The sequence below is a fragment of the Thiocystis minor genome (genome assembly GCF_016653465.1).
Lineage (GTDB): Bacteria > Pseudomonadota > Gammaproteobacteria > Chromatiales > Chromatiaceae > Chromatium > Chromatium minus.
Genome location: NZ_NHSQ01000074.1, coordinates 57,672 through 112,525 on the forward strand (window position 1 = coordinate 57,672; position 54,854 = coordinate 112,525).

Sequence of the window (54,854 nt, forward strand, 5' to 3'; positions counted from 1 at the left end):
GAAGCAACTCGGCCCCAAGCTGATCACCAAGATCATCGCCGCCAAGGATGTCTATCACGAGATCATGGGCACCATCGACACCCCCGAGAAATTCGAGGCGCGCCGCTGGCACATGGCCAATAACGTCTGGAAAAAGATGAAGGCCAGCGATTCGCGCGAGTGCCGAACCTGCCACGATTTCGCGAACATGGATCTCTCCGAGCAGACCCGCTCGGCGCGCAGCCGGCACGCGGCGGCGGAAGACAAGGGCGAGACCTGCATCGATTGTCATAAGGGTGTCGTCCATCACGAACCAGACGCGCCGGAGGAACCGGATCCTGCCGAGACGGCCCAAGCGGACCCATCCTGAATGCGCGACGAAGCCAAGGTTCCGAGTCCATCATGAAAAGATCGCACACCTTCAGCACCGGCGTCGCACTCCTGCTCGCGGTTCTCTGTCTGCCCGGCCCGCTGGTCTGGGCCGAGGAGGCGGATTCCGGCACCGCCCTGCGGCTGGCGGCCATGATCGGCGACACCGACGCCGTGACCGAGCAGCTCGACCGGGGCATTCCGGTCGATGCCCCGAGCGCCTTCGGCAAAACGGCGCTGATGCTGGCCGTGGAGACCAACGATCTCGCCACCGTCGCGCTCCTGCTCACGCGCGGCGCCAATGTCAACGCGCGCACCGTGGCCGGCTGCACGCCACTGACCTTCGCCGCCGAGTCCGGACACATCGGCATCTCCGCCCTGCTTCTGGAACGCGGCGCGCATGTCCACGATCGGACCCGCGCGGGCTGGGATGCCTTGATGATCGCCTCGCGCTACGGGATCGCCGACATGGTCGAGCAACTGATTTTCCGCGGCGCCGACCCCAAGGCATCCGACCGGGAGGGCCGGACCGCGCTCATGCTGGCCGCTCGCAACGGTCATGCCGGGCTGGTGAACCTTCTGGTCGACGCGGGCGCGGAACCGGAATCCCGCGACCGGGAAGGCGCCACGGCCCTGCTCATCGCCGCGGAACATGGCCATCTCGACGTCGTGCGGGCACTGCTTGAGCAAGGGGCTGATGTCAACGCCCGCGATGCGCTCGGCGCCAGCGCGCTGATCATCGCGAGCGGGCAAGGACAGGCAGCGCTGGCCGAACATCTGATCGAAAAAGGCGCCGACCCGAACCTTCAGGATCAGGACGGAACCTCGGCGTTGATGGCGGCGGTGAACGGCGGCCACCATGCGCTGATCCCGCTTCTGACCAACGCCGGCGCCAGATCGGATCTGAAGGACAACCAAGGCCACACGGCGCTGGATCTTGCGAACCGAAAGAATGATCGGGACGCCATCGATTTGCTCGCGCGGGTATCCGCATAATCGCAACGATTGCAAGGCAAGACCCAAGCGCCGAAACGGCGCTTGCATGAACCATAAGAATGCCGTGGCCATGATCGCCACGCACCCATCCATCCGCACCACCCGGATGGCTCAAGCTCCACCGATTGACCCTATCATAACCAGAGGAAAGGAGGAGGAATCAACACCATGGCTAGAAAAACCCTGCAAACGACCCTGTTGACCGGCGCGCTCGCCCTGGGTGCCTCATCGGGCGCCTGGGCCGAGGCCACCGGCGCGATGCTCGCCAACAGTTGCGCCGGCTGCCACGGACCCCACGGCAACAGCGTCGGCCCCGCCTCGCCGAGTATCGCCGCCATGGATCCGGTGGTCTTCGTCGAGACGATGGAAGAGTTCAAGAACGGCGAGACCTATTCGACCATCATGGGCCGCATCGCCAAGGGCTATTCGACGGGCGAGTTCGAAAAAATGGCCGAGTATTTCCACGCGCAGACCTACCAGCCGGCCAAGCAATCGTTCGACACCGCGCTCGCGGATAAGGGTGCGAAACTCCACGATAAATATTGCGAGAAGTGTCACGCCGAGGGCGGCAAGCCACTGGTCGACGAAGAGGACTACAACATCCTGGCCGGACAGTGGCTGCCCTATCTTCAATACGCCATGGAAGATTTCCGCGCGGATCGCCGCGAGATGGAAAAGAAGATGCGGACCAAGCTCAACGAACTGCTCAAGGCCGAGGGCGAGGACGGCATCGCCGCCGTCAATGCCTTCTATGCCAGCCAACAATAACGACCCCGGAGGAGAACAAAGGCATGAAACTCAGCAGACGTGATTTCGTTAAAGTCTCCGGGGCCGCGGCGGCGGCCAGTCTCTTCGGCTTCCCCCATCTCGCGCTTGGCGCCACCCAGAAGGTGGTCGTCATCGGCGGAGGAACGGGCGGCGCCACCGCCGCCAAATACCTCAAACTGGCCGATTCCAGCATCGATGTCACCCTCATCGAACCCAACGAGGTCTATTACACCTGCTATCTCAGCAACGAGGTCATCGGCGGGGAACGGAAACTGGAATCGCTCCGGCAGACCTACGACGGGCTCAAGGCGCACGGCATCAAGGTGGTTCATGACAGCGCCACCGGCATCGACCCCGACAAGAAGACGGTGAAAACCGCCGGCGGCGCCGAGTACAGCTACGATCGCTGCATCGTCGCCCCCGGCATCGAACTCCTCTACGAGAAGATCGCGGGCTATAGCGAGGCGGCGGCCGAGACCCTGCCCCACGCCTGGAAGGCCGGCGAGCAGACCCGCATCCTGCGCAAACAGTTGGAAGACATGAAGGATGGCGGCACCGTGATCATCGCTGCCCCGCCGGCGCCCTTCCGCTGCCCGCCCGGACCCTACGAGCGCGCCAGTCAGATCGCCCATTATCTGAAGGCCCACAAACCGAAATCGAAGGTCATCATCCTCGACAACAGCCAGAAATTCTCCAAGCAGGCCCAGTTCACCAAGGGTTGGGAGACGCTTTATGGCTTCGGGACCGACAACGCCCTGATCGAATGGCGTCCGGGACCGGACGCGGCGGTGGTTAAGGTGGACGCCGGCGAGATGCTCGCCGAAACGAACTTCGGCGACGAGATCAAGGCGCATGTGATCAACGTCATCCCGCCGCAGCGCGCAGGCAAGATCGCCCAGACCGCCGGGCTTGCCAACGAGAGCGGCTGGTGCCCGGTCGATGTCAAGACCTTCGAGTCCAAGCTGCACAAGGGGATTCATGTCATCGGCGACGCCTGTATCGCCACCGAGATGCCTAAATCCGGCTATTCCGCCAACAGTCAGGGCAAGGTCGCGGCGGCGGCCGTGGTCGCGATGCTCAAGGGCGAGGAACCCGGCACGCCGTCCTATCTCAATACCTGTTACTCGATCATCGGTCCCGCCTATGGGATCTCGGTCGCAGGCGTCTACCGACTCAGCGAGGATGGCGCGACCATCGCCAGCGTCCCGGACTCCGGCGGCGTGACGCCGGTCGATGCCCCGGACTGGGCCCTGGCGCGCGAGGTCGAGTACGCCTACAGTTGGTACAACAACATCGTGCACGATATTTTCGGATAAACGCAAAATCCGGCTGAGCACGAGATTGACAGGCCCGTTCGGGTCATCGCTTCAAAGGGGCCACAAGGCCCCTTTTTTCTGCCTTGATTCTGTGTTCTTCTCCTCCCATCACCTGTGATCCCGAGGAGAGCGCACAATGCCAGAGGAAATCGTCGGTCATTGCTGGAATTGCGGACATGGCCTGACCAAGCCGGATTATGGGCGGGAGTCGAACTGCCTGAACTGCGACAAACCGATCCATTGTTGCCGCAACTGCCGCCACTATGCGCCAGGGCGACCGAACGAGTGCATGGAGCCTCTGGTGGAACGCGTGGTGGAGAAAACGCGCGCGAATTTCTGCGAATTCTTCGAGCCGGCCATGCGCGCGGGCGGCCCTGCCGCCAGCGCCACGGACCCGGAGCGACTGCGCGGCGCGGCCGAGGATCTTTTTAAATAGCCCGGCTAAACTCTGTGAAACCACTCCTTCTCGCGTCGCTGCTGTGCCTAGCCATCGGCAGCGGCGCCTGTGCACGGAATGACGACATGACCGACGCACGCAACCATTTGATCGAGCAAATCGAAAGCGAGGTACGGATGACCGCGCGCGAGCTGGGCGTCAGCGGACTCGATCCCAGGGTCGCCGACGCCCTGCGCCGGGTGCCGCGCGAGCGTTTCGTCCCCGAGTCGGAACGCCATCTCGCCTATCGCAATCATCCGCTCCCCATCGGCGGCGGACAGACCATTTCCCAGCCCTATATCGTCGCCATCATGAGCCAACTGCTGGCGGTTGGCCCTGGCGATCGGGTGTTCGAACTGGGGACCGGTTCCGGTTATCAGGCCGCCGTCCTGGCGGCCTTGGGCGTCGAGGTCTATTCGGTGGAGATCGTCCCGGAACTGGCCGCGCGGGCCGCCGCGACACTCGCGGAGCTTGGCGAGGACAAGGTCCGGGTGCGCGCGGGCGACGGCTGGCTTGGCTGGCCCGAGGCGGCACCCTTCGATGGCATCGTCGTCACCGCCGCCGCGCCCGCGTTACCGCGCCATCTGATCGATCAGCTCAAACCAAATGGTCGGCTGGTGATCCCGCTGGGCGGCGCCGACTCGATTCAGCAGTTGGCGCTGTTCGAGAAGGACGCGGACGGACGCTTGCAACGCCGTAACCTGATCGATGTCCGCTTCGTCCCGGTGACGGGATCCATGGCCCCTTGATCCTCGCGCGCGCGCTGTCCGTCGACCTTGTCAGAAATCTTTGGGAGCAGGCACGGGCCAGCTATCATCGGCGCGTCCTGCTCCTCGCCGGCGCGGCCGACTGGACGGCGTCTGGCGCGCGTCTGGCCGTCGCCGCCCTGCCCGAACTCTCGCCCGTCTGGCTCACGCGGCGCCCGCTCGCGGACAGGATCCGCCCCATCCGCGACGCCATCCAGTTGCTCGGTCAGGATCTGGATCTGCTGATCTACGATGCCCATGGCGGATTCGACCCGGACGGTTTCGGCGCCGCTACCGGCGCCATTCGCGGGGGCGGTCTCCTGATTCTGCTAACGCCGCCGCTCGCCGATTGGCCGAACCGGAGCGACCCGGAAGCCGAACGCATCGCCGTCTGGCCCCATGCGGCGGACGCGCTGACCGGGCGCTTTCTCGCGCGGCTGGTCCGCGTGCTGATGGCCGATCCGGCGATCGTCGCCCTCCAGCAACAGGACGGGCTTTCGCTTCCCGATTGGACGGCGTCACAACCAGTCGGGTGGGCAACGTTTGGCCTGAACGAAGTCGAGGGGCGAAGCGTGCCCAGCGTGACGACTCCATCGCCCAAGGACGAGCGTCGGCGCGTGGAAGATGGGCACGGCCCATGGCCTTTGCCCATCCTACGATCGGTCGAGCCAGAACGAGCCGAGACATCCGAGCGCATCCGCCCAAGCGCCCTTCGGCCGCGCGCGGCGCCAGTCACTCCCGATCAACAACAGGCCGTCGATGCCATCCTCAAAACCGCGCATGGACGTGCCCGCCGACCACTGGTCCTGACCGCCCATCGCGGACGCGGCAAAAGCGCGGCGCTTGGACTGGCGGCCGGGCACCTGTTACGCGCCGGCGACGGCCGAATCCTGGTGACCGCGCCCAGACGCGCTTCGGTCGATCCCGTCTTTTGGCATGCCGAAGCCGTCCTGCGCGAGACGGAGCATCCAGCCGTCGCGGCGGCCATCGGCAGGCTGTCGTTTCAGTCGCCCGCCGAACTCGTCGCCAATGGCCCGGACGCCGATCTGCTGCTGGTCGACGAGGCGGCGGGCATTCCGGCGCCCCTGCTCGAAACCCTGCTCGCCCGCTATCCGCGCGTCGTCTTCGCGACCACGGTGCATGGCTACGAAGGCACTGGCCGGGGGTTCGAGATTCGCTTTCGCGCCACCCTGGACCGCCTGACCCCGAACTGGCGCGCGCTCAGGCTCGACACCCCGATCCGCTGGGCGCCTGCCGATCCGCTGGAGACGCTCACCTTCCGCGCGCTCCTGCTCGACGCCGCACCGGCGCCAGACGATCAACTGACTGCCGCCAGCCCCGCCACCTGCCGCTGCGAGCGACTCGATCCCGACGCACTCGCCGAAGACGAACCGACCTTGCGCGAACTCTTCGGCCTGCTGGTCCTCGCCCACTACCAGACCCGCCCCATGGATCTGCGGATGCTGCTTGACGGAGCGAACGTGCGGATCTACGTGCTGCGTCACGGCGAGCGGATCGCCGCGACCCTGCTCGCCGCCGAGGAAGGCGGTTTCGCGGACCCCGCGCTGCGCGAGTCGATCTATCTGGGACAGCGCCGACCGCGCGGCCATCTGCTGCCGCAAACGCTCTCCGCGCACGCCGGTCTGCTGGAGGCGCCCGCTTTCCGCTATCTGCGCGTGATCCGGATCGCCGTCCATCCGGCGCTCATCGGGCGCGGTCTGGGACGCGTGCTGCTGCATGCGCTCTTTCGCGACGGACGAGCGGACGGCGTCGACCTGGCGGGCGCCAGTTTCGGAGCCACGCCCGAACTGCTGCGCTTTTGGGACCGCTGCGGCTATCGCCCGGTTCAAATCGGCACCAGCCGCAACGCCGCCAGCGGCGAACAGGCGGTCGTCGCGCTCCGGCGTCTGAACGCCCGCGGCTGGCGGTTCGCCGCGATGGCTCGGCAGCGTCTTGCCTCCCGTCTGCCGGTCCTGCTGGCCGGGCCGCTGCGGGCACTCTCCCCCGACGTTGCCGTCGCGCTGATGGCATCGTTACGCACCGCAACCGAGTCCGTCGCAGCGCATGCCCCGCAAGAGCTCGCGATGCGCCGCGAACTGGCGGGCTTCGCCGCCGGTCATCGCACCCTGGACGCCACCCTTCCGCTACTGGCGGAGATCACGCATCGCCAACTCGGCGCCTGCCTGAGCGCCGGTAGGATCAATGCGCGGGATGCCGCCCTCTTGATCGCCGCGGTCTGTCAACTGCGTCCGATGACGGAATTGGTCGACGTCTTCTTCTACCCGGGGCGTCAAGCGCTCCTGACCGATCTACGCCGAATCGCCGGCCAGTTGTTGACAGCCCTCCGGGCTTGCGTCCCGCTGGCTTGAAGTGGAACATGGCATCTCGAACCGCGCCGGCGTTCATCCAGGACGTGCGACTCGGTTCATCGTCCCGGTGAGCAACGAACCAAACCGACCAGGAGAATCGATCTTGTACCCTCGGGCCATAACGACACTCGCATGCCTCGCGCTTCTCGTGCCGGCAATCCCTGGCTGTCTGGTGACGGTCAGCAGTCCACCGCTGGAGGTGGTCTATGGCCCGCCACTGGAATATGGCTATCAACCGCTTCTGTACGACGGCTATGTGGTCTATTTCGCCGATGACGGGATCCCCTATTACTGGAGCGGCGGCACCCGTCTCTGGGTGCCCACGTATGCCCGCGCGCGTTATGTCTCGCACTGGCACCGCTACAAGCCGGCTTATCGCAACTGGTACAAACACCACAGGAACACGTATAAAACCCATCGCTACCAGGGCCGGGCCGGGATTCCGTCCCGACCGGACAATCGTGCGGCGGTTGCACCCGATGTCCGTTCCGCTCCCCCGCGTCATCGCGATCGCGATGGCAATCCGCCAGGGCCAGCCGGCAGGCCTGGCACCAATTGGGAGAACCGCCCCGGTCCAGCCGGCGGCGCCGGGGCATCCCCGGATCGACGTCGCACTGCCCCTTCCGACTGGTACCGCGACAGCGATCTCTCCAGATCAGCGCCGCGTCGCGGCAGTCCGTGGGAAAACCGCGCGGATCCAATCCGCGATCGCGGGACGGCGCCGAATCCTCGCCAGTCTTTTCCGCGCGAGAGGGATAACAACGTCAATCCAGGCAGATCCTTCGGTGGTGCGGACGCGCAGCGGGATGGACGATTCCGATCGAACGACAGTGCAGTGGAAAGGAGTGATCCTCGGTCTTCGACCTTTCCGTCACGCGCCAATCTTCAAGACCGCGGCTGGCCAGCGGAGAGACAGATCCGCTCACCGCAGAGCAACGCCGGGCGGGCTGGAGGCCAGGACGTGCGCGGTTCCGAATCGAGATGGGCACGCTGAACGGAAGGCTGTCTCCGGGAGAATTCATCCCCAGGTTCAAGGCTACGAAATGGACAGGACGATCAGGATGTCGGTGCTTCCGCCATGCGTTCCTCCTGCCTCTGCACGAGATCAAACACGGGCGGCTCCTTCCCCGCCCATAAGAGCGTATGCAGTTCGTAGAGCCCGTCCCGATGGGAAATCAATGTTCGCTTCTCCTGCTGACTGAGGCTGCCCTGCCCTTCATCCTGGAGTTTGAAAATGAGTCCCTCCAGTGCGTGACGACGACGACGGCTCGGCATTTCGTCCGGCAATAAGGCCGCGTGCAGGGCGTAGGTCCAGGGATCCGCCACGGACTGGGACCAGACGTCGCGGTCACTGGATGCGGCAAAAGGAGGCGTTTGGGGAGCGGCCAGGTTTTCATCGAGCAGACTGAGCACCCTGGGCTCTTCCGATTCCTCCGGCGTCAGGAACAGACCGGCGCGCCGCGCCAGACGGCCGATCGAGGTCCGACTGGTGATCATGGAGACCGGAATCGAGAGCGCGAGTCCCGCCAGGACCGGGGTGAACCACCAGAAAAAGGCGGGGACATAGGTATAGGTCGCAACCCCGGTAGCGACCGCGATTAGGGTGTGAACGCCATGCGCGCCCACCGCCTCGGCCAACCCGGTCTGATGATCGCCGCGCTCCTGGGCAGGCCAGCCCACGGAGGTTCTTAGCAGGATCGCCGCCACGAACTTGCTCTGAAACAACATCAGCACGGGTGCGAGCAGGACGGAAAAGAAGCTCTCGATCAGCACGCTCAGCGCCGCCCTTGGCAGGCCACCAAAGCGCCGTGCCTGGACCGGATCGACGGCCAGCAGAATCAGGGAAAGCAGCTTCGGCAGAAACAACAGGGCCAGGGTCACCCAGAGCACGGTGGCCATTTCGACCGCGTAGGACTCGGGCCAAACCGGAAGCACGTTATCTCCGAAGAAATAGACTGGTACCTTCAGGCTCCTGAAATAGGCCTCGATCCCGGTCGCAATCAGGAACAGCAGCCACAGGGGCGATGCCAGATAGGACATGACGCCCATCGCGAAATGGATGCGACTCAAGGATTTGAAACCGCGCGCCAGAACGAGACGGGAATGTTGCAGGTTGCCTTGACACCAGCGCCGATCCCGCTTCGCGTAGTCGATCAGGGTTGGCGGGATTTCTTCGTAGCTGCCGCCCAGATCGTCCGCGAGCCGAACCTTCCAGCCCGAGCGCGCCAGCAGGGCGGCCTCGACGAAATCGTGACTGAGAATCTCCCCACCAAATGGCTCGTGTCCCGGCAATTGGGGCAGACCGCAATGCTCGGCGAAGGGTCGGACCCGAATGATGGCGTTGTGACCCCAGAAATTCGCCGTGTCCTGCTGCCAATAGGCCAGTCCCGCCACGAACATATTGCCATACAGACTGCCAGCGAATTGCAACATGCGCGCGAACAGCGAGGAGCGATTGACCGGCACCGGCGGCACCTGAATCAGGGCAACGCGCCGGTCGGACTCCATGCGCCGGACCATCTCCAGCAGGGTTTCGCCAGTCATGATGCTGTCGGCGTCGAGGACGATCATGTAGCGATAGCGACCGCCCCACTGCCGGCAGAAGTCGGCCAGATTGCCGCTCTTGCGGGCGGTGTTTTCCACCCGGTTGCGATAAAAGAGCCGCGCCGGCTGGTCCAGTTCCAGCGCCCACTGGCGCCACTGGATCTCCTCCTGGATCCAGGTCTCGGGATCGCGAGTATCGCTCAGCACGAAGATCTCGAATCCCTCGGGGTGCCCCGTCTCCGCCAGGGATTGAACCATAGCCTTCAGACCCGCGAAGACCCGCTGCGGATCCTCGTTGTACACCGGCATGACCAAGGCGGTTTTGAATGATTCGTTCGCCTCTTCAGGATGGTCTTGAACGATATCGCCAGCCGGAGCGCGACGGCCCATGCGGCGCAGGATCCGCGCAAATCCAAGGGCGGCGGTCCAGAAGGAGGCGGTGATCCAGAGCATCAGGATCGCATAGAGGATCAGCAGCGCCAGTTCCAGAGGGGTGACGCCGTCATCCTGAATCGCCGCCGACAGCAGGGACATGGCACCCAGCGTGGTGAGCGTCACAAGGGAGAAAAAGATTGGCCGGTGAAAGTGGCGTCCCCAACCGGAGAATCGCCCATTGTTGGTCGTCATGACCGTTCTCCACGAGGGTTCGTTGGCAGGTCCGGCTGACAGAAGAGCCGGCAGATGGCGTCGGCAATCCGCCGGCGCAGACGGTGACAGCAAAGCTCGATCATGCTTGCCTGCATCGTCAGGGGCGCGAATTCCGGCACGGCGTCACGCTGGAACGCACGGATCGTCGGGGCCAGTGCGTCGCCCGCGAGACCGGCCCAGCGCGCGCTCCAGCCGGGGATGGTGCCGCCGAGCACCGCCGCGCGCGCCGTGGCGAGCGCATTCGCGTCGCCGTCGATGCCCAACTCCACGGTCAGCCATTCGTCGAGCAGTGCGTGGGTCTCCTCGATCGCGGCCTCCACGGCATCCTCCAGGGGGGCATGGGTTGCGCGAATCTCCAAGCGCAGACGCACCTGTTCGCTCAGCCGATCAATCTCCTGAGGCTCCCTGACGCCCAGGGCCGTCAGATACTCGAACACGCGCCGCGCCGCGCGTGTCCAGTCGGAGGCTTTCGTCGGCATGGCAGTACCGTCCGGGAGGGCGGGCGCCGAGTCTATTCGTGCACCCATCGGAAGCTCCAGGTCTCGCTGAGAACATCATCGCCATGGCGCAGGAAGGCGCGCAGATCGGCGGGCGTGTTGCCATCCGGGTTCAACTCGAAGAACAGCCGCCAGCCATGCGTTTCCGGGTTGGCCTGCACCACCGGCTTGGACAGGTGGCCGGAGGTGGTCAGAACGACGGCCTCGACCGGGGTTTCCGGAGCCAGGCCAGCCAATGTCTCGCCGGCGAAATCGACCACGAATTTACGCACGCCGGAATCCAGGACATCGGTCCCGCCAGCCCCAACGCGGGTTGAGATCACGCGCCCGCCGAGCAGGCCGGCCTCGGGATCCTTGGTAAACCGTAAACGATATTCGAATTCCAACTCCTGGCCGGATTCGGTGCGCCGCTCCGGAATCCAGTAGACGCCAATGTTGTCGTAACGTTCGGCGTTACTTGGAATCTCCACCAGCTCCACGACGCCCTTGCCCCAGTCGCCGATCGGTTCGACCACCGCGCTTGGACGATTCTGGTAGTGGGCCTCCAGATCCTCATAGCTGCGGAAATCGCGGTCGCGCTGCAGGAGCGCGAAGGACCGTGGATTTTCGACCTGGAAGTTGCTCACCCGCAGGCCAATGGGATTGACGAGCGGACGCCAGATCCGCTCGCCGTGTCCGGTCTCGATCAGCAGGCCGTCCGAGTCATGGACCTCCGGACGGAAATCGTCGATGAAGCGATCCGTATTCTCGCCATGGAAGAACATGCTGGTCAGTGGCGCCACGCCGAGCTTTTGCACCGACTGGCGGAAAAACAGCCGCGCCTTGACCTCGATCACGGTCTCGATGCCGGGGTGGATCACGAAGCGATAGGCGCCCGCCACGCTTTTGCTATCCAGCAGGGCATAGAGGGTAATCTCGGTGGCATCCGCGTCGGGCTTGCGGATCCAGAACTCGCGAAACACCGGGAACTCTTCCTGGCTCGGCAGCCCGGTATCGATGGCCAGCCCCCGGGCGGAAAGCCCGTAGTTGAGATCCTTGCCCAGCGAGCGGAAATAGCTAGCTCCCTGAAACACCGTGAGATCGTCGAAGAGCTGATCCCGGTTGAGCGGATACATCAGGCGCAGACCGGCGTAACCGAGGTCGGACGGCATTTCGTCGGGAACCAGATTCTTACCGTAATTAAAGAAGTCGTGACGAAAAACAACCGGTCTCGCCTGACCGTTCTCGATCAGATTGATCGTCACCCGGTCTTTCGACAAGAATCCCCGGTGAAAAAAATTGACCTGAAACGGCAGCCCCTCGTTACGCCAGAGATTGTGAGTCGCATCGAAGCGGATGTCGCGGTAGCGGTCGTAATCCAGGTCGGAGAGATAGTCGGGCAGTTCGGGGCGGTCTGGCGAATAAGGATCGGTCGCCAGGTCGGCCGCGCGCCGGACGACCGCCGCGAAGGTGAACTCGCCGGGAACGCCTTCGGTCAGCGCGGGCTCCGCGACACCGACCTCATCGGCCGCGCAGACGCCGCCGGCCATCAAGAGCGCCAAAGCAAAGGGGATGAGTCCAAGAATACGAGGGGCCATGGTTGTTGAGTCTCGATAGATTGCTAAAATTTTAAGCTAGAAAAACAGCCTGTTCGTTGATGAAGCCCGCGACAGCGAGTGACAGGTAGATGCCACTCGGGCGTTTGACCAAGGAGTCTCCCCGTCGAGTATCGCGAGTCTTGAATCGCAAATGGTGGGTACGGATATCAAGGCGCGCTCAGCGACTGAGCAATCGAAAAGCCAAGAAAAACCATAGGGCATCCGACCTTCTTTCAGTGGAAGCATTGTAACTTGAAACAGCATGTTTACTAATAGGCAAACAGCCGGGACCGGATAATTTGCCACATTGAGTTCCATGGCCTTGCTCAACAAAACGTCACAGACAACTGTAATACTCCCGCCGTTGATCGTTCAGTTTCGGTCGGAACATCGCTCATAAGGCGGCACCGAGCCGTTTCCAGCATCTTCACGAACTCATTCGAGGATCGAGTATGAACCCGAGACCAGAGGTTGGACAGCAACACCCCGATTCAGGTGACTTTGCTCCGATCGATCAAGCCGCCTGGAATGACGCGCGCTATCCGCTGGGCGCCCATCCGCTGGGCGAAGGCATCACCTTCGCGGTCTACTCTCGACATGCAACGCGGATCCTGCTCGAACTCTACGACCAGCCGACCGGGGCAAGCGCACGCCATGATTACTGGCTTGTCCGTAACCCCGCCGATGATATCTGGCGCGCTCAGGTCGCGGCAGTCCCCTTCGGAACCTTCTACGCCTTCCGCTGCTTCGGCCAGAACTGGGAATACCGGGAGAACTGGTCCCGCAACCACTGTAACCTGGGATTTATCTCGGATGTCGACGCGGCCGGCAACCGCTTCAATCCCAACAAGGTGCTGTTCGACCCCTACGCCCGCGAACTCTCCCACGACAAGGAGATACCGGCGATGCGTCAGGCGGGCCATCACGGCGGGATGTATGCGACCGGCGGCGGCGACTATCTCGGCGTGGTCAGCCGGGAGTTCGACACCGGCCCCTGGGCACCGAAGGGAATCGTCCTTGCCCCAGACCAGACCTCGACCGGCATCCGCCCTCGCCTTCCGCCCGAAAAGGCGATCGTCTACGAGGCACATGTGCGTGGCCTGACCCGCCATCCATCCGCATCGAACTTGCACACGCTGCTCGCCGACATCCCCGGTTTCGAGGAGGTGCCCGATGTGCCCGAAACGCTGCGCGGAACCTATGCCGGAGCCGCGCTGATGGCCAAATACCTCAAGGCATTGGGTTTCACCACCATCGAGTTGCTGCCGGTCCATGAATCGGCCAACGACAACAATCCGGACGACGCGCCCGGCGGCAACTACTGGGGCTACATGACCTTTGGCTATTTCGCGCCAGACCGCCGGTATGCGAGCGACCGGTCTCCCGGCGGTCCGACCCGTGAATTCAAGCAGATGGTGAAGGCGTTTCACGACGAAGGGCTGGAAGTCTACCTGGATGTCGTCTTCAATCACACCGGCGAGGGCGGTAACTGGGGCAGCAACGATGTCACCGGGTTTGTCAGCTTCGGCGGCTTCGATGCGATCGAGTATTACCAGCTTACCGATAACGGCGATCTGGTGGATGGGGCGACCGGCTGCGGCAATCAGCTCAACTTCTCCAATCCGGTGGCCCATGAGTTGGTCATGGACTCGCTCACCTATTGGCTCGACGAGATGGGCGTGGACGGTTTCCGCTTCGATCTGGCCCCGGTCCTCGGACGCACGCCGGACGCGGCCGAGCGCGAGCATTGGGGCGAGCAAAAGCGGTTCTCTCAAACCCACCCCCTGCTCGACCGTATCCGCGACCTGGGCGCCGACCGTCACGTCGAGATGATCGCCGAGGCCTGGGACATGTGGGGCTACGAGGTCGGCAACTTCCCCGCCGGCTGGGGCGAGTGGAACGGGCGTTACCGGGACGCGATCCGCCGCTTCCTGAAGGGCGACGGCAATCTCCGAGCCTTTATCGAGCAGGTCAACGGCGACTATCACAGCTTCAACGACCAGGGCGGTCCTCAGCGCTCGATCAATTTCATCGTCGCCCACGACGGCTTCACGCTGATGGATCTGGTTAGCTACAACGAAAAGAACAATCTGGCGGACTGGCCATTCGGCCCGTCCGACGGCGGCAACGACAGCAACGACTCCTGGGATTCCGGCGGCGATGAGACATTGCGCCGGCAGCGCCTGCGCAACTTCTGGACCATCCAGTTCTTCTCGCGCGGCGTCCCGATGACGGTCTGGGGCGATGAATTCGGCCGCACCCAAAACGGCAACAACAACGCCTACAACATCGATAGCGTTGCCACCTGGAACAATTACGCGATGATCGCGACCAACCGCCCGACCGCGATCCCGACCGGCGACGGTGGCGCTTATCACGACAATTTCGGCAGCGGAATCAATGCGGATGGACGTAATCCTCTGTTCCGTTTCGCCGCTTATGTCGCCGCTCTGCGCCATCGCCACCCCTGCCTGCGCCAGCGCAAGTACGGCGATTGGCTGATGGATTCCGGGGAGGACGTGACCTACCAGTTCAAGCGAGCGGAAGGTCTGTCGGACATCGCGGACGGTGACCGCTGCCTCTGGCTGCGCATCGACGGCAGCGCGGTCAAGGATCACGATTTCCTGTTACTCATCAATATGGATTCACATCCGCACCGTTTTGGCATCCCGCTGGACGAGGGTCGGGAATGGCGGCGGATCATCGATACCGCCGCATGGGCAGAGACACGCTGCAATCTTTGGAGCCTGGAAGATGACGCGGAACCGATGATGGGTGAATACGAGGTTTCGCCCTGTCGATCGTCGTCCTCGAAGAGATCCCGCACTAAACCGCGTCCAGTGCGGTATGCGATGTTTTTGGATTGATTAACCTTGGCCGCATCTAGGATAGTCGGAGCGCACGCGGTTTAAGATATTAAAAAATATAAAATTTTAAACCGTGTCTCTTGTGAGGCTGGTGAAATCCCCAGAGCCAAACACAAACTGAAAATTACGCATATCGCGCTGGACGCGGTTTAAAGATCAGCGTGTCATCCTTGCCGTCCGCGCGTTGTGGCACGGACGCGCAATCGAGTTCCATCCAGACCAAAGGAGCCAGATAAAAATGAACGGCGTCATGATGCAGTATTTCCATTGGTATACCCCAGCGGACGGAACTCTTTGGGAAGAGGTAGCGGCGCGCGCGGCGGAACTCTCCTCGGCGGGTATCACGGCACTCTGGCTGCCGCCCGCCTATAAAGGGACCGGGGGCGTGGAGGATGTCGGCTATGGGGTCTATGACCTGTACGACCTGGGCGAATTCGACCAGAAGGGCGCGATCCGGACCAAATATGGCACCCGCGCGCAGTATCTCGCCGCGGTCGAGGCACTGCACGACGCCGGGCTCCAGGTCTACGCGGACACCGTGTTGAACCACCGGATGGGCGCCGACGCGACCGAGTCGGTCCGCGCGACACCCTATCCGCGGGACGACCGCCTGCGACCACGGGGCGATCCGCGCGAGATCAGCGCCTATACGCATTTCAGTTTCCCGGGCCGGCGCGGACAGTATTCGAGCTTCGAGTGGCGCGCGCGGCATTTCGATGCCGTCGACCATGACGCCCTGCGACCGGACGAAAAGGGCACGGTTTACTTATTGGAGGGCAAGAGGTTTGACAACGAGGTGGCGCTGGAGAATGGCAATTTCGCCTATCTCATGGGTGCGGATCTGGACTTCCAATCCGAAGAAGTGCGCAACGAGGTCACCGCCTGGGGTCAATGGTATCTGGACACCACCGGCGCGGACGGCTTCCGGCTCGATGCCGTGAAGCACATCTCCGCCTGGTTCTTCCCGGAATGGCTGGATGCGATGGAACGCCACGCCGGCCGCGACCTCTTCATTGTCGCTGAATACTGGACCGGCGACACGGCCACCCTGCGCTGGTACCTGGACCAGCTCGGCGGACGCATCTCGGCCTTCGATGTCCCGCTGCACTACCGCTTCCATGAAGCGAGCCGCGCCAACGGGAACTTTGACATGCGTCGGCTCGCGGAAGGAACCTTGCTTCAGGAGCGTCCCAATCAGGTCGTGACCTTCGTCGAGAACCACGACTCCCAGCCCCTGCAGGCGCTTGAATCCACCGTCGAGCCCTGGTTCAAACCACTCGCTTATACCTATATCCTGCTGCGTCAGGAGGGCTATCCCTGCATCTTCCTGGCGGACTATGACGGCGCCGACTACGAGGATCAGGGTCGCGACGGTCAACGCCATCGCATCCTCATGCCGTCACACCGCGTCCTGATCGACCGCTTCCTCGCCGCGCGCCGCGACCATGCCCACGGGCCACAGATCGACTACATCGATCACTGGAACCGGATCGGCTGGACACGTCTCGGCGATGACCATCATCCGCAGGCCATGGCGGTCCTGATGAGCGACGGCGACGCTGGGACGAAATGGATGGATGTACGGCGACCGAACAGCCCCTTCCACGACATCACCGGACATGTCCCGGAACCCGTCGTCACCAATCAGGACGGCTGGGGCGAATTCCGCTGCAATGGCGGTTCGGTCTCCGTCTGGGTCCAGGATTGAGAGCAGAAGCCTTTGCAATCACTGGGCGTCGAGCCAACCGAAGGGATTCGGCCGGCACTGATACTGGCTCAGGTCAGACCCATGACCTGATGCAGGTAGGCGACTACCTGCGGTTCCAGCTTGAGCTTACTCGCCAACTCGGCCAGGTAGCGGCGCTCGGCATCCGTGTCCACGGTAATGGCCATGAGCGATGCCGTATAGAGCTGGGCCGCCACCTGCTGGTTCGGCACCGAGCGGGCCAGTGCATCCAGATCGATTGACCGATTCATCTCCTCCTCGACAAAGCGCTGTTCCTCCGGGTCATCTCCGCGACAATACGACCCATGCCAGTTGTCGCGAATCCACCAATCAGGCTCAAGGGAATTATCAAGGCATTGATAATAAAAAGTTCCGTGAATGGCATTTCATTTGCTTAAGCAATCGTCATAGGCAGACAGGAACCAGCCATGACAGATAAGCACCTCAAGGTCACGATCAACGACACCACCCTGCGCGACGGCGAACAGTCCGCCGGCGTTGCCTTTTCGCTGGACGAAAAGCTCGCCATCGCCCGCGGGCTCGATGCGCTCGGCGTCCCCGAACTGGAGATCGGCATCCCGGCCATGGGCGAGGACGAGCGCGAGTCGATCCGCGCGGTCGCCGCGCTCGGTCTCGCGGCCCGCCTGATGGTCTGGACCCGGATGCTCCCGGACGACATCGCCCAGTGCCGCAACCTCGGCGTCGATTTCGTCGACCTCTCGGTTCCGGTCTCCGATCAGCAGATCGCCCGCAAGCTCGGGCGCGACCGCGCCTGGGTGCTCGCCCAGATCCGCCGCCAGGTCGCCGACGCGCAGGAATTGGGGCTGGAGGTCTGCGTCGGCGCCGAGGATGCCTCGCGCGCCGACCCCGAATTTCTCTGGCTGGCCGCCGAGGCGGCGCAGGAGGCCGGCGCGCGGCGCTTCCGCTTCGCCGACACGGTTGGTCTGCTGGATCCCTTCGCCGTCTTCGAGCGCATCCGCGACCTGCGCGCCATCGTCGATCTGGAGATCGAGATGCACGCGCACGACGATCTGGGGCTGGCCACCGCCAACACCCTGGCGGCGGTGCGCGGCGGTGCGACCCATGTCAACACCACGGTCCACGGACTCGGCGAGCGTGCCGGCAACGCGGCGCTGGAGGAAGTCATCATGGGTCTGAGACACATCCACCAGATCGACTGCGGCGTGGAGATGACACATTTCGGCGGCCTTTCAAGGCTGGTCGCCAAGGCGTCCGGCAAACCCGTGGCCTGGCACAAAAGTCTGGTCGGCGCGGGCGCCTTCACCCACGAGGCGGGCATCCATGTCGACGGGCTGCTCAAGGATCCGCTGAACTATCAGGGCATCGATCCGGCCGATGTGGGGCGCATGCATTGCATGGTGCTCGGCAAACATTCGGGGACGCGCGCGGTGCGACAGGTGTATGCCGATCAACTGCGTTTCGAACTCGACACCGACCAGGCCGAGCGGGTGCTGCCGCTCGTGCGCCGTTTCGTCACCGAGACCAAGCGCTCGCCCGAGCCTCTGGATCTGCGTCGTTTTCTGGCCGAGATCGGTCATCCGCAAGCCGCCCTGCTCCAATAGGCAACGCCACCATGGATTTTCTCGATTTCGCTGGCGAGGACATGTATTTCGACGAACCGGTCAGCCCGGAGGTCGAAGGGCTGCTGCTCGACGCGGCCCAACGCTATGGCGAGGGCGGCGCCGAGGCGAGCCTGCTCCAGGCGTATTTCCTCGAACCGGAACATCTGACGGTGCTGGTCGCCCTGTACCGGTATTTTTATTACCGCCAGCGGTATCGAGAGTCGCTGCTCGTCGCCGACCGGGCGATCGCCATCGTCTCGACCAGACTCGGTCTGACCGCGCGCTGGCAGAATCTTTCGGAGGCGGACCTCGGGCGCTCCGTGCAAGTCTCCATGACCTTAACGCGTTTTCTGCTATTGGCACTCAAGGGCTCCGGTTATCTGCTGATGCGTCTGGGCGAGCATCAAGACGCGCTCGCGCGCTTCGAGAAGATCGCCGAGATCGACACCAGCGATCGGCTTGGCATCACCGAGCTGTTGACGATGGCCCGTGCCTCCGTCGCCGAGGCCGCCGCCGAGCGCGCGGGCGGAAATGTGCGCTTTCTGAGCCGTTAAACCTGAAAAGAGCCAGTTGAATCGCAAAGAACACAAAGAACGCAAAGGCGTTCAAGGTTTTACTTGATAACGACATTCACCCGAGGGTTAAACATCAAGCGCATTGCCTATCCTGGTTTTCCTTCGTGCCCTTTGCGTCTTTGCGGTTCCAAATGCCGGGTTCCAAATGCCGGATTGAGGTTGAAGGCGAACTTATACGTCTCGCCGCGTCTCGCCGTCTTCAACCCGGCGACGACAGTCCCGCTCGGAGCGCCATCCTGATCAGCCCCGCCAAATTATCGACGCCGAGTTTCTGCATGAGGCGGGCACGGTAGGTCTCGACCGTTTTGGCGCTGATGCCGAGCGCGTCAGCGATCTCCCTGGTGCGCAGACCTTCCACGATCAGGCGCAGCACCGTCAGTTCGCGTTCGCTCAACAGGTCCAGATCGCGGTCGGCACGGCGTTGCGGAATCGGCAGCGGCACCCGGGCGATCGACGGGCTGACATAGGTTTCACCGCGCAGGACGACCTGGATCGCCTCGACCAGTTCGGCGCTCGCCTCGTTTTTCAACACATAGGCCGCCGCTCCGGATGCGGTCATGGCGCGTCGATAATGGGCGTCGCTGTACATCGACAAGGCTACGATCCGCGTTCGCTCCGCAACCTCGCGGATCGCGGAGGCCGCGTCGATGCCGCTCATCGTCGGCATTGCCACGTCCAGAATGACCACGTCCGGCTGCAACTCGGCCGCGAGCCGTACCGCTTCGGCGCCGTGCGCGGCCTGGGCCAAGACTCGCCAGCCCGGCTGTTGGTTCAGCAGCAGGGTCAGTCCCTCGCGAAACAGCGCATGGTCGTCGCAGACGATCAGGGTTAGCGGCATCTCTCGCTCTCCTCGTGGCGATGCGGCGGCGTTTTCAGCCGGCCGGGTTGCGTCTTCGCCGCCCAGCCGTTCGTAAAGGCACTTCGCGGCAGCCCGATCCAGGCCCGCGTGCCAGGATTCAAGGACATCAACTCAAATCCGCCGCCGAGCAGTTCAAGACGCTCGCGCACACTGTAGAGTCCATACCCCGACCGATCCTTGTCTGGAGCCGGACAGGCTTCGCTCGCGAAACCGCGACCATTGTCCTCGACGCTGATCGTCAGACCCTCGGAATCCGCCGTCAGCCGAATGGCGCCCTGGGTCGCGCCGGAATGCTTGATGAGGTTGTACACCAGTTCGCGCGCGCATTGGAAGAGGATCACCGACGGATCGCGCCCCGGATCGGGCATGGGGTTATCCATCAGGAAGGTCATACGGATTCCCCAGCGTTCCTCGGTATTGGAGGCCAGCCAGTCGAGCGCGGCGGCCAATCCCTTTTGATGAAGGACGGGCGGACTCAGCTCGAATTGCAGCGAACGCAACTCGTCGATCGCCTCGCGCATCAGCGACAGACCGGCCTCGATCTGCTGGCGCGCTTCGTCGTCGCCACCAGTCCGGGCGCCGAACCGGGAACCGGCCGCGATCTGCAACTGGGCCAGTGCCAATTTCTGCATCGGGCTGTCATGCAACTCGCCGGCCAAACGCTGCTTTTCGGTCGCCTCCAGCAGCGAGAGATCCATCGCTAGACGGCGCAGCTTCGCATTGGCCAGATCCAGCGCCTCGGCGTGATGACGCAGGGCGTCTTCGTGCGCTTCGAGTTGTCCCAGCATCGCGTTGAAGTCATGGACCAGGGTCGCCAGTTCGTCCCCCGAATCCAGTTCCGCGACCCGCAGGCCGACATCGCGCCGCGCCGAAATCTCGCGGGTCTTGGCAGCCAAGTTCAGGATCGGGCGGGCGATGCGCCGCTGCAACCGCAGCGCTAACACGAAGGCGACGCCGAGCGTTAGCAGGCCCAGAAGTCCGCCGAACAGGACATATTGCCGGAGCTGGCTCTGAAGCTCGTCGAGCCGGACGCGCAGAACGAGCCGACCGATCGGGCGGTCATCGAAACGCAGCGGTTCGGCGATCTCAGCTGCGTAAGGATCCAGCCAGGGCAGGGCGAGCGCCGGCTGCGAGCGCGGTGGCGGCGCGTCTGGAGCCGTCTCGCGCCGCCACCGCGCGAAGACCCGGCCGGTCGCGTCTTCGAGGACCGCCTCGCGGATCTGATACTCCCGCGCGAGCGTCGCTAGATAGCGCTCTGCGGTCTCCGGGCTGTCGAACACCAGGGTCGAGACGCAACTGTCCCCGACCACCGCCGCCAGCACCCGCAGGTCGCGCAGGATATGATCCTGGAACAGCTTGAGATCCATGAGTGCCGAGAGCGCCGTGGCCATCGTCAGGGTCAAGAGCGTCATCGACATCAGCGCCAGCAGCAACCGGGTGCGAATGGAACGTGCGCGCTTGCGGCTCACGGTAGCACCCTCGCCACCTCATAGAGCTGCGAGGAGACCTTGAGCCCGCGTCCGGCGAGCGCCGCCGGATTCATCTCGAACCGCAGCCGCTCGCCCTCGCCGAGAATGTCCGCTTTCAGAAAAGAGTTGATCGCGACCCCGCGCCGCGCCAATCCGGGGCTATCTCCGACCAGCAGTACCGCCCGCCCGGCGACGGCGTCGAGGATGCGGTCGATCCGATCCTGGGCCGCCGCGCCGACGAAGAGGAGCTGACAGTCGTCGCATTGGAGCCCCGATTCGGTCTCCCGAGTCTCGATCGTCCGAATCCGGATCGGTCGGTTCTCGACCCGACGCTCATCGCGTTCCAGTGCGCGCAGCGCCTCGGCCAGCACTGGGTCGCCGATCACGGCGATCACGAACGGCGCGCCAGGCGGCAAGTCGGGCCAGCCGATGAAATGGGTGAAATGATAGAGGTAGGCCACCTTGAGTGGTTCGACCGCCGTCCCCCCAAACGCCGACAGCGCGGACAGCGCCATCAGCATCCAGGGCAGGCACCGACTCAGCGCTCGGCGCAACAGACGATTCCGCGGCTGACTGAGCACGGAGTCTTAGAAGGCATAACCGAGGGTCGCGGTCACGATTCGTCCAGGGCCGATCAGTCCCCGCGCGAAATCGGTCAGCTCGCTGGCTGGATAGCGGATCTCGGCATCCAGCAGATTGGAGACGTTAAGCGCGGCGAAGACTCCCTTGCTCGCCGGCTCCCAACGTAGATTCAGCCCCAGATTCCAATAGGCCGGCACGGACTCGCCCAGGCGTTCGACCACACCCTCGACCGGACCGCTGACGAAGTCCCAGTCGCTCTCCAGGCGGTCGACAAAGTGCGCATAGGTGGCATAGGTGAAGGGACCGCGGCGATAATCAGCCTTCAGCTTGAGCAGCAGCGACGGCGAATACCCCGGCTCCAGCGCGGAGCGCAGATCGTCGGTCCGCTGCCAGGTCGCGCTCAGACTCAGATTCAGCGCGGGCCAGGGCCGCGCCTCGGCGATCAGTTCCAGACCCTGCGTTCGCCAGCGGCCGGAGTTGTCGAAGGCCACCACATAATCGCCGGTGACGGGGTTCAGGGTCTGGATGGTGCGAACGATGTTCGAGGTGCGGTTCTCGAACAGGCTCGCGCTCAGCGTCCAGGTTGGCCGGGTCCGCACATAGTTCAGTTCGAGCGTTTCGATTCGTTCGGGGTCGCTGATCCGGAACTTGTCGACATCCTGGGCCGCGTTGCCCCAGATGAGCTTCAGCACCTGACTGGAATCCAGGCTCCAGAGCGCGCCGACGCGCCCGGTCAGCAGATTCCGGTCGCTAACCGCCACCTCGGTTTCGGTTAGCGTCTGCTCCAGATGCTTGTATCGGCTGAACCGGTAGGACGCCGGAAGCCGGGTCAGCCGCGCGCCGCCCACGAGCCGCAGCCTCTCGACGAGGGCGTAGTCGATCTCGGTGAAGAGATCCTGCTGCTGGAAATCCGCGGTTGCGTCGTCGAGGACGACGAAGGGTCTGGCCCGTGCCCGGTTGTCGAGATGATCGAGCCGGCGCCAGCGATAGCCGAACAGCGCGTTCAGCCGCTCCAGCGGCTGCCAGTGCAGGTTCAGCTCCAGTTCCCAACGGCGCGAATGCTGCTTCTGACTGCCGTCGAGCCAGGCGACGAGAAAATCCAGCCGATAGGCATCGTAGGTCTCCTGACTGTGGATGCCGGTGAGACGCAGACCCAGGGTGTCGCTGAAGCGGTACGCATAGCCGAGCGCGGCGTGCAGGGTCTTGAGACGCAGCCCGTTGCCCTTGTCGAAGGCCGGCGTGAAGGCATAGATCCCGTAGTCCATGTCGCTGTAGCGGAGGTCAGTCGTCAAGCCGCGCCAGCCCGCGGAGAGATCGAGGCTGCCGCGCCGCTGCCACAGATCACCGTCGAGGTCGCGATGCATGCCCGGCTCCAGGGCCGCGAGCTGGGCGGGACTCATCATGTCGGTATAGGCGCCGTCCAGCCCGTCGGTGCGCCAGCCGCCGGCATTCAGCACCAGAAAACCCTCCCGTGAACGGCCTCCCAAGCGCGCGAACGCCTGTCCGCTGTCGCGGCTGCCAGCACTGACCGAGAGGCGCGAACCGGAGATATCGAGCGCGTTGGTGACGATGTTGACCACGCCGAGAAAGGCATTGTTGCCATAGATCACCGACATGGGGCCGCGGATCACCTCGATCCGGTCGATCGATTCGACCGGGATGTTCAGCCGCGCGATCTCGGGCACCGTCAGCCCCTTCTGCCGCGACGGATGCTGCGCGATGCCGTTGACCAGGAACTGCACCCCGCCGCCGACCGTGCCCCGGTTGCCGATGAAGCGCTCCTCGGTGTTATCCAGAATAAAGAAACCCGGCACGTTGCGCAGCAGGTCTTCGAGCGTCGCGTAGCCGTAGCGCGCGATCTCTTCGCGGGTCACGATGGTGACGCTGGCCGGGATGTCACGGATCCGGGCCTCGCGCTTGCCGGCGGAAGCGACTTCGACCTGCAGGAGATCGTCGAAGGGGAGGTCGAGCAGATCGGCGGCGCGCGCGGGTCCGAACAGGCAGGGAACCGCCAGCAGCAGGCACGGCAGGAGGCTTCCCGCTCGCCGCAAGGGGCCGGGACACGGAATCTCGTGCTTGGAATGATTGGGCATCGATCGCGATTCCGGCACCTGTTGTCAGGAATTTCCTGACAGGAAATTCCTGATATTTTTAGACCTCTTTGATCGCTACCATTAACACGGCCAAAAAGTCGGTGTCATTGTGCTGGGTCAAGGAGCTCATCTGGACCCCATGTCCACGACAACCGTCGGATGGGGCGCGCGTGCGAACCGCATCCTTCGCGATCGATGCGGTGCGTTCCTCGCCGCTTCTGCTTGAACTAACGGAGCGGTCGATGAATAAGGCAACACCACCGTTTCCGGATTCCGTGACCCGGCTGGAGGCCGCCTACGGCGGACCGAGCCAATCGGGCTTCGGCAGTGCCGTGTTCCACGAGACCCTGACGGACGACGACGATCTGACCCAGGCGGCGCTGTCGACATACCGGACCTTTGTCGGCCCGCTCTGGGATCGCTACGGGGAGGCGGCCTGGATGGGGCCTTGGCGGACAGTCCATGCCCGCGAGCCGGGCGCGCGGCCGGACATCGAGGCCGAGTTGCGCGGGATCGCCGACCGCGATGCCCGTCAATCGGTGCCGATGCTCCTGGATGACATCGAGGGGGCCGAGGCGGCCCGCACCGCCTTGTCCGCGGTCTTCGACGACCCGGCGGTGACCGAGCTGCGCGTCTTCAACCTGGGAGACGGGGCGGCGATGTCGGGGCTGCTGGTGGCCGGTCGGCGCGGGACCGACGGCGAGACCGCCTACCTCGTCTTTCTGATGGACTGAGGCGCGCGGTCTAGCGGGACGGGGCATCACCCCTCGCGCACGTTTCAGGCGCCAGCCGTTGGGGGAAAACGGCATCGGAATAATGGGGTCTGACGCTTGTCTGTTGCGGTCATGCGCACCGAGGCACTGCGGGATGCCATTTTCACGAGACTGCTCGATCGTTATGCGGCCGAGCGCGGGATCAAGGCCGAACCAGCGGAAATAGAGGCATTCATCGCGGATTTACGGCGCGCTCAGGCGGCCGATGGACCGCCGGCGGAACGACTGAGCATCCCCGGCGCCACCCTGCGGGCTTCCCGCAATGGTAGCCTGGCCCCCACCCTGGGTGCCTCGACATTCAATTCATCGATTAGGTGTACGCAATGGATATCACGAGTCTCCTGATTTTTCTCGCCATTGGCGCCGTCGCCGGCTGGCTCGCCGGGCTCTTGATGCGCGGTGGCGGCTTCGGGCTGCTGGGCAACATCCTGGTCGGCATCGTCGGCGCTGTCATCGGCGGCTTTGCCTTCGGTTTTCTCGGCATCACCGCCTCCGGGCTGATCGGCTCGATCATCACCGCCACCGCGGGTGCTGTGCTGCTGCTATTCATCATCGGGGTGTTGAAGAAGGCAGCCTGATGAAGAACGTCGATGCCGTGAGCACCGCATCGCTCGCAGAGATTTGTTGACATGCCGCGACACCGGGATATCGCCCTTGGGCCGATGAAGCCGGTTGAGTTTTTCATCATTTTGGAGCCTGCTGATCATGAAAGTTGCCATCCTTACCGCCGCCATCCTGTCCGCCGCGGTCACTCACTCTGTCTTCGCCTCGACGGTTGCGGAACGTGAATACCAGCGCGGCTACGACGACTGCCGCCACGGACGCTATGACCAGGACCAGCATGGCGAGTCCTATAAGAAGGGCTGCCGCGCCGCCGAGGATCATCCGCAAACGCATTCTCCGGCGGCGCAGAAGGACACCGCCACGACGAAGCACGCATCACACGCGAAGGTCTCGGATCTCAAGGGCATGAACTCGATCAAGGCCATCGACGTGATGACGTCGAGGGGCTTCACGTCCGTCGACTCCATCACCTCGGGCGATACGCTCTACGGCATCTACTACAACGCCAAGACGCATCAATGCATCCAGCTGACCAATGCAAACAACCATGTTGTGAGTGTCGACGACATCGGTAAGCATCCGAACTGCAACTGACAGACGCCCCGGGCGATCCGAACTCGATGCGCGGCCTTGAGAAACGGGTATTTTACGAGCGAGGGCAAGCTCGTGGGCGTCGACAAGCAGTGAGTGCATGATGCCGGTCGGATTCCTCCAATTGATCGTCCCGCTCATCGGTTCCTGTTTGCTCGGGTGCCAGGACAGTGTCGGCGACTACGTCGCCGCGTCCGCCATCAGTCGGAACGGATTGGCCCGGAACGGAAACGCAATCAACGCGCTCGATGGGCGGGAGATCGCGGTCTGGGGGTTCGTCGACCACGGCAACCTCTACGGAGATGCTGGCGCCAGAGCGATTCTTGGCGATTGGTGGAGCGGCGACGGACCCACTCCGACCCGTTGGCGGTTCAATCTGAAGGCCCGCGCGGACGATGCAACGGGGCATTCGTTCCCGGTGCGGGTTCCCAACGACCGGGGACGAGACGACCTGCTCAAACGGTTCGTCGCCCATGCCAGGGCGGGGAAATCGACGAAGGTCTTTCTTAAAGGTAGAGTATCGATATTCGCTGCACCGACAAACGTCGTTCCGCTGACAGGGTTGTCCCTGGAACTGACGTCGTCGCGTGACATCCTCTTCGATCTCTAAACCCTGTTCAGTGGCCTGCCCAGGCACAGACCCGTTTTGACCAACCCGCAACGGAGGATCTTGACCGTGGATCTCATCACTGGAGATGATTCGATGACGAAAACCGCCCTGACGCTTCTCGCTGCCGGCTGCCTCGCCGCACCTCTGGCCAACGCGGCTTACCCCAGCTTCGACTGCGCCAAGGCCACCCACGAGGCCGAGCAGCTCATCTGCAAAGACGCCGAACTCGCCGCCCTGGACCAAAGCCTCGCGGAACTCTACGCCACCCTCATGAAGCACACCCCGGCCAGCCAGCAGGGCGCGCTCAAGACGGAGCAGCGCGGCTGGGTGAAGGGCCGCAACGACTGCTGGAAGTCCGACGACCAGCGCGGCTGCATCAAGGCCGAGTACCGGTCACGGATCAACGAGCTGAAGGACCGATAAGGAGGAAAGCCGATGCGCCTCGCTGCGCTTGCCGTCGTGGCCCTGACCGCGACCCTGCTTAACGCCTGCGTCGACTCGGGGACCACCCGTCCCAGCGAGCCCTCCAGGCTTCCCGCCGTCGACACAGCCGCTGCGCAGCGGTTGATCTCGCCGGACGAGACCCTGCAAACCCTGAATTTCCCGGTCGTCGGCGCCACCCAGGTCAGCGGCACCATCGATGGCGACAAGAGTCCGGCCTATCTGGTGCCCGTCGCCACTGGGCAGACCCTGACCGTGACGTTGGAGAGCCCCAGTAACAACGCCTATTTCAATGTCCACGACGCCGCCGACAGCAGCGGCGCGGCGCTGTTTAACGGCAACTCGGGCGAGCGCACCGCGCGGCTCACGGCACCGGCGGACATGACCTATGTCATCCGCCCCTTCCAACCGCGCGCATCCGCCCGGCGCAACGAGCGGCTGTCCTACCGCTTCATGGTGGAGCGGGGCTGACCTGAAGCCTCCAGGATGGGCTGGTGCGATACGCCGAGGCGGTCATTTCCGCGACAAGCCGCTTCGACTCTCTTTGTCGGGAACCCATACAGGACGGCCAGCTACCTGGACTGGTCCGACAAGGGGGCATCCAGTTTTATCCGCCATGCGATCGGGCTGATCCTGATCCTCTCGAGCTGGCTGATCCTGGGGTCGTTGATCGCGATTCTTTTTACCCTCTTGGGGCTGACGGTCCTCCAGGGGAGCGCTGCGGGCCAGACTCTCGGCGTGGCGTCCTCGTTCTTCGCCGCCGCCATTGTGGTGCCCCTCATCACCCGCGATCTGCTGCGGCGCCCCTGGTGGAGTTTCGGCTTCACCGAGAGGTGGATCGACTGGCGAGCACTGGGTCTCGCTCTGGCCGTCGGCCTAATCGTCGGCCTGGCGTCGGCCTTGCTGTTCGGGGTCATCGGGCTACGGGTGACCTGTGGACGGCCATCGGTCTGCATTGGGCGAACAACCTGGGCAACTCGGTCCTGGTCGGCACGCAGTTCGGCTACTCCGAGCCGATTTGAATCCACGACGAGGACAGCACCTTATGTCGAGACACATGACCTCCACCCTGTTGGGAAGGCTGGCCACGGTAACGATCCTTGGCCTGCTGTTGAATCCCGCGCCGGTCGCCGCCGAGGCGGATGGTCCGGATTATTATCGCGTGACCGGCGTCGCGCCCACGGATGTTCTCAGCATCCGTGCCACGCCCGATCCGGGCGCCGCCCAGGTGGGCAGTATTCCGCCAGGTGCGGACTGCGTGCGCAATCTTGGCTGCCGGGGCGGTCTCAGCTTCGAGGAATACAGCACCCTGAGCAAAGCCGAGCAGGCCGAGCGGCTGCGCCACCACCCGCGCTGGTGCAAAATCGAATATCAGGGGATCGAGGGCTGGGTCGCCGGCCGTTATCTGGCGGAGGGCGGCTGCCGCTGATCGCCCTGAGGCGACAACTCATGGATTTCCCAACCAAGACCATCAGTGTCGACGACTGACCAAGAGCCCCAACGTCGTGCGCAGGCCCGGCGGCGGCGAGATCTGGATCTCCAACATCGCGGTTCCATCTTACCCGTAGGAGCCCGCTTGCGGGCGACGTGACACGCCAAAATGCCTTCCGTGTGCCCCACCCGTCGCCCGCAAGCGGGCTCCTGCGGAGTTTAACGCTTGGTATCGTCATTTCCGGAATTCGCCTAGCCAACCTGCAACCGAGGACATCGACTATGAATCTCATGACCAATACCACCCCGACGCTGCTCGCAGCCGGCGGCCTGGCCGCCGCGCTGATCTCGCCGCTGGCCAATGCGGCTCATCCCAGCTTCGACTGCGCCAAGGCCACCCACGAGGCCGAGCAGCTCATCTGCAAGGACGCCGAACTCGCCGAACTGGACCAAAGCCTCGCGGAACTCTACACCAGCCTCATGAGACACACCCCGGCCAGTCAGCAGGGCGCGCTCAAGACGGAGCAGCGCGGCTGGGTGAAGGGACGCAACGACTGCTGGAAGTCCGACGACCAGCGCGGCTGTATCAAGGCCGAGTACAGGTCGCGGATCAACGAGTTGAAGGACGACTGATGCACTCCCCGAGCAGTCGCCCAATCTCCGCGACCGGCAGCGGCTGGCTGACCATCTGGCTGTCCACCACGATAAGATTCGTCGTGCGCTCGGCGAAGCGCGGCTCGCGCCCGGAGCCGGTCAGGTCGGCGAACAGTGACCACATCTCGTCGGTCAGCCGGCACACCTCTTCCCAGGCATAACGAGTTCGCTCGTGGCGGCGGATCGTCTCGGCGATGGACGCGCCCTCGCGCGTCAGCAGCTCGCCGATCATCTCGAACGGGGCCCTCCACCAGGGCGCAGGGTTGATCGTCCGGGTGTAAAAGGCGGTCATTTCCGCGACAAGCCGCGTCGACTCTCTTTGTCGGAAACCCACCAAAAAGCGTTCGTCCTTTAAAAAGACCCTTATAAATCAAAATTTAATGATTGGCGTATTATTTGCTTTATAGCGGAGACAAGTTCAGCGCTCGCATCATGCACCGACTGAGCTAGAACCACGCCCGGAGGCAACCATGACCGACGACGAATTCGACCTCGACCTGAGCGAACTCTCCAGCGCGGAGGATTTTCTGGACTATTTCGGGATTTCTTACGAACCCGCCGTGGTGCAGGTCAATCGTCTGCATATTCTGCAACGTTTCCATGACTACCTCGAACAGGTCGACGAGATGCCCGATTCGACCCAGGCGCGCTGGGCATTGCACGCCGATCTGCTCAAGGCGGCCTATCAGGATTTTCTAGCCTCGAACGCCGCGACCGAGAAGGTTTTTCGGGTGTTCCGAATGCACGAACCCCGCTCCGTCGCGGTACCGCTCAGCGATCTGATGGAACAGGTGCCGCATGCGCCCCCAGTATGAATTCGGCGACGCGGTGCGCGTCGTGCGCAATGTGCGCAACGACGGCACTTATCCGGGCGAGGCGACCGGCGCGCTCCTGATCCGGCGCGGCAGCACCGGTTTCGTGCGCGATGTCGGCACCTTTCTCCAGGACCAGATCATCTATACGGTGCATTTCCTCGACAGCGACCGGGTGGTCGGCTGTCGCGAGGAGGAACTGCAACCGGCGGACGCGCCCTGGACGCCCAGCCGTTTCGAGTTCCGCGACAAGGTCGCGACCTCCCGACCCCTCGGGATTCAGGGCCGGGTGCTGGTCCGGCTGGGCGAGGTCGGCGAGGTGATCCGCGTCCTGCGCGACTCTCCGGACGAGGTTGCCTATCACGTTCATTTCCCCGACCGCAACACGCTCGTAGTGCCCGAGTCGGCGTTGACCGAGGTGGATGCCGCGATCAACATCGCAGATGAATCGCCCCATCGACCCGCGCCAAGCCCGTCGCCATGAACGCCTGTCCTCCCCCGTCAACCCCGCCGCGCGCCGAGTACCGCTATCATCTGCTGCGCGCGGCCAGCGAGCGGTTTCAGACCGCGCCCGGCGCGCTAGACGCCGACCGGCTGGCCCAAGCCGAACGTCAGGCCCGGCAGACCTTCGACTTGGAAAGCCTGGTGCTCTCCTCGCCCGAGGCGCGCGACACCCTCATCCCCGAAGCGCGTCTCGACGAGGCTGTCCTGGCGATCCGCCAGCGCTACCCAGACGAGGACAGCTTTCTCGCCGATCTGACGACCAATGGTCTCGACGCGGTCACCCTGCGTCAGTCGCTCCAGCGCGAACTCGTCTTCGATGCCGTCATGGCACAGGTGGGCGCCCGCGCGGAGCCGGTCAGCGAGTTGGATGAACAACTTTTCCACGAACTGCACCGCGAGCGTTTCATCACCCCGGAGCTGCGCACCGCGCGTCACATCCTGATTACCGTCAACGACGACTTCGCCGAAAACCGGCGCGAGGTCGCGCTCGCCCGAATCGATGCAGTCGCCGCCCAACTGAAGGGTCAGGCCCAGCGCTTCGGCGCGCTCGCCCGCCAGTGTTCCGAATGCCCCACCGCGACCCAGGACGGCAGCCTCGGCGCCGTGCCGCGCGGCCAGCTCTATCCCGCACTGGACTCGGCCCTGTTCGCGCTGGCCGAGGGCGAGATCAGCGACGTGCTGGAGTCCGAGATCGGTTTTCACCTCCTGCTCTGCGAACGTATCGAGGCAGGCGCTGAGGTTGGATTCGAGCAGGCTCGGGCCAAAATCCACGCGGTCATCGTGGCGCGGCGGCGACTGGACCGGCAGAAAGCCTGGCTCGCCGAACTTCGCCAGGCAACGTAACAACTGTCGTTGTCGTTGTCGTTGTCGTTGTCGTTGTCGTTGTCGTTGTCGTAATCGACTATCCGATTACGACAACGACAACGACAACGACAACGAGGAACTTGACTCATCGGCAAACATTTGGCCATCTCAAGCAATCTAGGTTTAACCTTTGCCACCGCTCCAAGAGATCCCGACGAATGAACGACAAGGTCCATGCCTGCTCCTTCTGCGGCGCCCCGCAAGAGCCTGACCGGCCACTGATCGCGGGCATCGACGGCCATATCTGCGAGGCCTGCGTCGGGCTGGCCTATCAGGTAATCAGCAGTTGGGGACGCGGGCGCGCGCTCGCCGCCCCGCTCAAATCGCCGCCCAAGCCGCTGGAGATCAAGGAGCATCTGGATCGTTATGTGATCGGCCAGGAGGCCGCCAAGGAGACGCTCGCGGTCGCCGTTTACAACCATTACAAACGGCTGGCGAGCGAAGCCAAGAACCCGCGCCGCACCCTGGAGGACGACGACCGCGTCGAAATCGACAAATCCAACATCCTGCTGCTTGGCCCCTCCGGCACCGGCAAAACTCTGCTGGCCAGCACCCTCGCGCGCATCGTCGGCGTCCCCTTCGTGATCGCGGACGCCACCACCCTGACCCAGGCGGGCTATGTCGGCGAGGATGTCGAAAGCATTCTGGCACGCCTGCTCGACGCCTCCAACGGCAGCCGCGAGGTCGCCGAATGGGGCATGGTCTATATCGACGAAATCGACAAGCTGGCGCGCCAGGGCGAGACGGCGCACGGCACCCGCGATGTCTCGGGCGAGGGCGTGCAGCAGGCGCTGCTCAAGCTGGTGGAAGGCACACAGGTCAAGCTCAACCCGAAGGGCCGCAAGGACGCGGGCGACAGCGTACTGATCGACACCCGCAATATTCTCTTCGTGGTGGGCGGCGCCTTCGCGGGGCTGGAAAAGGTACTGATGCGTCGACTCCGTCCAGGGCCGTCGAGCATCGGCTTTCATGCCGAGGTCGGCACCTCTGCGGCAGCCGACGAGCGCGACCCGCGTCTCTACCAGTCGACCCATCCTGACGATCTACGTCAATTCGGTCTGATCCCGGAGTTTATCGGACGCTTCCCGGTACTGGTCGGACTTCAGGAACTCGACGAGGCGGCGCTGGTGCGTATCCTCACCGAACCCAGAAACGCGCTGATTCGGCAGTATCAACAGATGTTTGTCTTTGAGGGGGTCCGGCTGGAGTTCACGCCCGAGGCCGTGACCGCCATCGCGCGTCAAGCCATCGAACGCGGCACCGGCGCGCGCGGGCTGCGCAGTGTCATGGAGGGACTGCTTCAGCACGCCATGTTCGAGCTGCCCTCCATGTCGAATGTCGTGGAGTGCGAAGTCGATGCCGATGCGGTGACCGGCCAGGGCGCGATTCAGTGGCGTTATCGGGGAGCGGACAGCGCGGACATTCAGGCGGAAGCGGGCGGTTAGAAATTCTGTCAGGGGCGCTTGACGCCCCGCAGAGCCAAAAATGAGGATGTCGTTGCCGTCAATCCGAAAGCCCCTAGGTCTCCGGGTCGCTTGTCAGATAGCGCAATCGCTAGCCGTTCTCTGACATCAACGACCCGGACCGCGTACCGCACGCTGCGTCGCTCAGGCGACCTGCTTCTGTTCGCCTTCCAGCTTGCGAATCAGCGGATACAGATACTCGGTCTCGCGCTGGATCCGGTCCATCACCAGGGCGAACATCTGCTCGGTATCCTGAACGAACGACGAATGATCGCTGATCGTCAGCGAATGGCGCTTTTGCGAGCACCATTGTTTGACGTAGGAGCCAAAAATCCGCTTGATCTCGCTCGAACCGGACAGAAAACGGTTGGCGGTGTTCTTTACCGATTGATCCGGATTTGAAATCAATCTGCCGCAGAGTTCACGGTCGACCAGCTCCATGTGTTCCTTGATGCGATTGGTGAGGTCAAAAAAGACATCGCAGGCGACATCGGTGTCACACATGGAACGTTCGCGAACCAGATACAGAAAGACGTTCGACAGCTCGGTGATTTTATGATTTTGGGCATGCAGTTGCGCAAAGGCGACCATGTCGATATTCCTCCAGAGAATAGGCAGCAAGTCAATTGATGGTACTTCGGCTCCGCCGGGAAACGGCAAACCTTTCAGGGGTGGCCAATGGCACAGGCCGCGTTTAAGGTCGCGACTCCAGTGAACCATAGCGGTTGGCACAGTTTACGCGAAACCGCGCAATGATTGTAGATTGTGCGGGGTCAATGATGCATATCAACCACCCACAACTGGGAAGGTCACGGCCGTGGCGGACGCAAAGGCGATCCCATTGGCGATGGCCGCCACCAGCGGATGGTTGACGCGCCGGTAGACCCAGCCGCTCATGACGCCATAGACCAGGAAAAAGACCAGGATCGCGGGCACGATGATGATCAGAAAAAACAACTCGTTGAGGTTGAGCGCGACCGCGGCCAACAGCGAAAGCAGAAAGAGCGCCTTGGTGAGGGCATAGCCGCCACGCGCCGCGCCCGTGCCACGGGTCAGCCATTCGTCGGCGACGAAATACAAGAGTGTCCCGACCAGGATGGCAAGGACCAGCGGGAACCGTTCCGGTCCCGGCAGCAGGGTCGTCACGAAGCGATCCGTGGTCAGCGAGAACGCCAGGACGATATAGACAAGATAGGCGATGGTCGCGATCGCAAACCCGCCCCAGAGGATCAGTCCACGTTCGGAAGCCGCTTGGGCTTGGCCAGATCTGTTGTCCCGCGTCAGCCAAACCCCTAGCGCCGTGATCAGACCGTAGACGGCAAAATGCAGCGCCAGATAGTCGCCCAGCAGGATAGGCAGAAAATCGGTCGGGAGCTTCCAGAGGATCAACGGTGTCAGCAGCGCGGGTGCCAGCGCCACCGGCAGCAACCGGCGCCAGCGAAGACCCGCGCCAATGGGATGCGAGGCGGCGCGGGGCAGCCAGCGCGAGAGCGGCCAGGCCAGCGTCAACAGACCCAGATAGAGCAGACCGAGCCAGGGTCCGCGCGCATCCAGAAATCCCGTCCCGGTGCGCTCGAAGGTCTGGTTCAACCAGTCGAGCGCGGCGGCGAGACCGTCGCGGCCATAGAGCACGCCGATATGCTCCACGCCCTCCGCCAGCATTAGACTGCGGGCGCTGCCGTCGGCCTGATCGCCATACAGCGTCCCCGCCTCCAAGCCGCCCTCGACCGTCTTGGCCAGCGTCTTGAAACCCTGCTGGTGCAGCATGTCGGGCTCCAGTTCGCCATAGACCAGCAGGAGATTGCGCAGTTGCGCGGTCGGCGCGTCCTCGGACAGATAGGGCGAAAGGAGTACCGTGGCCGCGACCCGCTCCGGATGCATCTGACCGTAACGCGCCAGGACGTCGCCGGCCATCGAGTGGCCCAGCAAGGCCAAGCGACCGTCCGCGCCCGGTTGCTCCAGTGCGAACCCAACCGCGGGCTCCAGCGCATCGAGCAACACCCGCAGGCGCGCCTCCTGATCCATCAGGCTGGCGACGAAGGGCGCGGGATTGCGGCCATGACCGGGGAAATCGAAAGTGACCGCGAGATAGCCATTGCGCGCCAGGGTGATGGCATAGGGTTGCATCAGTTGCCGCGAACCGGCGAAGCCATGGGCGATCACGACGCTTGGCGCGGGCGCGTCGCTGGCGGGACGGTAGAGGGTGATCGGCACGCCTCCGACCTGGGTCTCGGTGACCCGCAGCCCAGCGCTCGCGGCGGTGAGTTGCCAGAGCGCGACGGCGATCGCCAGCGTTGAGGCCAGTGCCAGAAGCAGGGCGCCAAGGCAGCGGCCACGGCAGTCCGGGATCGTGTTGAGTACGTCGAGCTTCATTGCGCGCGTGGATCCTTAAGATGTGAGATTCGGTGATGAATGAAACGCAAGCGCCGCCGCGTGAGATCGCCGAGTTGTACTCGGCCTCTTTGCTTCGGTCTGGCGTCCGGGGAGCCGAGTGCAACTCGGCGATCCCGGACTCGGGAACGGCTCGCGGCGGCAGTACCAAGTCCGCGAAACTGATCGCCGTACTCGCCACCAACCCAGTCGGACGAGTAAACTTCAGGCTGTTGCGGATTCCACCCGGTCAGGCGCGATGGTCGGATCGACGAACCCAGAGCGACAATTCTGGTGAACCCTGTCCATTTCAACCTCTACCCCGCGACCGGCGCACTTTTACCCGATTCCCGGACACCGATTCCGGTCCCGCGCACGCGCGCTCGACTACCCTTTAGCAACGGAGCAACCAACCCATGCTGGATCAAAAACTGCTCGACATCCTGGTCTGCCCTGTGACCAAAGGCCCGCTCATCCTCGACAGGGACCGCGGCGAACTCATCTCGCTCTCCGCGCAACTCGCCTATCCGATCCGCGACGACATCCCGGTGATGCTCGAAGAAGAGGCGCGGCAGCTTTCGCTGGAGGAGATGGACAGCTATCGCCAGGCGCGTTAAACCGCCCCGGCCCGTGGCGGAGCCACCGCGAGTACGGCAGCGCGGAAGAAGCGAGCACAGTTGCGCTCGAACCATGCTGCCGAATCTCGCTCTCTGCGTAGACGGACCATCTGACCTCATGCCATCCCCTCCCCTATCGCTCCTGTCACTGACGGCCATGCTGGGTCTGCTCGTCGGCTGTGCCAGCGGGGTTCCCCAAGCCATTCGGGAGGATGCGCTGGGGAGCCCAAGTCTGGCCGAGGTACAGGAACAGCCAGAGCGCCATCGCGGTCGGCGAATCCGTTGGGGCGGCAGCATCCTCAAGGTGCGTAATCTTGCGCAAACCACTGAAATCGAAGTGCTGGCGCGGCCGCTGAACCGTTTCGGCGAGCCGGATGCGAGCGCCGGAAGTCTGGGCCGCTTCCTGATCGAGATCGCCGGCTTCAGGGATCCGGTCGAGTATCCCGCCGAACGCCTCTTGACCGTCGCGGGAAGCGTGGCGAGGGTCGAGAACCGCCCGGTTGGCGATTTTCCCTACCGCTATCCAGTGGTCGACGGCGCAACGCTGCATCTTTGGCCCCAACCCATCGCGCTGCCTCCGTACCCGGCGCCTTACCCTTATCCCTATCCCTGGTATGACCCCTGGCTCGGCAGCCATCGTGACCCCTGGTTCGATCCCAGGTATTGAGGCGATTGTCGGGATCGCATCCTCCCCGCTGACGAATGCGCCAAACCGTTTCCAGATTTTGGATCCAGAGGCCCGCGATGCATCCATCCTCTCGCCCATGCCTTCTCGCCGCACTGATTGCGAGTGCCATTTTATGTGGTTGTGCCACCCGGCAGGTTTGCGTCAAACCAGTCGGCGATCCCAGTCTGACGCCCGCCGAGGCGGCGTCCAGCGATGGCGCAAGTGGTTCCGTGGTGAGTTGGGGCGGGCAGGTGATCGCGACTCGCGGCCTGAACGCGGGCACTGAACTTGAGGTCATCGGCTATCCGCTCGACGACTGCGGACGCCCCTTGGCGCAAGGTCAACCGCTGGGGCGATTTCTGGTCCGTCATCGAGGTTACCTGGAACCGCTGGATTACCGGGAAGGCCGTCAGGTGACGGTCACTGGCAGGATCATCGACGTCGCCGACGGACAGATTGGCGATGTCGACAGGCGTTTTCCGATTCTGGACGAGCCCGCCATTCGACTCTGGCCGGAACGCAAGATCCCGGACGACGTCTCCATTCGCCCATCGCGCCCCTGGATCAGTATCGGAATCGGCGGCGGCAGCGGTCATGTCGGAGGTGGCATTGGAGTCGGTTTCTAAACCGAGTCCGCTCCGACGCCGATAGATGTCGACCCGACGAGAAATCGTACCGTGACCGGGACGATGCCGGACGCCGTTGCGGATGATGAGGAGGAGCGACGATCCGTTTATCATGTCGAGCCGGTTCGCTGACGAGCCGATCTCTGCCGCCACTTGACATTTCCTTATTTTTCACGAGGAGACAACCTTGACGATTCAACGCTATACCTTACTGCAACGGCTGCTCCACTGGCTGATCGCCCTGATGGTCTTTGGCCTGCTCGCCGCCGGGTTCACCTTCTGGAGCCTGGGCTATGAAGGCACCGTGGGTCTGTTCGGCGAGGAACTGACCAACATGCTGTACAAAATCCATAAGACCTTTGGCATCCTGCTGCTCCTGCTGATGATTGTGCGGATCGCGCTACGGCGCGTCTCACCGGCACCGCCCTATGACCCGCCGCTCAGCGGCGTCGAGCGTATGGTCGGCGGCGGCATCCACCTGCTGCTCTATGTGTTATTGATCGGACTGCCGATCGGCGGCTGGCTCGCGACCGCGGCCTCGGGTTATCCCATCCAGTTCTTCGACCTGACCCTGCCGGGAATCATTGGAGAGAATAAGGAACTGGGCGCAACCCTCTTCCTCTATCACGGCATCGGCGGTCTGGTCGTGCTCGGACTGGTGCTGTTGCACACCGCCGCCGGGCTCAAGCATTGGCGCCTGAAGGATGGAATCATGACCCGGATCAGCCTGCCCTGATCCGAGTCCGGGCTACACGGCCATTCCATTAAGCCGTTCGTGGTGAGTCCTGAGCCCGTCGAAGGATCGAACCACGAACGGATGCATTGTCACCACGACTCCATCGCTTGCGACCGCCTACTCGTCCCGCAGGGCGGCGACCGGATCCAGCGCGGCGGCGCGCAGTGCCGGAACGACGCCGGCGGCCAGTCCGATGAGTCCGGCGGTGACCTCGGCGAGGATGACGAAATCCCAGGCGGTGTGGGTCGGGAGAGCCGGCACCAGAACGCCGATCAACCAGGCTCCGCCAGCCCCCGCCAGAAAACCGATGGCGCCGCCCAGCAGGGCGAGCAGCACCGCTTCGAGCAGAAAGAGGGCGAGGATCTGATCGCGGGAGGCCCCCAGCGCGCGCAGCAGACCGATCTCGCGGCGACGTTCCTGAACCGCGATAGTCATGACGGTCAGAATCCCGACCCCACCGACGACCAGCGAGATGGCCCCGAAGGCCCCCACCACCAGGGTCAGCACGTCCAGCACCGAGCCCAGGACATCGAGCATCTGATCCTGAGTGGTCACGGTGAAGTCCTCGCGGCCGTGGCGGCGCTCCATCAGGCTGCGCACCCGCTCGGCGACCGCGGCGCTCTCGGCCTGGCGGTTGTAGAGCAGGTCGATCTCCATCAGGCTCTCGCATTCCTCCTCGGAGGCCATGTGCCGCTCCTGAAGCCGGCGCTGGCGGTCCGCCTCCCGTGGGCATTGTCGGCGTTCAGGCAGATCGCTCTGGCGCGTGCGGCATCCGCCTCCGCCTCGCGCTCCGCGAGCGTCGCCCGTGCTCGAAGATCCTGGTTCCACAGCTCCAGCAGAAGCTGACCGCCACGGACCCGGTCTCCTTCCTTGACCATCAATCGGGCGATCTGGCCGCCCGCGCCGGGCGCGAGCCGGGCTCGACGACAGGCATTGACGGTCCCTGCCCGGGTGTTGGCCACCACCGCTTCCACGGCTCCGATCAAAACCGGTTGCAACCGGATCGCGACCGGCTGCGGTTGCGCGCCGTACCACCAGACCGCCACCGCCGCGCCAGCAAGTCCCAGGATCAGCAGTGGTTTCAGGGGGATACTCATGCGTGTTCAGCGACGCTGCGTCAACTCCGGTCAGCGCGCATTCTGACAACCGGCACAGAGGCCATAGACGACCAGCGAGTGATCCTCGATCCGAAAACCATGCTCGGCCGCAATGGCGGTCTGCCGATCCTCGATCAGAGAATCGACGAATTCCACGATCTTGCCGCATTTAATGCAAACCAAGTGGTCGTGATGACTGCCGCTGTTGAGCTCGAAGACCGATTGTCCGCCTTCGAAATGGCGACGGCACACCAGTCCCGCGCCCTCGAACTGGGTCAGGACGCGATAGACGGTCGCCAAGCCGATCTCCTCGTCCTGCCTCAGGAGTTCTTTGTAGACATCCTCCGCGCTCAAATGCCGTTTTCCGCTGTGTTCTAGAATCCCCAAAATCTTGACCCGAGGCACCGTGACCTTAAGGCCGGCCTGTTTGATCTGCTGATTTTCCAATTCTTTTCCCCGTCGTGCGCTGGAGCGACCAGGATTGGTCGAATCGAGCCTGGATTGACATGCGCGCCCCGTGATCGAGAGTCGACGCTGCTGTATGATGAAGCGGTTTAGCGCAAACTCATCCTTAGAGCAAGATGCGAAAGATTTTCAGTTTACCAATGATCGGCTGTCTGGTTCTGCTCGCCGCCTCCGGTTGCGCGCGGGATCGGAAACCGGACGAGCAACGTGCGTCACTCCTGGAAGACCTGCCATTCGTCTATAAGATGACGGTCCAGCAGGGCAACATCCTGACCGAGGAGATGGTCGACAGCCTGGAACTTGGAATGACCCGGCGTCAGGTGAGCTTCCTGCTCGGCACTCCGCTGCTGGCGGATTTTTTCCACGGCGATCGCTGGGATTATGCCTACACCATCAAACGCGGCCACCAGCCCATGGAAAAGCGTTTTCTCACGCTGCACTTCCAGGACGATGCGCTCACACGCATCGAAGGAGATATCCGACCCGATGCCAAGCGAGGCGAGTCGCGCGAACCGCGGGATATGGTGGTTTCGGTTCCAGATCACCAGGAGCGGAAAGGTCTGCTGACGAGAGGTTTGCAAACCATTGGACTCGAACCCAAGGAGTAAATCGCGCCCGCATGGGTATGCATCGTTTGCAAATCGGTTAGGCATCGTCCGAACCGCTCCGCGTCATGGATGGCGCGGTCGATCTTCCCGGGCGCGTCGCTTGCGCGCTTCCTTCGGGTCGGCGATCAAGGGGCGGTAGATTTCGACCCGATCGCCGTCTTCCAGGAGTTGATCGAGTTTGACCTGCCTGCCGAAGATCCCAACCTTGTTGATCGCCAGATCAATCTCGGGAAACCGCGCCAGCACTCCGGATTGCTCGATCGCCTCCCGCACCCGCACACCGACCCGAACGTCGAGAGGACGCAGGATTTGGTCGTCTTCCCCGACATAGGCCACGGAGACGTGCAGGTAATCAGTCCCCATAGACCTCGTCGGCGCGCTTGCAGAAGGCATCCACCAGCGAGTTGGCGATCTGGCTAAAAACGGCCCCGAACGCTTTGTCGATCAGGCGCCCCGAAAACTCGAAATCCAGTTCCAGTTCCACCTTCGAGGCATCCTCGCGCAGCGGGATGAAATTCCAGCCGCCCACCAGTTTCCGGAAGGGCCCATCGAGCAGATCGATATCCATGCGTCGATCCCGCTCGAACCGATTGCAGGTGCTGAAGGTTTGATGAATCCCCATCCGGGCCACCTCGATTCGCCCGCAGATCCGGTCCTCGGTTTCGGAAATCACCTGGGTGCTCTGACACCAGGGCAAAAACCTCGGATAAGAGCCGACATCGTACACAAGATCGAACATCTGCGATGCCGAATGCGGCACCAATGCGCTTTTTCTAACGATAGCCACGACTACCCCAAACCAATCAGCTTCAAAAGACCGATGGCATTCAAGAGGACGATGGCCACGGCAATGGGCGCGACATAGCGGATCAGAAGGCGCCACAGGCGATAGCCGATCCCGTCGCCCAGGCGAAGCTCGTCGGTGGAGGAAGACCTTGCCAGCATCCAGCCGGCAAAGATAGCGATCAGCACACCGCCGAGCGGCAGCATGACATTGGCCGCGACGAATTCACACAGATCCATGAAACCCATGCCGAACAGCGTCAGGTCCGACCAGAGGTTCAGGGACAGGAGCGAGCCGATCCCAAGCAGCCAGACCGCGACGCCCGCCAGCATCGCGGCTCGCACCCGCGTGAAACCGCGGTTTTCGACCAGCCAGGCAACCATCGGTTCCAGCAGGGAAATCGCCGAGGTCCAGGCGGCGAAGACCAGCAGCAGGAAGAACAGGGTACCGAAGAATTGCCCGCCCGGCATCTGACCGAAGGCAATCGGCAACACCTTGAAGACCATCCCGGAACCCAACTGGGGCGCCAGATCATTGGCGAAGACGAGCGGAAAGATCGCCAGCCCGGCAAGGAGTGCGACCAGGGTATCGGTGCCGGCGATGATCACGACGCTGCTGGCGATCGAGGCGCGGCTGTTCAGATAGGAGCCGTAGACCATGATGGCGCCCATCCCGAGGCTCAGGCTGAAAAACGCCTGACCCATGGCGCTGAGGATGCCTTCGGTCCCCAACTTGCTGAAGTCCGGTCGGAAGAGATAAGTGGCGCCCTCCACGAAATGCCCGGAGGTCATCGCATAGCCGACCATCGCGACCAGCAGCAGGAACAACGCCGGCATCATGAAACGTACCGCGCTCTCCAGGCCATTCGCCACGCCGCGCGCGACGACCGCGACCGACATCACCATGAAGATGGTGTGCCAAGCGAGCAGCGCCTCGGGGTCGGCGATGAATTGACCGAACATCTGGCTGACCGTCTCGGCATCCACACCCACGAAAGCGCCGCCGGCCGCGCGAAAGACGTAGGACAGAGTCCAGCCGGCCACCACGCTGTAGAACGAGAGAATCAGAAATCCGGCGACGATGCCCATCCAGCCCAACAGCTGCCAGGCGGGGCTGCGGCCTTCCTGGGTGGCCAGCAGGCGCATGGTGTTGATCGGACTCTGACGCCCACGCCGCCCGAGCATGATCTCGGCCATCATGATCGGGATGCCGATCGCGGCCACGCAGAGCAGATAGACCAGGACAAAGGCACCCCCGCCATACTCGCCGGCGGTATAGGGAAAACGCCAGATATTGCCCAAGCCGACCGCGGAACCAGTGGCGGCGAGGATGAACGCCATCCGGGTCGACCACATGCCATGGATGGAGGTCGTCGCTGTCACCTGGATCTCCCGTTAGAGACGAATCTGTTCGCGCACGGCATCGGCCAGCCGTTCGGCAAGGCGGCTCACCTGATCGCCGTCCACGCCCTCGACCATGACCCGCACCAGCGGTTCGGTTCCGGACGGACGTAACAGCACCCGGCCGCGTCCGGCGAGTTCGCATTCGGCAGTGGCGAGCGCATCCTGAATCGCGGGCAGGCCGACGATGTCGCGCCGCTCGTCGAGCCGCACGTTGAGCAGGACTTGCGGATAGAGTTCGACCTCGGCGCCCAGATCGTCGATGCTGGCATCGAGTCGCTGGAGCGCGACGAGCACCTGGAGCGCCGCCACGATGCCATCCCCGGTACTGGTGCGGTCGCGGCAGATGATATGCCCGGAAGGTTCGCCGCCGAGGATGCCATCCGTGAGTTTAAGCTGCTCCATGATGTAGCGGTCGCCGACCTTGGTCCGCGCGAAACCGATGTCCAGGCGCTTCAGCGCGTGCTCGAACCCGAGATTGCTCATCAGGGTTCCGACCACGTCGCCACGCATGGTCCCGGCCACCTGCCGGGACTTGGCGATGATATAGAGGAGCTGGTCGCCATCGAGCAGATGGCCCCGGGAATCGCACATCAGGACGCGATCGCCGTCGCCGTCGAAGGCGATTCCCAGCGTGGCTCCATGCTCGACCACGGCCCTGCACAGTGCCTCGGGCTTAGTGGAACCCACCTCGCGGTTGATGTTGAATCCATCGGGTTCGGTGCCGAGACGCACGACCTGGGCGCCAAGCTCCTCGAAGACATAGGGGGCGGTGTTATAGGTCGCTCCGTTGGCGCAATCGACCACGATTTTATAATTGCGGAAGTTCATCGACGCTGGAATCGTGCCCTTGCAGAACTCGATATAGCGACCGTTCGCGTCCTCCACCCGCTGAACCTTGCCCAACTCGCTCGACGCGACGGTGCGCAGCGGTTTGTCGAGTTCGGCCTCGATGGCCAGTTCGACCTCGTCGGGCAATTTGTCGCCATCGGCCGAGAAGAATTTGATCCCGTTATCCTGATAGGGATTGTGCGAGGCGGTGATCACGATGCCGGCGGAAGCCCGAAAGGTCCGGGTCAGATAGGCCACGCCGGGCGTCGTCATGGGTCCGAGCAACCGGATGCTCACGCCTGCGGCTACAAGCCCCGCCTCCAGGGCCGACTCGAACATATAGCCGGAAATCCGGGTGTCCTTGCCGATCAGGATCTTGCCGCGTCCGTTCCCGAGCACGCGCCCGGCGGCCCAGCCCAGCTTTAAAACGAAATCCGGGGTGATATAACCCTCGCCGACCCGCCCGCGAATGCCATCGGTGCCAAAATAGTGACGCATGGACTCAATGTTCCTCCGCTGGCCGACCGACCGGTCCTTCCGCCATGGCGCTGGCGGCCTGCGACGCTCCGCCATGACGCTCGGCCGGGCGCGGCGGTTCGTCATCCTCCCAATCCTTGGGCGGACGCGGCGTGCGGCCTTCCATGATGTCGTCGATCTGCGCCGCGTCGATCGTCTCGTACTTCATGAGCGCGTCCACCATGGCGTGGAGTTTGTCCATATGCTCGATGAGGATCGTCCTGGCGCGCTCGTAGTTGCGCTCGACCAGATGACGGATCTCTTCGTCGATCAGATGCGTGGTCTCGTCCGAAACGCTCTTGTGCTGAGTGACCGAATGTCCGAGAAAGACTTCCTGTTGCTCGTCGCTGTAGGTGAGCGGACCCAGTTTGTCCGACAGACCCCACTTGGTCACCATGTTGCGCGCAATCTCGGTGGCGCGATGGATGTCGTTCTGCGCGCCGGTAGTGACGCTCTCGACGCCGTAGACCAGTTCTTCCGCCAGACGCCCGCCGAAGAGACTTGAAATGCTGCTCTCCAGACGCTGCTTGCTGTAGCTGAAACGATCCTCCTCGGGCAGGAAGAGCGTCACGCCCAGGGCGCGGCCACGCGGGATGATGCTGACCTTGTGCACCGGATCGTGATCCGGCACCAGACGGCCGACGATGGCATGGCCGGACTCGTGAACGGCGGTCAGCCGTTTCTCGTCCTCGGTCATGACCATGGAGCGGCGTTCCGCGCCCATCATGATCTTGTCCTTGGCCTTCTCCAGATCGTCCATCTCGACCAGTTTTTTGTTGGAACGTGCCGCGAACAGCGCCGCCTCGTTGATCAGATTCGCGAGATCCGCGCCGGAAAATCCCGGCGTGCCGCGCGCCAGGATCGATGCCTTGACATCCTCGGCGGCCGGAATCTTGCGCATGTGAACCTTCAGAATCTGTTCGCGACCGCGCACATCGGGCAGCGGTACCACCACCTGACGGTCGAAACGACCGGGACGCAGCAGGGCAGGATCGAGCACGTCGGGGCGGTTGGTCGCCGCGATCACGATCACGCCCTCGTTGCCCTCGAAGCCATCCATCTCCACCAGCAACTGGTTCAACGTTTGCTCGCGCTCGTCGTGTCCGCCGCCCAGCCCGGCGCCACGGTGACGCCCGACCGCGTCGATCTCGTCGATGAAGATGATGCAGGGCGCGTGCTTCTTGGCCTGCTCGAACATGTCGCGCACCCGCGAGGCACCCACGCCGACGAACATCTCCACGAAGTCGGAGCCCGAGATGTTAAAGAAGGGCACCTTGGCCTCGCCGGCGATGGCGCGCGCCAGCAGGGTCTTGCCGGTCCCCGGCGGGCCGACCATCAGCACGCCCTTGGGGATTTTCCCGCCGAGCTTCTGGAATTTGGTCGGATCGCGCAGGAAGTCGACCATCTCGACGACCTCCTCCTTGGCCTCCTCGGCGCCTGCGACATCCTGAAAGGTCACCTTGACCTGATCCTCGGAGAGCATCCGCGCCCGGCTTTTGCCGAAGGACATGGCGCCCCGCCCACCGGCGCCGCCCTGCATCTGGCGCATGAAGACGATCCAGATGCCGATCAGGATCAGCAGCGGGAACCAGTTGATCAAAATCTGCATCAGGACCGACTGCTTCTCGGGCGGCGCGGCCTTGATGATGACATTGTTGTTCAGCAGATCGCCCACCAGCCCGTCGTCGCCGGGGCTGTAAGTCGTGAAGCGCTGACCGGAGGCATTGACGCCTTCGATACGCCGACCTTGAATGGTGACTTCCTTGACCGAGCCTGCCTTCACATGCTCGATGAAATCCGAATAATTCAGGCTGCGCGGGATCGATTGCGTGGTGGTGAAATTATTGAACACGGACATCAGCACAATGGCGATGACCACCCAAAGCAGTAAATTTTTCGCCATGTCACTCACGGCATCTGACCCCTGATGGTTGTGTATCGGTGCAATCGTGCCGAATTCATGCGGTGGAAACTAGCACCGACGGCTCACGGATGAAAGTTTTTCGCCACAAAACCTTTCGCGACCAGATAGATTTCGCGACTCTGCGCTCTGGACGATTGCGGCTTGCGACTTGCGACCCGGCGGAAACTCCGACGCAGTTCGAGCAGATAGGTATCGAAACCTTCGCCCTGAAAAGCTTTGACCACCAGTGAGCCACCAGGTTTCAGGCACTCTCGCGCCAACTCCAATGCCAGTTCCAGCAGATACATGACGCGCGATTGATCGGTGACGACGGTTCCCGTGATATTGGGGGCCATATCCGAAAGCACCAGGTCGAGCGGTTCCGCGCCGATCGCCTCACGAAGTTGCGACAGGACCGCGTCCTCGCGGAAATCGCCTTGCAAAAACACCACGCCATCCAGCGCATCCATCGGCAGCAGATCGAGCGCGATCACCTGCCCTTTCGGACCGACCAGGCGGCTCGCGATCTGTGACCAACTGCCCGGCGCGGCTCCCAGGTCGAGCACCCGCGTTCCAGGCGTCAGGATCCGATCCTTCTCCTGGATCTCCAGCAGCTTATAGGCGGCACGGGAACGATAGCCTTCGCGCTGAGAACGCTTGACATAGGGATCGCTGTGATGACGGTCGAGCCAGCGTCGACTGGATTTGCTTTTGGTCATGCAACCGCGTCCCGCCAATCGCAGCGGGTAACCGCCAGGTTAGAAGTGTTGAAAACGCTGTATTTCGTGCTGGACACAGGTTGAATCAAAGGTCGTCGACCCAGGAAAACCGAAAGATCTGAAGCAGAATGCCGGCGATACCGCCACCAAACAGCCCCCCCAGAACCGCTTGCGGAATCTGCTGATGCATGCCGAGACTGGCGGCCTGCCACCACAATCCAGGATCGATATTCGTCAGCGGACCGCTCACCATCCAGACGCTGCCCGCGGCAACGCCGGCGAGAATCGCCATGATCGCGGCCTCGGCCAGATTGCAGGGAAAGGATGTCTGACAAAACCGATGCGTCCATGCCACCCACTGCCTGACGCTCGCGACGTACAGCACGCCATTGATACTCACCAGGAAAGCCAAAACGACAAAAAGCGAAAAAGGAGCCGCATGGAAGGGTTCCGCAATCGCCAGAACCGTGCCCCCGACCGCCCCGGCGGCCAACCCAGCCAATGCCTTGGAGGCGACGTTCATGGAGCAGCGCGTGGGAAAGCGCACGAGCAGCCCGACAGCGGCGGCGATCGCGGCGGCGCTCAACGCTGTGTACACGAAAGCTGAAGGCCCGGTCAACGCGATCAACAGAATGACCCCAACACCGGCACCGATGGCGGAACTGATGAGCGAGAGTTCGCGCGCCCCGTAGAGGACCGCGGTGACCGCGCCCGTCACCGCGGCGGCGATCACATAGGTGGATCCGCCAAAACCCAATCCTTTCAATAATTCCGAGAGCCCCGCGAAAAGAGGGGCATAAATCATTCCATGCAGGCTCCAGATGATGCCGCGGATAAAGGCAAGCCGTATCCGGGAAGCCACGTTCGGACGGGGGAGATCCAGGCTCACGGAAGCGGCTGGACCGCCAGGATTCGGGTGTTCGGAAAAAATAGCCATAACCTTGATCTTGAACGATACATCAAACAAAAACCGGTTGTCTGCCTGATGAACCGGTCGAACCCTGCCTGTAAAAATCAGAATAAACCAATGAAAACGGGGCCGATGGCCCCGTCTTTGATCTCGCCTGGAGGAGCGAGTCGGTCAGAATCAACCAGCCTTCAGGGTCCAGGAAGAACACCAGCCATTGACGTTGATCAGCTTGCCGGGGAAGAGCGAGCAGCCTTTCCAGTCGCCCTCGCCCTGGTCGGCCAGCATGAACTGGCAGGTCGCGCAATGCTGCTGATCGGCAGGGGCACCGGGACGCGCGGCGGCGACACGCTCGGACTTGGTGGCGTCCTGGTTATACTTCAGGGCAACCGCGGTCGGGTCATCGGCGGCGACCGCGTTTGCAGGCGCGGATGCGCGCGCGGTGCCGAAACCGACCAGGTTGATCATGGGAATGGCCGCGGCGGTACCCAGCATCACTTTGACGGCGTCACGACGGCTCTTGCTGATTGGCTTATCGGACATTGATGTCACTCCTATCTCAGTTAGGTACGGTGTAGTGATCTCGACACTCCCGGCCTTCCGCCGGAAGCCGACCGGCATTGTGCTACAGGAAAACGAAAAAGGCGAGCCGCAAGCCCGAAGATTCAGAGTCGGCCTCAGTTGAGATAGGTACCCGCGCCAAGATAGCGCGCGGTCCAGTAAGGCGTATCCAAGCGGGCCAGTTGCACCTGGTGGCGCGAGGTCGAGGCATGCACGAAGCGCTCCCTGTCGACCATCAACCCGACATGGTAGACGCCCGGCCCCGTCCTGAAAAAGACCATATCGCCCGGACCGGGACGCCCCAGCCTGACCGGTTTCGACGCCCGATGCTGCTCCACGGCGACTCGCGGGATCGAGAGTCCGGCGACGTGGTGGGCGTACTGGGTCAGTCCGCTACAGTCGAAGCCCGAGGCGGGCGACGATCCCCCGTAAACGTAGGGAGTGCCGATCTGCGACAATCCGGCCAGCACCACCTCGGCGCGACGCCCGCTCAAATCCTTGTCGCCCACCCTGGACGCGCAGCCCGACAGGCCAGCTAGAACCAGAATCCAGATCCACAGGCTCGTGCTTCGCGCAAGACACATCTTCATAAATCACTCTCGATTCATGTCGCAATCTTCTGTATTTCGAGTTTTAGTCTGCGATGACGGCGTCTGTCAATGCCACCGGGCAAATCGTTTCCGAAACGCCGGGCAGCGCACGCTTTACGCCATTTCCGCCAGCCAGTACAGTTGCTGCCTTTAAGAAGACAGACTCGCGGGCACCGCAACGATCGCTTTTGGCACCGGGTGTCAGCGGCGACGGACGACGCCCGCTACGCAATCGTTGGAGTCCATTGCATGAGTGAAAGCAAACACTGCCGGCTACTGATTCTGGGATCGGGACCCGCCGGTTATACCGCCGCTGTCTATGCGGCCCGAGCCAATCTCAGCCCCGTTCTGGTCACCGGGCTGGAGCAGGGTGGCCAGCTGATGACCACGACCGAGGTCGATAACTGGGCCGGCGACCCGGACGGCGTCCAAGGGCCTGAACTCATGGAGCGGATGCGCCGGCATGCCGAGCGGTTCGGGACCGAGATTCTGTTCGACCACATCAACGCGGTCGATCTCGCCTCGCGTCCCTTCCGTCTCACCGGCGATTCGGCGATCTATACGTGCGACGCGCTGATCGTCGCGACCGGCGCCAGCGCCATGTATCTCGGCCTGCCCTCCGAGGAGGAATTTCGCGGACGCGGCGTCTCCGCCTGTGCCACCTGCGACGGCTTTTTCTACCGCAACCAAAAAGTCGCCGTCATCGGCGGCGGGAATACCGCGGTCGAAGAGGCGCTGTATCTCTCGAACATCGCCTCCGAGGTCACCCTGGTGCACCGCCGCGACGCGCTGCGCGCCGAGAAGATTCTCCAGCGGCAACTCCTCGAAAAAGCCGACAAAGGCAACATAAAGCTCGCCTGGAACCAGACGCTCGACGAAATTTTGGGCGATGCAACCGGCGTGACTGGGATCCGCATCAAGAGCACGCTGGACGGAACAACCCGAGATATCGACCTGCAGGGCGTCTTCATCGCCATCGGACACAAACCGAACACACAGATCTTCGAGGGCCAGATCGACATGGCGGGCGGCTACCTCAAGGTCCAGAGCGGCACCCAGGGCAACGCGACCGCAACCTCGGTGCCTGGCGTCTTCGCCGCCGGCGATGTCATGGACCCCATTTACCGCCAGGCCATTACGTCCGCCGGCACCGGTTGCATGGCGGCCCTGGACGCCGAGAAGTTTCTGGATGCCATGGCGGTTGGCGGGATTTAAGGGGCAAGGGGCAATGCGAACAGCGCAGGATTTGCCGTTCGTCCAGAGCTCAGCGAATGAGGGACGAGCGGGAAATCCGGACCCCGGCGCGTAAGCCGTTGATGATTCGACCTTTCTGCTCCGCTCATAACCCTGTTCAGGAGTGTTTCATGGACTGGCTAATTCTGCTGATTGCTGGGTTATTTGAAATCGGTTGGGCGATTGGACTGAAGTACACCGAAGGCTTTTCACGACTATGGCCCACTGTCTGGACGATGCTGTCGATGACACTCAGCGTCGGGTTGCTCGGCGTCGCCATGAAAACACTTCCCGTCGGTACAGCCTATGCTGTTTGGGTTGGCGTCGGTGCCATTGGCACTGCCATTTTCGGCATGGTTCTGTTTAGCGAACCGGCTAGCGTCACTCGATTACTGAGCCTTTCGCTCATCCTTGCTGGTATCGTTGGCCTCAAGATATCCATGCCGTAACGGTCGGCCCAGTAGCGCGAGAGTGAAATTTGCAGCTTGGCAAACGCATCTACATTGAATAAGGTCACAACCCATTCCGCCATCGCCGAGATTCCCGCCGAGCAATGGAATCGTCTCGCCGACCCGGATACCCCTTTTCTGCGGCATGAGTTTCTCGCCGCCCTGGAGCGTCACGGCTGCGTCGGCGAGAGGTTCGGCTGGCTACCTCATCACCTGGCCCTGCGCGATCGGGACGGCTGGCTGCTGGCGGTCGCACCCTGTTATCTGAAGTTCAATTCCTATGGCGAATTCGTCTTCGACTGGGCCTGGGCCGATGCCTACCAGCGGCATGGACTGAACTATTATCCAAAGCTCGTCGTGGCCTCGCCGTACACCCCCGCGACCGGTTCGCGGCTGTTGACCGGCGCCACGCCCGAGCGTCGCGAACATGCCCAAGCGCTCATCCAGGGCGCGGTTCAGGTCGCCGAGCGGATGGGCGTGTCCTCGCTGCATTGGCTCTTTACCGCCGCCGACGAGACCGACTGGCTGGAGGATCAGGGGCTGATGCGACGGGTCGGCTGCCAATTTCACTGGCACAATCGGGGATACGACTCCTTCGAGTCGTTTCTCGGCGCCTTCACGGCGGCAAAACGGAAAAAGATCCACCGCGAGCGTCGCCGCGTGGCGGAAAACGGCGTGCGCGTCCGTCGAGTGACCGGCGACGCAGTCACCGAGGCCGAATGGGCGATCTTTCACCAGCTTTACCGCGACACCTTCGACAAACGCGGCGGCATCCCGACCCTGACGCTCCCGTTCTTTCAGGACATCGGCGCAACCATGGGCCAACATCTGCTGCTCGTGCTGGCCGAGCATGGCGGGGACATCGTTGCCGCCGCGTTCAATCTGACCGGCAGTCGTTCGCTCTATGGCCGCCACTGGGGCTGCTTCCAGGACTTCCATAGCCTGCATTTCGAGGCGTGTTACTATCAGGGACTGGAGTATTGTATCGACCGCGGACTGGCGCGCTTCGAGCCGGGCGCCCAAGGCGAACATAAAGTCAGCCGAGGCTTTTTGCCCACGCCGACCTGGTCCGCCCATTGGATCGCCAATCCGGGATTCCGCGTCGCCATCTCCGACTTTCTCGGCCAGGAGACCCGCGGGATGGACGATTATTTGACGGAAATGCACACCCACAGCCCCTATCGAAACGGATGATCGCCTTACTCGATCCCCAGGATCGGGACTCGTTTCCCGATGCCCGCCACGCCTTACGCGAGCCCAATGGTCTGTTGGCGGTCGGCGGCGATCTAACCCCGGCGCGACTCCAGAATGCCTACCGGCGCGGAATCTTCCCCTGGTTCAACCCTGGCGATCCCATTCTCTGGTGGTCCCCCGATCCGCGCACGGTCTTGTTTCCAACACAGTTGCGGATCTCGCGCAGCCTTGCAAAACGGCTGCGTCAACAACCGTTTGCCGTGACGCTGGACCGCGCGTTCCATGAGGTGCTGTGTGGCTGCGCGGCGCCCCGAGAGCCCCAGGGCGGCACCTGGCTGATCCCCGAGATGATCGCCGCCTATGAGGTGTTGCATGCGCGCGGCCTGGCCCATTCGGTGGAGGTCTGGCAGGATCAGCACCTGGTCGGCGGGCTCTACGGCGTCGCCATCGGGCGCGCCTTCTTCGGCGAATCGATGTTCACCCGCGTGACGGATGCTTCCAAGGTCGCGCTGGTCCAGCTTTGCCGGCAGCTTGAAGGCTGGAACTTCGGCCTCATCGACTGCCAGATGCGAACCGACCACCTGATACGCATGGGTGCCATCGAAATGCCTCGCGTCGATTTCCTGAATCTGCTGAATCGCTTCTGCCCGCTTCCCGGGCGTCACTTCAGTTGGGACGATGGCCGTAGGGAGGGCTGCGTCGCTCCCTTGCCTGACGATCCGCCATCCCCTAAAGCCCCGCAAGCGCACTCCGGTTCGCCATGAATCAGGCAAACCATCCCAATCGAGGCCGCTATCTGCCACTTTACCTGACTGCCGAGCACGACTGTTCTTATCTGGAAGGGGTAAAGGCGCGCACGGCCTTCGTCGACCCAACTGCTCAGATCGATCCTGCCACCTATCAGCGGCTCATGGACCAGGGATTTCGGCGTAGCGGATTTCACATCTACCGCCCCGCCTGCCGGGACTGCACGGCCTGCGTTCCGGTCCGCATTCCGGTGAGCGAATTTCGGCCCGACCGCTCTCAGCGCCGCAACTGGAAACGCAACGCTCCGGACTTCGTGCTTGTCGACACCCCTGCGGTTTTCAACCCGGAACATTTCGACCTCTACCGGCGCTACCTGACACGTCGCCATCCAGAGGGCAACATGGCGGACGATACCAGCGAGGAAAGCTATCGACGGTTTTTGGTCGAACCCTGGGGCGGAACCACACGTTTCATCGAACTGCGGCTTGACGGAAAACTGGTCGGAGTGTCCGTCACGGATCGGCTGGAAGGCGGACTTTCCGCCGTTTACACTTTTTTTGAACCGGCCATCTCCGGACGCGCGCCGGGAACCTTCGCCGTACTGTCTCAGATCGAGATCGCAAGGCGACTGGGCGTGCCGTACCTCTATCTTGGTTATTGGATCAAGGAGAGCCAAAAAATGGCCTATAAAGAGCGTTTTCGTCCGATCGAGGCTTGGAACGGACATGAATGGCAGCGTTTCGCGCGGCATCGTTCACTCGATGCCGGGGATCCCTCGACAGCATCCGGCATGATCCGCATTGTTGACAGATAAAGTAAGCCGTTTTCCAGCCGGATGGTCGCCCAGAAATGACCTTACTCCATTTGTTCAAGTCATTGACGGACAGGCCCTAGCGCGGTTTTACCGGCAGAGAATGACGTTTTTTATCGCGGCGAACAACCCAATACCCGTTTCAATCTCGTGGATGTGCTATGATTCCATCGCTTTAAGAACCGAGTTGTTCGCATTGGCAGTTCGCCTAGAAAATACACACCTATGTCAAAAGACGACGTCATTCAGATGGAAGGCACGGTCACCGAGACTCTGCCGAATACCGTATTCAGGGTCGAGCTGGAAAACGGTCACACCGTGACCGCCCATATTTCCGGCAAAATGCGCAAGCATTACATTCGCATCCTGACCGGCGACAAAGTCACCGTAGAACTCACCCCCTACGACCTCACCAAGGGACGCATCGTCTATCGCGCCCGCTGACACCGGCCTGTCAGGCTGAGCGGGGAGCGGAAGCAATCGGTCGGCCTCGCCCGAACCAACAATCAGCGTCACTGACGCGGCTGAATCGATTCATTATTGCCCCCAAAGCATTTGGTCGACATATTGCTTGACCTTCCGATGCCCCGGCGTGTCCATCGTTGTGAATTGCAGATTGGTGCGGTAAGGCCCTTGTTCTCCACTCGCGCGCAGCACCCTGGCATAGACCTCCACCGCATGATCCACGCCTAACTCCGGCGTCAGCGACATGAGGATCTCCGAATAGGGCGGCAGGATCAGCGGCAGATCGGCGCTCAGGCCATAATAGCCAAGATCGTTGACTTTGCCGACAAACCGCTCGGACAGGATCTTTTTCGACTCGACCTTGCGAAAAATTACTGGAAAATCAACGATAATCCGCGGCGATTTGCGGATTTCGATTTCGGGAACGGCGAGCGGTATGGGATAAGAAACAGCCTTCAGTTCATACAGCGTGACTGGCTTCACTTTTCCCTTCACCATCACGTCGTTGACCGCGCCAATCTCGATGTGGCCCCGCGCGCCGAGATAACTCGCCTCGCTGATCAACACCTGCCCGCGAAGGCTGTAGCCTTCGATCCGCGCCGCGAGATTGACCGTATCGCCAATCACCGTGTACTCGCTATAGAGTCGGGAGCCAAAACTGCCGGCCATCACGTCGCCTGTGCTCACCCCGATCCCCGCGTAGAGGCTCGGCTCGCCACGTCCCTCGCTGTGTCGGTTCATCTCCGCCATGGCCTGCTGCATCTCCACGGCGCAGGCCAGCGCGCGCAGCAGATCGTCGGCGCGGCGCACCGGGGCGCCAAACAGCGCCATGACCGAATCCCCCATGAACTTGTCGATCACGCCGCCGTGACGCTCGATCAGTTGCGCCATCAGACCATAAAAACGATTCAGTAGCCCGACCATGAGGTGCGATGGCAATGACTCCATCAGTGCCGTAAAACCGCGCAGATCGGCGATCAGAATCGTTGCCTCGGTCAGCGCGACCGGTTGCGACTCCAACAGAAATTCGTCGAGTTTGGTCGTCAGTTTCTGGCGCAGTAGAGCGTCGAGTTGACAACAGGACGCTGGCCCGTAGATATCCTCGATCACTCCGACCATACCGGAGAAGAGTAATTGTCTGTCTTTGTGTTGCATGGCGCCGAATTGACTCCACCGGACGATAAATTGACAATCTTCATGGGTTGTAACCCATCGCTCGGGCAATGCTAGTCGTCAATCATGACAATCGCCAATCCAGTGACACCTCAACATCGCAACCGAGATAAGACTTATGGACCGTTTTACACGAAATTATAGTATCGCACTCGGACTCGTCATTCTCGTGGCCTTGGGATTCTGGATTAAATCCGTCTGGCAGCCGAAAGTCTGGGAACTTGACGAGATCCTGACCTCCCATCCGAGCCTCTCGACCTATCCGTATCAATTCAGAGTGCGCGCTTTCAACGACGGCGTCGCCATCATTTCCACGCCACGCTCGTTCGATGTCCCGGCGATCCGCTTCCTGGAGATTATCAACCCAAAAGTTGCCGGCAAAAGCCAGGACGACCCTGCCATGATCGCCGCCCAGCAGGATCTCATCGACCATCAGAAGCTCGCGATGGGACTGATGCTTGGGCAACCGGGAGTGACCAGCGTGGATTGGGAACTCGATACGCAATGGCTGGCAGATCATGGGGTTCATCGCTCCACCAACCCTTGAGGTCAGATCGGGTCGGGCTGACGGGATTGCGCCCGTCAGCCCTCCCACACCACCGGACATGCGGTTTTCCGCATCCGGCGGTTGGACCCAGCCACCATTAAGCGGCGGCGAGGTCTGATGGAACCCACAATC

The 54,854-nt window shown here is 62.7% G+C and carries 60 protein-coding genes (1 of these 60 only partly in view); 36 read left to right on the top strand and 24 right to left on the bottom strand.

Features of this window, described 5'->3' with window-relative positions; all coding sequences use genetic code 11:
• The 8 genes from CCR95_RS09905 to CCR95_RS09940 form a co-directional block, all read left to right on the top strand.
• Nucleotides 1-349, top strand: partial view of a NapC/NirT family cytochrome c gene (locus CCR95_RS09905; RefSeq protein ID WP_201093957.1) — the 3' portion only. Its footprint begins 233 nt before the window's first position; 349 of the gene's 582 nt are visible here — the last part of the coding sequence; its start codon lies beyond the left edge, outside the window; the stop codon is at nt 347-349.
• A gap of 32 nt (nt 350-381) precedes the next feature.
• The gene (locus CCR95_RS09910; RefSeq protein ID WP_201093959.1) at nt 382-1,344 is read left to right on the top strand and encodes an ankyrin repeat domain-containing protein; all 963 of its coding nucleotides are present in this window, start codon (nt 382-384) and stop codon (nt 1,342-1,344) included.
• Nucleotides 1,345-1,512: 168 nt separating this feature from the next.
• Nucleotides 1,513-2,112, top strand: a complete 600-nt coding sequence (locus CCR95_RS09915) for a c-type cytochrome (protein WP_201093961.1) — start codon at nt 1,513-1,515, stop codon at nt 2,110-2,112.
• Nucleotides 2,113-2,135: 23 nt separating this feature from the next.
• Nucleotides 2,136-3,428: a sulfide-cytochrome-c reductase gene (fccB, locus tag CCR95_RS09920; RefSeq protein ID WP_201093968.1), complete on the top strand. Its 1,293-nt coding sequence runs from the start codon at nt 2,136-2,138 to the stop codon at nt 3,426-3,428.
• A 136-nt stretch (nt 3,429-3,564) separates the two neighbouring features.
• Nucleotides 3,565-3,864, top strand: a complete 300-nt coding sequence (locus tag CCR95_RS09925; RefSeq protein ID WP_201093970.1) for a rhodanese-like domain-containing protein — start codon at nt 3,565-3,567, stop codon at nt 3,862-3,864.
• Nucleotides 3,865-3,878: 14 nt separating this feature from the next.
• Nucleotides 3,879-4,613, top strand: coding sequence for a protein-L-isoaspartate(D-aspartate) O-methyltransferase (locus CCR95_RS09930; RefSeq protein WP_338115377.1), 735 nt, complete (start codon nt 3,879-3,881; stop codon nt 4,611-4,613).
• Nucleotides 4,610-6,979, top strand: coding sequence for a tRNA(Met) cytidine acetyltransferase TmcA (locus tag CCR95_RS09935; protein WP_201093971.1), 2,370 nt, complete (start codon nt 4,610-4,612; stop codon nt 6,977-6,979). The genes CCR95_RS09930 and CCR95_RS09935 overlap by 4 nt, the downstream gene beginning before the upstream one ends.
• Nucleotides 6,980-7,127: 148 nt before the next feature.
• The gene (locus tag CCR95_RS09940; protein WP_201094064.1) at nt 7,128-7,973 is read left to right on the top strand and encodes a hypothetical protein; all 846 of its coding nucleotides are present in this window, start codon (nt 7,128-7,130) and stop codon (nt 7,971-7,973) included.
• 62 nt (nt 7,974-8,035) lie between these two features.
• On the opposite strand, the gene mdoH is transcribed toward CCR95_RS09940, so the two are convergent.
• Genes mdoH through CCR95_RS09955 form a run of 3 tightly spaced genes read right to left on the bottom strand, consistent with a single transcriptional unit; the run spans nt 8,036 to nt 12,245 of the window.
• The gene (mdoH, locus tag CCR95_RS09945; protein WP_201093972.1) at nt 8,036-10,150 is read right to left on the bottom strand and encodes a glucans biosynthesis glucosyltransferase MdoH; all 2,115 of its coding nucleotides are present in this window, start codon (nt 10,148-10,150) and stop codon (nt 8,036-8,038) included.
• Nucleotides 10,147-10,650 (bottom strand): hypothetical protein, encoded by a 504-nt coding sequence (locus tag CCR95_RS09950; RefSeq protein WP_201093973.1) that lies wholly within the window; start codon nt 10,648-10,650, stop codon nt 10,147-10,149. The genes mdoH and CCR95_RS09950 overlap by 4 nt, the downstream gene beginning before the upstream one ends.
• A gap of 32 nt (nt 10,651-10,682) precedes the next feature.
• The gene (locus CCR95_RS09955) at nt 10,683-12,245 is read right to left on the bottom strand and encodes an OpgD/OpgG family glucan biosynthesis protein (protein ID WP_201093974.1); all 1,563 of its coding nucleotides are present in this window, start codon (nt 12,243-12,245) and stop codon (nt 10,683-10,685) included.
• A gap of 452 nt (nt 12,246-12,697) precedes the next feature.
• On the opposite strand from CCR95_RS09955, the gene CCR95_RS09960 reads away from it, so the two are divergent.
• Both CCR95_RS09960 and CCR95_RS09965 read left to right on the top strand, forming a co-directional pair.
• A complete protein-coding gene (locus CCR95_RS09960; RefSeq protein ID WP_201093976.1) occupies nt 12,698-15,112 on the top strand; it encodes a glycogen debranching protein in 2,415 nt (804 codons plus the stop codon).
• 238 nt (nt 15,113-15,350) lie between these two features.
• Nucleotides 15,351-16,820, top strand: coding sequence for an alpha-amylase (locus CCR95_RS09965; RefSeq protein WP_201093978.1), 1,470 nt, complete (start codon nt 15,351-15,353; stop codon nt 16,818-16,820).
• Nucleotides 16,821-16,888: 68 nt separating this feature from the next.
• On the opposite strand, the gene CCR95_RS09970 is transcribed toward CCR95_RS09965, so the two are convergent.
• Nucleotides 16,889-17,218, bottom strand: coding sequence for a DUF533 domain-containing protein (locus CCR95_RS09970; RefSeq protein ID WP_338115378.1), 330 nt, complete (start codon nt 17,216-17,218; stop codon nt 16,889-16,891).
• A 48-nt stretch (nt 17,219-17,266) separates the two neighbouring features.
• Here CCR95_RS09970 and nifV point away from each other — a divergent pair, with 48 nt between their 5' ends.
• Nucleotides 17,267-18,421, top strand: coding sequence for a homocitrate synthase (gene nifV, locus CCR95_RS09975; RefSeq protein WP_201093982.1), 1,155 nt, complete (start codon nt 17,267-17,269; stop codon nt 18,419-18,421).
• 11 nt (nt 18,422-18,432) lie between these two features.
• Nucleotides 18,433-18,975 (top strand): hypothetical protein, encoded by a 543-nt coding sequence (locus CCR95_RS09980; RefSeq protein ID WP_201093984.1) that lies wholly within the window; start codon nt 18,433-18,435, stop codon nt 18,973-18,975.
• 220 nt (nt 18,976-19,195) lie between these two features.
• Here CCR95_RS09980 and CCR95_RS09985 read toward each other — a convergent pair whose 3' ends face one another.
• The 4 genes from CCR95_RS09985 to CCR95_RS10000 are packed head-to-tail and all read right to left on the bottom strand — an operon-like array spanning nt 19,196 to nt 23,999.
• A complete protein-coding gene (locus CCR95_RS09985; RefSeq protein ID WP_201093986.1) occupies nt 19,196-19,834 on the bottom strand; it encodes a response regulator in 639 nt (212 codons plus the stop codon).
• Nucleotides 19,825-21,324: an ATP-binding protein gene (locus CCR95_RS09990; protein WP_201093988.1), complete on the bottom strand. Its 1,500-nt coding sequence runs from the start codon at nt 21,322-21,324 to the stop codon at nt 19,825-19,827. The genes CCR95_RS09985 and CCR95_RS09990 overlap by 10 nt, the downstream gene beginning before the upstream one ends.
• Complete coding sequence (locus tag CCR95_RS09995) at nt 21,321-21,878, bottom strand: YfiR family protein (protein ID WP_201093990.1); 558 nt, start codon at nt 21,876-21,878, stop codon at nt 21,321-21,323. The genes CCR95_RS09990 and CCR95_RS09995 overlap by 4 nt, the downstream gene beginning before the upstream one ends.
• A 33-nt stretch (nt 21,879-21,911) precedes the next feature.
• Complete coding sequence (locus CCR95_RS10000) at nt 21,912-23,999, bottom strand: TonB-dependent receptor plug domain-containing protein (RefSeq protein WP_201093992.1); 2,088 nt, start codon at nt 23,997-23,999, stop codon at nt 21,912-21,914.
• Between the two features lie 242 nt (nt 24,000-24,241).
• Here CCR95_RS10000 and CCR95_RS10005 point away from each other — a divergent pair, with 242 nt between their 5' ends.
• From CCR95_RS10005 to CCR95_RS10040, 8 genes are all read left to right on the top strand, one after another.
• On the top strand, nt 24,242-24,733 hold the full coding sequence (locus CCR95_RS10005; RefSeq protein ID WP_207188576.1) for a hypothetical protein: 492 nt from the start codon (nt 24,242-24,244) through the stop codon (nt 24,731-24,733).
• Between the two features lie 362 nt (nt 24,734-25,095).
• A complete protein-coding gene (locus CCR95_RS10010; RefSeq protein ID WP_201093995.1) occupies nt 25,096-25,350 on the top strand; it encodes a GlsB/YeaQ/YmgE family stress response membrane protein in 255 nt (84 codons plus the stop codon).
• A 127-nt stretch (nt 25,351-25,477) separates the two neighbouring features.
• Nucleotides 25,478-25,930, top strand: coding sequence for a hypothetical protein (locus tag CCR95_RS10015; protein WP_201093997.1), 453 nt, complete (start codon nt 25,478-25,480; stop codon nt 25,928-25,930).
• Nucleotides 25,931-26,027: 97 nt separating this feature from the next.
• Nucleotides 26,028-26,537 (top strand): hypothetical protein, encoded by a 510-nt coding sequence (locus CCR95_RS10020; RefSeq protein ID WP_207188577.1) that lies wholly within the window; start codon nt 26,028-26,030, stop codon nt 26,535-26,537.
• A 93-nt stretch (nt 26,538-26,630) separates the two neighbouring features.
• Nucleotides 26,631-26,960 (top strand): lysozyme inhibitor LprI family protein, encoded by a 330-nt coding sequence (locus tag CCR95_RS10025; protein WP_201094002.1) that lies wholly within the window; start codon nt 26,631-26,633, stop codon nt 26,958-26,960.
• 12 nt (nt 26,961-26,972) lie between these two features.
• Nucleotides 26,973-27,449 (top strand): hypothetical protein, encoded by a 477-nt coding sequence (locus tag CCR95_RS10030; RefSeq protein ID WP_201094004.1) that lies wholly within the window; start codon nt 26,973-26,975, stop codon nt 27,447-27,449.
• 574 nt (nt 27,450-28,023) lie between these two features.
• Nucleotides 28,024-28,407 carry an SH3 domain-containing protein gene (locus CCR95_RS10035; RefSeq protein ID WP_242523163.1) on the top strand — a complete coding sequence of 128 codons (384 nt, stop codon included), beginning with the start codon at nt 28,024-28,026 and terminating at the stop codon, nt 28,405-28,407.
• Between the two features lie 284 nt (nt 28,408-28,691).
• Nucleotides 28,692-29,042, top strand: coding sequence for a lysozyme inhibitor LprI family protein (locus CCR95_RS10040; RefSeq protein ID WP_201094006.1), 351 nt, complete (start codon nt 28,692-28,694; stop codon nt 29,040-29,042).
• Here the strand turns inward: CCR95_RS10040 and CCR95_RS10045 are convergent.
• Complete coding sequence (locus tag CCR95_RS10045; RefSeq protein ID WP_201094008.1) at nt 29,020-29,295, bottom strand: hypothetical protein; 276 nt, start codon at nt 29,293-29,295, stop codon at nt 29,020-29,022. The genes CCR95_RS10040 and CCR95_RS10045 overlap by 23 nt on opposite strands.
• A 238-nt stretch (nt 29,296-29,533) precedes the next feature.
• Between CCR95_RS10045 and nifW the strand changes: the two genes are divergently transcribed.
• The 4 genes from nifW (at nt 29,534) to clpX (ending at nt 32,688) form a co-directional block, all read left to right on the top strand.
• Entirely contained in the window at nt 29,534-29,878 is a 345-nt protein-coding gene (gene nifW, locus CCR95_RS10050) for a nitrogenase-stabilizing/protective protein NifW (protein ID WP_201094010.1), read from the top strand.
• Nucleotides 29,862-30,359: a nitrogen fixation protein NifZ gene (locus CCR95_RS10055; RefSeq protein ID WP_201094012.1), complete on the top strand. Its 498-nt coding sequence runs from the start codon at nt 29,862-29,864 to the stop codon at nt 30,357-30,359. Before nifW ends, CCR95_RS10055 begins: the two co-directional genes overlap by 17 nt.
• Nucleotides 30,356-31,222: a nitrogen fixation protein NifM gene (gene nifM, locus CCR95_RS10060; RefSeq protein WP_201094014.1), complete on the top strand. Its 867-nt coding sequence runs from the start codon at nt 30,356-30,358 to the stop codon at nt 31,220-31,222. The genes CCR95_RS10055 and nifM overlap by 4 nt, the downstream gene beginning before the upstream one ends.
• Nucleotides 31,223-31,401: 179 nt before the next feature.
• Nucleotides 31,402-32,688, top strand: a complete 1,287-nt coding sequence (gene clpX / locus CCR95_RS10065) for an ATP-dependent Clp protease ATP-binding subunit ClpX (protein WP_201094016.1) — start codon at nt 31,402-31,404, stop codon at nt 32,686-32,688.
• Nucleotides 32,689-32,850: 162 nt separating this feature from the next.
• Here the strand turns inward: clpX and CCR95_RS10070 are convergent, their stop codons facing one another.
• Together CCR95_RS10070 and CCR95_RS10075 are read right to left on the bottom strand one after the other, a co-directional pair.
• On the bottom strand, nt 32,851-33,297 hold the full coding sequence (locus tag CCR95_RS10070; RefSeq protein WP_201094017.1) for a hypothetical protein: 447 nt from the start codon (nt 33,295-33,297) through the stop codon (nt 32,851-32,853).
• A 195-nt stretch (nt 33,298-33,492) separates the two neighbouring features.
• A complete protein-coding gene (locus tag CCR95_RS10075) occupies nt 33,493-35,079 on the bottom strand; it encodes an alpha/beta hydrolase (RefSeq protein WP_201094018.1) in 1,587 nt (528 codons plus the stop codon).
• A gap of 416 nt (nt 35,080-35,495) precedes the next feature.
• On the opposite strand from CCR95_RS10075, the gene CCR95_RS10080 reads away from it, so the two are divergent.
• The 4 genes from CCR95_RS10080 to CCR95_RS10095 all read left to right on the top strand — a co-directional run bounded on the left by CCR95_RS10080 (nt 35,496) and on the right by CCR95_RS10095 (nt 37,722).
• A complete protein-coding gene (locus CCR95_RS10080; protein ID WP_201094061.1) occupies nt 35,496-35,693 on the top strand; it encodes a Trm112 family protein in 198 nt (65 codons plus the stop codon).
• A 118-nt stretch (nt 35,694-35,811) separates the two neighbouring features.
• Nucleotides 35,812-36,360 carry a Slp family lipoprotein gene (locus CCR95_RS10085; RefSeq protein ID WP_201094019.1) on the top strand — a complete coding sequence of 183 codons (549 nt, stop codon included), beginning with the start codon at nt 35,812-35,814 and terminating at the stop codon, nt 36,358-36,360.
• Between the two features lie 77 nt (nt 36,361-36,437).
• Nucleotides 36,438-36,986 carry a Slp family lipoprotein gene (locus CCR95_RS10090; protein ID WP_201094020.1) on the top strand — a complete coding sequence of 183 codons (549 nt, stop codon included), beginning with the start codon at nt 36,438-36,440 and terminating at the stop codon, nt 36,984-36,986.
• Between the two features lie 187 nt (nt 36,987-37,173).
• A complete protein-coding gene (locus CCR95_RS10095) occupies nt 37,174-37,722 on the top strand; it encodes a cytochrome b (protein ID WP_201094022.1) in 549 nt (182 codons plus the stop codon).
• Nucleotides 37,723-37,839: 117 nt separating this feature from the next.
• Here the strand turns inward: CCR95_RS10095 and CCR95_RS10100 are convergent, their stop codons facing one another.
• The 3 genes from CCR95_RS10100 to fur are packed head-to-tail and all read right to left on the bottom strand — an operon-like array spanning nt 37,840 to nt 39,266.
• Nucleotides 37,840-38,409, bottom strand: coding sequence for an ABC transporter permease (locus tag CCR95_RS10100; RefSeq protein WP_242523164.1), 570 nt, complete (start codon nt 38,407-38,409; stop codon nt 37,840-37,842).
• A complete protein-coding gene (locus tag CCR95_RS10105; RefSeq protein WP_242523165.1) occupies nt 38,379-38,819 on the bottom strand; it encodes an HlyD family secretion protein in 441 nt (146 codons plus the stop codon). The genes CCR95_RS10100 and CCR95_RS10105 overlap by 31 nt, the downstream gene beginning before the upstream one ends.
• 30 nt (nt 38,820-38,849) lie before the next feature.
• Nucleotides 38,850-39,266 (bottom strand): ferric iron uptake transcriptional regulator, encoded by a 417-nt coding sequence (gene fur / locus CCR95_RS10110; RefSeq protein ID WP_201094024.1) that lies wholly within the window; start codon nt 39,264-39,266, stop codon nt 38,850-38,852.
• A gap of 158 nt (nt 39,267-39,424) precedes the next feature.
• Between fur and CCR95_RS10115 the strand changes: the two genes are divergently transcribed.
• Nucleotides 39,425-39,892, top strand: coding sequence for an outer membrane protein assembly factor BamE (locus CCR95_RS10115; protein ID WP_201094062.1), 468 nt, complete (start codon nt 39,425-39,427; stop codon nt 39,890-39,892).
• A gap of 63 nt (nt 39,893-39,955) precedes the next feature.
• On the opposite strand, the gene CCR95_RS10120 is transcribed toward CCR95_RS10115, so the two are convergent.
• From CCR95_RS10120 to CCR95_RS10160, 9 genes are all read right to left on the bottom strand, one after another.
• A complete protein-coding gene (locus tag CCR95_RS10120) occupies nt 39,956-40,255 on the bottom strand; it encodes an RnfH family protein (RefSeq protein ID WP_201094026.1) in 300 nt (99 codons plus the stop codon).
• Nucleotides 40,245-40,679 (bottom strand): SRPBCC family protein, encoded by a 435-nt coding sequence (locus tag CCR95_RS10125; protein ID WP_201094028.1) that lies wholly within the window; start codon nt 40,677-40,679, stop codon nt 40,245-40,247. The genes CCR95_RS10120 and CCR95_RS10125 overlap by 11 nt, the downstream gene beginning before the upstream one ends.
• A 2-nt stretch (nt 40,680-40,681) precedes the next feature.
• On the bottom strand, nt 40,682-42,058 hold the full coding sequence (locus tag CCR95_RS10130; RefSeq protein WP_201094030.1) for a sodium-dependent transporter: 1,377 nt from the start codon (nt 42,056-42,058) through the stop codon (nt 40,682-40,684).
• A 12-nt stretch (nt 42,059-42,070) separates the two neighbouring features.
• Nucleotides 42,071-43,405: a phosphoglucosamine mutase gene (glmM, locus tag CCR95_RS10135; protein ID WP_201094032.1), complete on the bottom strand. Its 1,335-nt coding sequence runs from the start codon at nt 43,403-43,405 to the stop codon at nt 42,071-42,073.
• Nucleotides 43,406-43,409: 4 nt separating this feature from the next.
• Nucleotides 43,410-45,326, bottom strand: coding sequence for an ATP-dependent zinc metalloprotease FtsH (gene ftsH, locus CCR95_RS10140; RefSeq protein WP_201094034.1), 1,917 nt, complete (start codon nt 45,324-45,326; stop codon nt 43,410-43,412).
• Nucleotides 45,327-45,409: 83 nt separating this feature from the next.
• Entirely contained in the window at nt 45,410-46,045 is a 636-nt protein-coding gene (gene rlmE, locus CCR95_RS10145) for a 23S rRNA (uridine(2552)-2'-O)-methyltransferase RlmE (RefSeq protein WP_201094036.1), read from the bottom strand.
• 85 nt (nt 46,046-46,130) lie between these two features.
• Complete coding sequence (locus CCR95_RS10150; protein WP_242523166.1) at nt 46,131-46,982, bottom strand: hypothetical protein; 852 nt, start codon at nt 46,980-46,982, stop codon at nt 46,131-46,133.
• A gap of 150 nt (nt 46,983-47,132) precedes the next feature.
• Complete coding sequence (locus CCR95_RS10155; protein ID WP_201094038.1) at nt 47,133-47,495, bottom strand: high-potential iron-sulfur protein; 363 nt, start codon at nt 47,493-47,495, stop codon at nt 47,133-47,135.
• 134 nt (nt 47,496-47,629) lie between these two features.
• Nucleotides 47,630-48,103 carry a C40 family peptidase gene (locus CCR95_RS10160; protein ID WP_201094040.1) on the bottom strand — a complete coding sequence of 158 codons (474 nt, stop codon included), beginning with the start codon at nt 48,101-48,103 and terminating at the stop codon, nt 47,630-47,632.
• Nucleotides 48,104-48,352: 249 nt separating this feature from the next.
• On the opposite strand from CCR95_RS10160, the gene trxB reads away from it, so the two are divergent.
• The 6 genes from trxB (at nt 48,353) to infA (ending at nt 52,981) form a co-directional block, all read left to right on the top strand.
• The gene (gene trxB / locus CCR95_RS10165) at nt 48,353-49,318 is read left to right on the top strand and encodes a thioredoxin-disulfide reductase (protein WP_201094042.1); all 966 of its coding nucleotides are present in this window, start codon (nt 48,353-48,355) and stop codon (nt 49,316-49,318) included.
• Nucleotides 49,319-49,467: 149 nt separating this feature from the next.
• On the top strand, nt 49,468-49,785 hold the full coding sequence (gene sugE, locus CCR95_RS10170; RefSeq protein WP_201094044.1) for a quaternary ammonium compound efflux SMR transporter SugE: 318 nt from the start codon (nt 49,468-49,470) through the stop codon (nt 49,783-49,785).
• Nucleotides 49,786-49,839: 54 nt separating this feature from the next.
• Entirely contained in the window at nt 49,840-50,979 is a 1,140-nt protein-coding gene (locus CCR95_RS10175; RefSeq protein WP_201094045.1) for a GNAT family N-acetyltransferase, read from the top strand.
• A complete protein-coding gene (aat, locus tag CCR95_RS10180) occupies nt 50,976-51,743 on the top strand; it encodes a leucyl/phenylalanyl-tRNA--protein transferase (protein WP_201094046.1) in 768 nt (255 codons plus the stop codon). Before CCR95_RS10175 ends, aat begins: the two co-directional genes overlap by 4 nt.
• Nucleotides 51,740-52,540, top strand: a complete 801-nt coding sequence (locus CCR95_RS10185; protein ID WP_201094047.1) for an arginyltransferase — start codon at nt 51,740-51,742, stop codon at nt 52,538-52,540. Before aat ends, CCR95_RS10185 begins: the two co-directional genes overlap by 4 nt.
• A 222-nt stretch (nt 52,541-52,762) precedes the next feature.
• Nucleotides 52,763-52,981 carry a translation initiation factor IF-1 gene (infA, locus tag CCR95_RS10190; protein ID WP_007193303.1) on the top strand — a complete coding sequence of 73 codons (219 nt, stop codon included), beginning with the start codon at nt 52,763-52,765 and terminating at the stop codon, nt 52,979-52,981.
• A 93-nt stretch (nt 52,982-53,074) separates the two neighbouring features.
• Here the strand turns inward: infA and CCR95_RS10195 are convergent, their stop codons facing one another.
• Entirely contained in the window at nt 53,075-54,157 is a 1,083-nt protein-coding gene (locus CCR95_RS10195) for an adenylate/guanylate cyclase domain-containing protein (protein ID WP_201094052.1), read from the bottom strand.
• Nucleotides 54,158-54,293: 136 nt separating this feature from the next.
• Between CCR95_RS10195 and CCR95_RS10200 the strand changes: the two genes are divergently transcribed.
• Nucleotides 54,294-54,722: a hypothetical protein gene (locus CCR95_RS10200; RefSeq protein ID WP_201094054.1), complete on the top strand. Its 429-nt coding sequence runs from the start codon at nt 54,294-54,296 to the stop codon at nt 54,720-54,722.
• Nucleotides 54,723-54,854 lie beyond the last annotated feature (132 nt).

Bases quoted from the DNA above. Each gene is read 5' to 3' on its own strand.
- CCR95_RS09910 (WP_201093959.1), top strand. From the start codon at position 382: ATGAAAAGATCGCACACCTTCAGCACCGGCGTCGCACTCCTGCTCGCG.
- CCR95_RS09915 (WP_201093961.1), top strand. From the start codon at position 1,513: ATGGCTAGAAAAACCCTGCAAACGACCCTGTTGACCGGCGCGCTCGCC.
- fccB (WP_201093968.1), top strand. From the start codon at position 2,136: ATGAAACTCAGCAGACGTGATTTCGTTAAAGTCTCCGGGGCCGCGGCG.
- CCR95_RS09925 (WP_201093970.1), top strand. From the start codon at position 3,565: ATGCCAGAGGAAATCGTCGGTCATTGCTGGAATTGCGGACATGGCCTG.
- mdoH (WP_201093972.1), bottom strand. From the start codon at position 10,150: ATGACGACCAACAATGGGCGATTCTCCGGTTGGGGACGCCACTTTCAC.
- CCR95_RS09950 (WP_201093973.1), bottom strand. From the start codon at position 10,650: ATGCCGACGAAAGCCTCCGACTGGACACGCGCGGCGCGGCGCGTGTTC.
- CCR95_RS09955 (WP_201093974.1), bottom strand. From the start codon at position 12,245: ATGGCCCCTCGTATTCTTGGACTCATCCCCTTTGCTTTGGCGCTCTTG.
- CCR95_RS09960 (WP_201093976.1), top strand. From the start codon at position 12,698: ATGAACCCGAGACCAGAGGTTGGACAGCAACACCCCGATTCAGGTGAC.
- CCR95_RS09965 (WP_201093978.1), top strand. From the start codon at position 15,351: ATGAACGGCGTCATGATGCAGTATTTCCATTGGTATACCCCAGCGGAC.
- nifV (WP_201093982.1), top strand. From the start codon at position 17,267: ATGACAGATAAGCACCTCAAGGTCACGATCAACGACACCACCCTGCGC.
- CCR95_RS09980 (WP_201093984.1), top strand. From the start codon at position 18,433: ATGGATTTTCTCGATTTCGCTGGCGAGGACATGTATTTCGACGAACCG.
- CCR95_RS09985 (WP_201093986.1), bottom strand. From the start codon at position 19,834: ATGCCGCTAACCCTGATCGTCTGCGACGACCATGCGCTGTTTCGCGAG.
- CCR95_RS10000 (WP_201093992.1), bottom strand. From the start codon at position 23,999: ATGCCCAATCATTCCAAGCACGAGATTCCGTGTCCCGGCCCCTTGCGG.
- CCR95_RS10005 (WP_207188576.1), top strand. From the start codon at position 24,242: ATGAATAAGGCAACACCACCGTTTCCGGATTCCGTGACCCGGCTGGAG.
- CCR95_RS10010 (WP_201093995.1), top strand. From the start codon at position 25,096: ATGGATATCACGAGTCTCCTGATTTTTCTCGCCATTGGCGCCGTCGCC.
- CCR95_RS10015 (WP_201093997.1), top strand. From the start codon at position 25,478: ATGAAAGTTGCCATCCTTACCGCCGCCATCCTGTCCGCCGCGGTCACT.
- CCR95_RS10020 (WP_207188577.1), top strand. From the start codon at position 26,028: ATGATGCCGGTCGGATTCCTCCAATTGATCGTCCCGCTCATCGGTTCC.
- CCR95_RS10025 (WP_201094002.1), top strand. From the start codon at position 26,631: ATGACGAAAACCGCCCTGACGCTTCTCGCTGCCGGCTGCCTCGCCGCA.
- CCR95_RS10030 (WP_201094004.1), top strand. From the start codon at position 26,973: ATGCGCCTCGCTGCGCTTGCCGTCGTGGCCCTGACCGCGACCCTGCTT.
- CCR95_RS10035 (WP_242523163.1), top strand. From the start codon at position 28,024: ATGTCGAGACACATGACCTCCACCCTGTTGGGAAGGCTGGCCACGGTA.
- CCR95_RS10040 (WP_201094006.1), top strand. From the start codon at position 28,692: ATGAATCTCATGACCAATACCACCCCGACGCTGCTCGCAGCCGGCGGC.
- CCR95_RS10045 (WP_201094008.1), bottom strand. From the start codon at position 29,295: ATGATCGGCGAGCTGCTGACGCGCGAGGGCGCGTCCATCGCCGAGACG.
- nifW (WP_201094010.1), top strand. From the start codon at position 29,534: ATGACCGACGACGAATTCGACCTCGACCTGAGCGAACTCTCCAGCGCG.
- CCR95_RS10055 (WP_201094012.1), top strand. From the start codon at position 29,862: ATGCGCCCCCAGTATGAATTCGGCGACGCGGTGCGCGTCGTGCGCAAT.
- nifM (WP_201094014.1), top strand. From the start codon at position 30,356: ATGAACGCCTGTCCTCCCCCGTCAACCCCGCCGCGCGCCGAGTACCGC.
- clpX (WP_201094016.1), top strand. From the start codon at position 31,402: ATGAACGACAAGGTCCATGCCTGCTCCTTCTGCGGCGCCCCGCAAGAG.
- CCR95_RS10070 (WP_201094017.1), bottom strand. From the start codon at position 33,297: ATGGTCGCCTTTGCGCAACTGCATGCCCAAAATCATAAAATCACCGAG.
- CCR95_RS10075 (WP_201094018.1), bottom strand. From the start codon at position 35,079: ATGAAGCTCGACGTACTCAACACGATCCCGGACTGCCGTGGCCGCTGC.
- CCR95_RS10085 (WP_201094019.1), top strand. From the start codon at position 35,812: ATGCCATCCCCTCCCCTATCGCTCCTGTCACTGACGGCCATGCTGGGT.
- CCR95_RS10090 (WP_201094020.1), top strand. From the start codon at position 36,438: ATGCATCCATCCTCTCGCCCATGCCTTCTCGCCGCACTGATTGCGAGT.
- CCR95_RS10100 (WP_242523164.1), bottom strand. From the start codon at position 38,409: ATGGCCTCCGAGGAGGAATGCGAGAGCCTGATGGAGATCGACCTGCTC.
- CCR95_RS10105 (WP_242523165.1), bottom strand. From the start codon at position 38,819: ATGAGTATCCCCCTGAAACCACTGCTGATCCTGGGACTTGCTGGCGCG.
- CCR95_RS10115 (WP_201094062.1), top strand. From the start codon at position 39,425: ATGATCGGCTGTCTGGTTCTGCTCGCCGCCTCCGGTTGCGCGCGGGAT.
- CCR95_RS10120 (WP_201094026.1), bottom strand. From the start codon at position 40,255: ATGGGGACTGATTACCTGCACGTCTCCGTGGCCTATGTCGGGGAAGAC.
- glmM (WP_201094032.1), bottom strand. From the start codon at position 43,405: ATGCGTCACTATTTTGGCACCGATGGCATTCGCGGGCGGGTCGGCGAG.
- ftsH (WP_201094034.1), bottom strand. From the start codon at position 45,326: ATGGCGAAAAATTTACTGCTTTGGGTGGTCATCGCCATTGTGCTGATG.
- rlmE (WP_201094036.1), bottom strand. From the start codon at position 46,045: ATGACCAAAAGCAAATCCAGTCGACGCTGGCTCGACCGTCATCACAGC.
- CCR95_RS10150 (WP_242523166.1), bottom strand. From the start codon at position 46,982: ATGGCTATTTTTTCCGAACACCCGAATCCTGGCGGTCCAGCCGCTTCC.
- CCR95_RS10155 (WP_201094038.1), bottom strand. From the start codon at position 47,495: ATGTCCGATAAGCCAATCAGCAAGAGCCGTCGTGACGCCGTCAAAGTG.
- CCR95_RS10160 (WP_201094040.1), bottom strand. From the start codon at position 48,103: ATGAAGATGTGTCTTGCGCGAAGCACGAGCCTGTGGATCTGGATTCTG.
- trxB (WP_201094042.1), top strand. From the start codon at position 48,353: ATGAGTGAAAGCAAACACTGCCGGCTACTGATTCTGGGATCGGGACCC.
- sugE (WP_201094044.1), top strand. From the start codon at position 49,468: ATGGACTGGCTAATTCTGCTGATTGCTGGGTTATTTGAAATCGGTTGG.
- aat (WP_201094046.1), top strand. From the start codon at position 50,976: ATGATCGCCTTACTCGATCCCCAGGATCGGGACTCGTTTCCCGATGCC.
- CCR95_RS10185 (WP_201094047.1), top strand. From the start codon at position 51,740: ATGAATCAGGCAAACCATCCCAATCGAGGCCGCTATCTGCCACTTTAC.
- infA (WP_007193303.1), top strand. From the start codon at position 52,763: ATGTCAAAAGACGACGTCATTCAGATGGAAGGCACGGTCACCGAGACT.
- CCR95_RS10195 (WP_201094052.1), bottom strand. From the start codon at position 54,157: ATGCAACACAAAGACAGACAATTACTCTTCTCCGGTATGGTCGGAGTG.
- CCR95_RS10200 (WP_201094054.1), top strand. From the start codon at position 54,294: ATGGACCGTTTTACACGAAATTATAGTATCGCACTCGGACTCGTCATT.